The sequence below is a fragment of the Shewanella sp. 4t3-1-2LB genome, from assembly GCF_017368415.1.
In the GTDB taxonomy this organism is placed as follows: Bacteria; Pseudomonadota; Gammaproteobacteria; order Enterobacterales; family Shewanellaceae; genus Shewanella; species Shewanella fodinae.
On the sequence record NZ_JAFNJD010000030.1, the window covers coordinates 1 to 54,974 of the forward strand.

Below are 54,974 nucleotides of genomic sequence, written 5' to 3' on the forward strand. Positions count from 1 at the left end.
TATTGATATTTCATGAATTTATAATAATTCGCACTAAATAAAGACTATTTGTAAGTTTTCTATAATGAATTGGCGATCTGCTTAGTGATAATCCTTATCGTCAGTGTTTATCTGATAACTGGCTTTGACAGGTTTGTACTAAGGCTTTTATTTAGGGTAGATTGAATACGCTGCCAAATAGAGCAGTTGCTGATAAATACTGTGTATTGTGTAGTTCATGAACCAGTCAGTTATCGCATTCTTATGCAAATGGGGAATTTGCAGAGATTATAAAAATATAATTAAAACAATATGGTGGTTGCGATTTCGTGATGATCCCTATAATGACAATGTCGTGTCGATGTGGCTATTGCTAGCGGCGACATACAGTGTTGACCATCGTTCGCACCAGTTGTCTATTTTGTTTGCATCGGGAGGATGTCTTTGGTCGCATCGGTGATGTAGTAGCGAATATATGCCGTTGTTACCATTGAGTTAAGCGCATGGTTGAAACGATTGTTAATTTTCTGAATTCCCTGTTATGGGGAAAACTGTTGGTTTATGCGCTGGTTGGCGCCGGTTTGTATTTTACTATCAGGCTGTTGTTTATCCAGATAACTCATCTGGGGCATTCTGCCAAAATTATGATGACTAGCCGCGAAGGATGTAGCAGCGGCCTGTCGTCTTTTCAAGTGTTTTGTACCAGCATGGCAGCGAGAGTCGGTGCCGGAAATATGGCGGGGGTTGCCGTGGCTATCGGCACCGCAGGGCCCGGCGCTGTGTTCTGGATGTGGATAATTGCGTTGCTTGGCATGGCTACTGCCATGGTGGAGTCTACATTAGCTCAGGTATATAAAGTCAGAGATAAAGACGGTCAGTTTCGCGGTGGTCCTTCCTATTACATGGAAAGAGGGTTGGGACAGCGCTGGATGGGCATACTGTTCGCCGTATTTCTGATCATTTCATTTGGTCTAGTTTTTAACGCTGTGCAAGCCAATACCATTACTGGCGCTTTGACGAAAGTGTTTGGCTGGCAACCCGTGTGGACGGGGGTATTGCTGGTTGTGGGCAGTGCACTAGTGATTATGGGTGGGCTACGTAAAGTGGCTCGCGTGTCAGAAGTTATCGTTCCGGTGATGGCCCTGGCGTACATTGCTATCGCGTTGGTCGTGGTCGCCTTGAATATCAACCAACTGCCTGCAATTTTACTGATGGTGGTTAAAAGTGCGTTCGGCTGGCAGGAAGTGGCTGCAGGTGGTGTCGCTTATACGGCATCACAGGCGTTACAGGCGGGGATTGCGCGTGGGCTTTTCTCTAACGAAGCCGGTATGGGCAGCGCTGCCAACGTTGCCGCGAGTGCCTCTCCCACGCCTAACCATCCAGCATCGCAGGGATTTGTGCAGATGGTTGGTGTGTTTGTGGATACTATTGTTATCTGTAGTGCTACCGCCGCCATTATTTTGCTTTCTGGAGAATGGGGCAATGGTACCTCTGAAGATGGGATTCAAATGACCATCAACGCCCTGACTCATCATGTCGGTGCCTGGGGCGGCTTTTTTGTTGCAGGTTCGATTCTGCTGTTCTGCTTTACTTCAATTATTGCCAACTACTCTTATGCCGAAACCAATGTGTTGTTTCTTACCGGTAACAGCAGAAAGGCGGTGCTGTTGTTCAAACTAGTGGTATTGGCGATGGTGATGTTTGGTTCCGTGGCGAAAATTTCGCTGGTGTGGAACATGGCGGATCTCTCCATGGGACTAATGGCGTTGGTAAATATCCTAGCATTGGTGTTGCTGTCTGGCGTCGCCATGCGGGTGATAAATGATTACCGCGACCAGTTGAGTGCCGGAGTCAGTCCGGTATTTGATAAACGTAACTTTCCAGATCTACAGGCTCAAATCGATAGTGATATCTGGACTGGCGAACCTGCAGAAGCGGTTGATAATGCTAAGGTTGCCCAGGTTAATACCTGAAATCGGTTGCCACTATCGAAAAAACCACGTGATTTCTGCGTGGTTTTTTTATTGTAGATCAGTATCATATTTGCGTTAACCGCCAACACGGAGTACCTGATGCTTATTCTGATTTCCCCTGCGAAGACTCTGGACTTCGAGAACCCCGCCACTGTTACTGATTACTCCCAAGCGGAGTATTTGGCATATAGCGAACAATTGATGTCGGTGTGCCGTCAGTTATCGCCGGCACAGATAGCATCGCTCATGAAGGTCAGCGATAAAATTGCTGGACTGAATGCGGCCCGCTTTGCTCAATGGCGGCCACCTTTTACTACCGCGAATGCCAAACAGGCGCTGTATGCTTTTCGTGGCGATGTTTACAGCGGACTTGATGCCGATTCTATGTCGGAGACCGTGGTTCAGGCGGCCCAACAACATCTGCGCATTCTGTCAGGGCTCTACGGACTGTTAAAACCGCTGGATCTGATACAACCATACCGCTTGGAAATGGGGATCCCGCTGGCAACGGCGCAAGGTACTAATCTTTATCAGTTTTGGGGCGATGTGATCACTGATGGTATTAATCAGGCACTGCAGCAACAGGGCGATGACGTGATAGTTAATCTGGCATCAAATGAGTACTTTAAAGCTGTGCGACCAGCAAAATTACAAGGGCGCTTAGTCTCTCCAGTATTTAAAGATGCTAAAAATGGTCAGTATAAAATTATCAGTTTCTACGCTAAGAAAGCTCGCGGCATGATGGCGCGTTATCTACTGCAACAATCGGTAACGACAATGGAAGGGCTGAAGCAGTTTAATAGCGCAGGCTATTACTACAGCGACACGCAATCGACCCCTGATGCCCCAGTATTTTTGCGGGATGAAGTATAAGAAAAAAGCCACTTAAAGCGGTCTTTTGTCTATATCCTTCATTTTGAGTTGCACGGTTATTTGAGTAGCGTTAATTGGTCTGCGTTCTGAACGGGTAAAAGATAACGCTCGTTCAAGCGCATTACCGCGCCTGCCACTGTGAGTTTCTTATTCAGAAAATAACCAGCCGGATCGACAATCCCCTGTTCTTGCAGTTGCGCAATGGCACCTGCGGTCAAGGCAAGCGATAGTGCATTGGTGTTGTCATCGTACAGATAAATAACGCCTTCATCGGCATACCTATCCTCGCTATGCTTGATAACCATGTCAATTTCAACATTGCGGCCAATCTGGTCGAGAGCCTGCCTGCTGCTTAGGTGTTCACGGGCGCGAGCATCAATAAGACAACTGGTAATAAACAGCAATGCAATGATTATCTGCAGTATCATGACCACTCCTGTAGCAGGCAATTCAACGAGTATCAAAAGTTAACTTGTGATACTAATCACTATAATTAACGTGTTAAATACTATTGTCCAATAAAATTATCGGCAGTGCTGTGGTGTCTTGGTGGTTTGTGAACTCCGCAACTATTTTAAGGTGCTGCGCCCTGCTGCAAGCGACTACTTGCGAGATAATCTTCCAATGCGCCAGGTGTAAATTGCAGGATTTGTATTTGTGACTGTAATGGGGGCTTGGCGGCAAAATACACTTGGTGTAGTCCAAACTTGCTCAGATCTTCTGCTTGATAGCTCCATAACCCTTTACCGGATAACTGCTGATTAAATGGCGCAACTTGTCCCATAATGGTGATTTCTTCGCGAACCCCAATGTGTCTGAAAAATGCACTTTCGCGCTGACGCCATTCAACGACAGATAGGCATTTATGCGGGTCTGCGTCTGGAATGAGAAAGGTGTACCACGGTTTATCCCAATGTTGTTGCCAGGCACCACCACTAAACCCGACCACACTGTCAGCATTCACCGTGACGCTCTTCGCGGCGGTAAAAATATAATTGGCGCAACTGCCCGCACAAATACCGCTCACTTCGAGCTCGATTTGCTGTTTGTGTACCCATTCTCCCAACATCATTCCGCCAGTGGGATTTCCCCCTGCGCTGGTGATTACCAGCCTAGAGATAGGCTCTGGGGCATCCTCAGCTACTGCCAGTAATCGTTTGACGTCGTCGATACGAGTATCACCTTTAAAGCGTAATGTATGGGCATCTGGCATAGTGATATCTGCCTTTGGTGGCAGATGGGTGGTGCAGGCACAGCCGCCTAACAGCAGCATAATCAGGGAACACACGGACCGATACATAGTCCCTCCTTCGGTATATGTAAAGCCAAGGACGGATGAGCGCTATTTGCGATATGAGCAAAAAATAACCATACGTAAAGATATACGCCAGTATTAATTAATAGATCGCTGAAGTAGCCCGCAATATTAGTAACAGCGTGATCTTCTTATCAAGATGATGTATCGTGACTCGATTCAAAAGTCATACATTAGAGCTAGAACATTAGTGTTTATAAACGCTGGTATTTCTGGTTCTGAGTTTATGCCGGTGCCGCAGTTGTGTGATTGTTAATAGGTAACCATGTTATAGCGACTGGTTCTGTTGTTGGCACCGCAATCCGTTTTTTAATCCAGAATTCTTCCGTATCGGCGTTGACACACTTGCTGTGTTTATGGCTGCTGGCCTCGCCGATATTGGATGATGTTTGATTCAGGAGAACAGAAGTAATGATGCTTGGCCCAATCATCAATAGTTGCGCCATTGTTGTCGGTGGTCTGCTCGGTGCCGTACTGGCAAAGTATATTCCGAGGCGGTTACAACTGGGATTACCTGCAACCTTTGCGTTGGCGTCCATCGCAATAGGCATCACCATGATCATCAAAGAACACAATCTACCTGTGGTGGTTCTGTCGCTGATTTTAGGCACCGCGCTCGGAGAATTACTGTATTTTGAGGCTGGTATCAGCAAAGCTGCGGCATTTATTCAGCAGAAAATGAACCGTTTACTGCCGATGCCGAGGGGGTTGGGCAAAGCTGAGTTTGCCCAACAATTTACCGCGTTGATTGTGCTGTTTGGTGCCAGTGGTTTAGGGATTATCGGCGCCATGACCGAAGGGTTAAATGGGGATTACAAACTGTTGCTGGTGAAATCTATGATGGATTTGGTCACCGCCATGATTTTTGCTATCGGGCTTGGTCCGGGGATAATTTTAATTGCAGTGGTGCAGTTTGCTGTGCAGGCATCATTGTTTTTACTGGCAAAGCCTATTTTGCCCTATATGGATGCGATGGCATATGCGGATTTCTCTGCGGTAGGTGGCATCATAATGCTGGCGATTGGTTTGCGTATTGCCAAAATTATGAATTTTGCGGTAGTAAATTTTCTGCCCGCATTGTTTCTGGTGTTACCGTTCTCCCATTGGTGGCGGCATTTTTTCCCGGCTTAATGGCAGCGGTTAAGGCGCAGACGGCCCCAATGTAATGAGCTGTCTTGATAGTGGTGACTTACTTCTGTATTCGACATATCACTTATATCACTGTGTGTTGGTCTCGACGGAATGGCTAAGATACCTACCGTCCTTCAGTTTGCCGTAGCTGCCTGGGGGGCGGGAATGGCCATTTCCTCTCTTTGTCTTATTGGGCGCGCACCACCGAATTTGCTGCCAAGTGTGGCGCGAGGCTGGATCTTGCATTAATAGTCAGTTCGGAAAGATAGTCGGGTTATCGCATTAAAACGGCAGTTGCTCCTTTTTTTACTCACAACTCCCTACCATCAGACACTCTGTTCCCAAGGACGTTCATCTGTGCGTGTGGTGGTTGCGGTGCCTTTGCCTGGTATAACCGCAAAAAGTTATCGGTCATTCTGACAATAATTGTTGTTTGGTTGACTAAGTGAGTGTCCATAAGCAGGTATCACGCAGTTACCGTGAGTAATTGCATGCGGGTTCACCAAGCCATTCGTCTTTCAATAGCCCGTAGCAACACATATTGCGACGCTTTCCATTCACCACAAAATACTGGCGTAGAATGCCTTCCAGCTTAAATCCGAGTTTTTCAGCGATGGCTATGCTGCCCTGATTGTCGTCATTGCAACACAACGCGATTTTGTCGAGTCCAGAGGCGAATAAGTGCTCAATTAACCAACGGCAAGCCATGGTGGTAATCCCTTGGCGCTGCCATTGTTTACCCAGCATGTAGCCAATTTCTGCCCAATTAGCATCGCGATTGATTTCCCGCACTAGCAGATAACCGGCCATGACTTCTCCGTCCCAGAGCGTATAAAAAAGCGCTTCACCTTGTGACTGGCGCGTCAGATTAGCGCTGATAACAGTTTGCATCTGAGCCAAATTGTGAGTGCGACTGACAAATGGGATCACTTCTTCATAGATGTCACGATTATCATTGATATGTGCTAGAAATGCCTCCGCCTGTTGCTGTTGCAAAGGTTTCAGCGTCAGCGTAGCAAAGGTCGCATGTTCAACAAGCTGCATCAGTTTTTCCCCTAGACCATCATCACGACAACAGCGTACCTGAAATAATTGTGGAAGGTAACGCCTACTGCAGTCTCGCCCCAAGTTGCCAACGGAGTATTTTCAGTGGCTCTTGGTGGCTAAAACACCATGGTGGCTACTTGTTGTGGAATTACCAGTTTGCCAGCGGTTTTGGCTCTGATTTCATCAATGGTTACGCCAGGTGCCAGCTCTTTTAAGTGAAATGTACCATCATGAATATGCAGTAGTGCTAGATCCGTTAGTACTGTATTAATGCATCCAACACCGGTTAACGGCAGGGTACATTGCGGTAGCAGCTTAGAGTTACCGGCTTTATCTGCATGCATCATAGTGACAATGATGTTGCGTGCCCCGGCAACCAAATCCATCGCGCCTCCCATCCCTTTGATCAATTTACCGGGGATCATCCAAGATGCAATCGCACCGGTGACATCGACCTCAAATGCTCCGAGTACCGTGAGGTCCACATGGCCGCCACGGATCATGGCAAAACTATCGGCACTGGAAAAAAACGAGGCACCCTTTACGGCGGTAACCGTCTGCTTGCCAGCATTGATAAGGTCGGCATCAACCGCGGCTTCATCGGGAAATTCGCCCATGCCTAACAGGCCATTTTCTGACTGTAGCATCACTTCAATGCCTGCCGGAATATAATTGGCCACTAATGTTGGGATGCCAATGCCCAAATTGACATAATCACCATCGCGCAGTTCGCGGGCCACCCGCATCGCCATTTGTTCTCTGGAAAGTGCCATGCTGTTCTCCTTAGACGTTGTGGCTCTTGACGGTACGTTTCTCGATGCGTTTTTCGAACCGACCTTGAATAACGCGGTCGACATAGATCCCGGGCGTGTGGATATGGTCCGGGTCCAACTCGCCAGCCTCAACAATCTCTTCGACTTCAGCCACAGTGATCTTGCCTGCAGTGGCCATCACCGGATTAAAGTTGGCTGCGGTATGACGGTAGATAAGATTGCCCATGGTGTCAGCCTTCCAGGCGCGTATTAACGCAAAATCTGCGGTCAATGCGGGTTCCAGTACATAATAGCGGCCGTCGATTTCGCGGGTTTCTTTGCCTTCAGCCACCGGTGTGCCGTAACCTGTCGCCGTAAAAAAGGCCGGAATGCCAGCGCCACCTGCGCGGATTTTTTCAGCCAGAGAACCTTGCGGTGTCAGAATCACTTCAAGCTCACCACTTAGCATTTGCTGTTCAAACAGGGCATTCTCACCGACATAAGAGGCAATCATGGTACTAATTTGGTGCCCTTGCAGTAGCAGTCCCAAACCAAAATCATCAACGCCGGCATTATTGGAGATAGCGGTTAATCCGGTCACTTGTCGCCTGACCATTTCGTTGATCAGTCCTTCTGGAATACCGCATAGACCAAAACCGCCCACCATCACTGTCATCCGGTTTTCTAAGCCGGACAATGCCTCGGAATAACTATTTACGACTTTATTCATGCCCGCCATTACTCGTGCTCCTGTTTCGCTGATACCGACTCGGCAGCTAACGCTTGTCCGACTTTGCTACTGTTTTGGCGCTGAAGGGCCTGACTTATCTGGGTGCCAGTTCGGGCTAGTTTTGCTAGGTCTACGCCCGTATGAATGCCTAAACCATGTAGCATATACACCAGATCTTCGGTCGCCAGATTACCAGAAGCGCCTTTGGCGTAAGGGCAGCCGCCAAGACCAGCAACTGCGGCATCCAGTGTGCTAACCCCACTATCAAGACAGGCCAGAATATTCGCTAACGCCTGACCATAAGTGTCGTGGAAATGCAGCGCCAATTGGGCTATTGGTACTTTACTGGCAACAGTATCTAGCATGTTTCTGGCTTTTCTTGGTGTGCCAATGCCAATGGTGTCGCCAAGAGAGATCTCATAAACGCCAAGTTGCAGTAATTCCTGTGCCACCGCAGCCACTTGGGATGGCGCAATGTCGCCCTCATACGGGCAGCCGAGTACACAGGAAACATACCCACGTACCGGAATGCCAAGGTGTTTGGCCTTAGCCATTATTGGCGCAAAGCGATCCAGCGATTCACGGATACTGCAGTTGATATTACGCTGACAAAAGCTTTCAGAGGCGGCAGTAAATATGGCTACTTCATCAACGCCAGCGGCTAGTGCAGCCTCAAATCCGACAAGATTTGGCGTCAACGCTGCATAGCTAACATCCGCACTGCGGGTTATCTGCTCTAGTACTGCGGCCGAATCAGCCATTTGCGGTACCCATTTGGCCGACACGAAACTGCCAGCTTCAATACGGTGCAGTCCGGCGCTAGCCAAGGCATCAATCAGTTGCACCTTGTCACTGAGCGCCAGCGGACGTTCATTTTGCAGGCCGTCACGCGGGCCCACTTCGTAGATACTGATGGATGAAGGATACATCAGGCCAGCTCCTTGGCACTGAACTGGACTAACAGCGCTCCGTGTTGCACTAATTCTCCGGTATGACACAAAAAGCTCTCAACAATGCCGTCTGTTGGCGCGTTGATCTGGTATTCCATTTTCATCGCCTCCAATACCAACAGTCCGCTACCCTTACAGACAACATCTCCCGGCTGCGCCAGTAACGTGACAATGGTGCCATTCATGGGGGCTTGCAGCGAAGCATCGCCAGGGTGACCTGTAGAATCGTAACTTTGAGGCCCACAATCAAACTGCCAGACATGACCGTGTCGCAGCAGCCACAGAGTTTCCTGCTGCTGACAGAAATGCCAGTGTTGGCTATGGCCGTCGAGAGCGAGCTTTAGCTGATGCGCACTGGTTATTTCGCCACTGACGATGACCTGAGTATCGACATCATCTGCTGTAGCGCTGGCGTTGATGGTCAGTGAATACTCACCGCTGGTTTGCTGCTGTAGCCGCAAGTGGAAACTTGAGGCAGTTGCCGTTGCGTTATAGCGCAGCAATAAATTGCATTCTGGCGCAGCATTAAGCCGAAAACCGCTCAAGCGCTGCCAGGGGGAGTTGTGAGTGTGAACTTGCGATTTAGACGCCAATAGACTCACCATGGCCGCGGCCGCAAGTACTTCCGTCGTCGGTGTTGGCGTTGTTGCTTGCAGCAACAATTCATCAAGATGTTGTTCAATGAAATGGGTGCTGAAATCTTCACTGATAAAGGCCGGATGCGATGTCAGCGCTGCCAGAAAGGCAATGTTATGGCGCAGCCCGGCTATCTGATACTGTTGCAACGCTAGTGTCAGCTGTCGCAGCGCGTCGCTACGCGTGGGTTGCCAGATGACCAGTTTAGCAATCATCGGATCGTAGAAAGGCGTAATGACATCCCCTTGGCGCACACCAGTATCTAAGCGTAAATGCGCCATTGCTGGGGGTTCTTGCAAATATTGCAGTGGGCCGGCAGCGGGAAGAAAGTTATGGCTGGGATCCTCGGCGTAAATTCGGGCTTCGACGGCATGGCCTCTGAGCGTCACTTGTTGTTGCGTTAATGGCAGAGGCTCACCAGCGGCAACGCTGAGCTGCCAGGCGACCAGATCCTGACCGGTGATCAGTTCTGTCACTGGATGCTCCACCTGCAAGCGGGTATTCATCTCCATGAAGTAAAACTGCTGGTCGCTATCCAGCAGGAACTCAATGGTACCTGCACCGCAATAGCCAATAGCTTTAGCGGCAGCAACGGCGGCTTGTCCCATCTGCTGTCTGAGTCCATCACTCAATCCAGGCGCGGGGGCTTCTTCAATCACTTTCTGGTGCCGACGTTGTAGCGAGCAATCGCGATCGCCTAAGTAAATGCAGTGGCCTTGCTGATCGGCAAATACCTGTACTTCAATATGACGCGGCTGTGTCAGATAGCGCTCCAACAGTACTGTATCATTGCCAAAGGCCGCTTTAGCTTCCCGCTTGGCGGCCGCCAGCGCAGCGGTAAAGTCTGACGCATTCGTCACCACTCGCATTCCCTTACCGCCTCCACCATAAGCGGCTTTGATTAGTAGCGGAAAGCCAATAGTGTTGGCTTGCTGTTGTAGAAAACGGCTTGCTTGTTCCGGGCCATGATAACCCGGCACCAATGGCACTCCGGCAGCCGCCATAATCGCTTTGGCGGCACTTTTACTGCCCATGGCTTCAATGGCGCTGGCGGGCGGTCCCACAAAAATCAGCCCATGCGCGCTACAGGCGCTGGCGAAAGCGGCATTTTCTGAAAGAAAGCCGTATCCGGGATGGATAGCATCGGCACCACAGCGCTTCGCAGCATCGATAATTGCGTCAATATCCAGATAAGGTGCGAGTGCTGAATCGCCGCTCAGTTCGAGCGCTTCATCGGCAAGGCTGACATGCAGTGCATGACGGTCAACCGCAGAATGAATCGCGAGGGTGCTAATCCCTAATTGCTGGCAGGTCCGTATAATGCGGCAGGCTATTTCACCGCGATTGGCAATCAATAATTTACGAATGCTGAGCTCAGTCATGCGCAGGCTCCTGTGGGATGGCTGTGCGCTCTGGTTGCCACCTTGGCGAACGTTTATCAAAAAAGGCAGCGATACCTTCAGCAGCCTCTTTACTGGCACGGACGTTGGCAATGGTTTGAACTGTCAGATTCGTGAGCGCTTCATCAAGTGGTGCAGTTTCTATCTGTGCCAGCAAGGTTTTACACTGCCGCTGAGCATCTGGCCCTCCTTGCAGTAAGGCGGTGACTATGTGCTGTGCAGCGTTTTCTAGATCATCGTTTACCTGATGCACTAATCCGAGTTGTAAGGCGGTGATGGCATCTATTAACTCAGCACTCAGTGCATAGCGTCGTAGCTGCCGCATCCCAATGCTGCGATGAACATAGGGTGATATCACCGCCGGGAGCAGCCCAAGCCGGACTTCACTCAAACAGAAACGAGCATTACGGCTAGCGATGGCTACATCACAACAGCAAATCAGCCCCAGTGCCCCGCCAAAGGCTGCGCCTTGTACCAAGGCCACTGTGGGTTTGGGGAAATTGTCCAGCGTTTGCATCAGTGTTGCTAGCTCACGGGCATCACTAATATTGGCGTCCTGGTTCATTTTCGCTTGACGCTGCATCCAGTGCAGGTCGGCACCTGCACTGAAATGTTTTCCTTGGCCGCGCAGCAGCAATAATCGACAGTCAGGATCATTCGAAAGTTGATTTAAGACCGTGATTAATTCGGCTATCAACTGCTCATCAAAGGCATTGGCGGCATCTGGGCGATTGAGGATAAGTTGACATACGCCTTGCGCATCTCGCTTGAGTAGAGTGTGTTGCATGTTGGCCTCCTACATGCGAAATACGCCAAATTGGCTGGGCTCAATGGGAGCATTGGCCGCGGCGGCCAGCGCTAGGCCGACAACATCACGGGTTTGCGCCGGGTCGATAATACCGTCGTCCCATAACCGGGCGCTGGCATGATAGGGATTGCCCTCACGTTCGTATTTCTCAACGATAGGGGCTTTAAAAGCAGCTTCATCGGCCTGTGACCAGGATTGGCCCTGGCGTTCCATACTGTCGCGTTTGACTGTTGCCAGAACATTGGCGGCCTGTTCGCCCCCCATGACCGAAATACGCGCATTGGGCCAGATCCACATCATGGTCGGATCATAAGCGCGGCCACACATACCGTAATTGCCCGCACCGTAACTGCCACCAATGATGACGGTAAATTTCGGCACATTGGCGCAGGCAACGGCCATTACCATTTTGGCACCGTGTTTGGCGATGCCTTCCTGCTCATATTTTTTCCCAACCATAAAGCCGGTGATGTTTTGCAAAAACAGCAACGGGATCTGCCGTTGACAGCATAGCTCAATGAAGTGAGCCCCTTTCTGCGCCGACTCAGAAAACAAAATGCCGTTGTTAGCCACTATGCCAATGGCATAGCCGTGCAGACGGGCAAAGCCACACACTAACGTGGTACCGTAGTTGGCTTTGAACTCGTCAAAATCGGAGTCATCAACCAATCTGGCGATCACCTCGCGCACGTCATAAGGTTTTTTCAGATCGGTGCCGACAATACCGTACAGCTCCCGCCCATCGTAGCGTGGCGGTATCACCGCGGATTGTGGCATAACAGTTGGTGCTGGATGGTTAAGCCGTGACACGGCTTGTCGTGCCAATTGCAATGCATGGGCGTCATTTTGTGCCAGATGATCGGCCACGCCGGATAAGTGGGTATGAACGTCACCGCCGCCTAACTCTTCGGCAGATACCTCTTCGCCAGTGGCAGCCTTTACCAGCGGTGGCCCAGCCAGGAAAATAGTGCCTTGATTGGCTACAATAATTGATTCATCGGCCATGGCCGGAACATAGGCACCACCGGCAGTACAAAGGCCCATCACTACGGCTATCTGCGGAATGCCTTTAGCTGACATACGAGCCTGGTTATAAAAAATGCGGCCAAAATGCTCGCGATCCGGAAATACTTCATCCTGCAATGGTAGATTGGCGCCACCAGAGTCCACTAAATAAATACAGGGCAGGCGACAACGCTCAGCAATCATCTGCGCCCGCAGATGCTTCTTCACCGTTAACGGATAATAAGTACCGCCTTTAACGGTGGCATCGTTAACGATGATCATGCATTCGCAGCCACTGACGCGGCCGATACCGGCAATCACTCCTGCAGCTGGCACGGTCTCTTCATAGACGTCAAATGCGGCAAATTGGCTAATTTCAAGAAACGGAGCATCGGCATCGAGCAGTTGCGCCAGCCGTTGTCGGGGTGCCAGCTTGCCTTTGCTGCAGTGACGCTGCATAGCGCGCTCACCGCCACCTTCAGCAATTTTCGCCAGTTTCTGTTTGAGATCATCCACTAACTGCTGCATTGCTTGCTGACGGCTGATAAAGGCGTCAGCGGTGGGATTGATCTGGCTGATGATGCGGGTCATAGAGGTTGGCTCCGCTACTGGTTAGAAGGTCGTTCAGTGACTCTCACTGAACAGTTCGCGGCCGATAAGCATGCGGCGAATTTCCGAGGTGCCCGCACCTATCTCATACAGTTTGGCGTCGCGCAGTAATCGTCCGGCCGGGTAATCATTGATATAACCGTTACCGCCTAAGAGCTGGATGGCATCTAGGGCGGCTCGAGTAGCTCTTTCGGCGCTATAAAGAATGGCGCCTGCTGCATCTTTACGACTGGCACGGCCTTGATCACAAGCTCTGGCAACGGCGTAAACATAGGCTTTGGCGGCGTTCATTTCGGTATACATGTCGGCCAGTTTGGCCTGAACTAGCTGGAACTCGCCAATCGCCTTGCCAAATTGCTGGCGCTCAGCGGTGTAGGGCAATACCAGATCAAGACAGGCGGTCATGATGCCCAACGGGCCCCCAGCAAGCACCACACGTTCATAGTCAAGACCGCTCATCAGTACCTTGGTGCCGTGATTCAGTTTGCCGAGGATGTTTTCTTCAGGGACTGCACAATCGGTAAATACCAACTCGCAAGTACTGGAGCCGCGCATGCCTAATTTGTCTAATTTTTGTGCTGTGGCAAATCCTGGGAAATCGCGTTCAACAATAAAAGCCGTTATGCCCTTGGCACCCAGTTGTGGTTCCGTTTTGGCGTAGACCACAAACACGTCAGCATCGGGACCGTTGGTGATCCACATCTTGTTGCCGTTGAGCAGATAGTGGTCACCTTGTTTGCGGGCATACAGTTTCATTGAAACCACATCGGAGCCTGCATTGGGTTCACTCATCGCCAATGCGCCGATATGCTCACCACTGACCAGTTTTGGCAAATAACGATCTTTTTGTGCGGCAGTGCCATTACGGAAAATCTGATTAACACACAGATTAGAGTGGGCACCGTATGATAATCCGACAGAAGCGGAGGCGCGGGAAATCTCTTCCATCGCGACCACATGAGCCAGATAGCCCATGCCGCTGCCACCGAAATCTTCACTGACGGTAATTCCCAGCAGCCCCATATCACCTAAAAGTGGCCATAGTGCTGTGGGTAATTGATTATCTTGGTCAATTTTTGCTGCTAAAGGCGCAATCTGATCGGTGGCGAATGCAGCAACTGCCTGCCGCAACATCTCGATATCTTCCCCAAGTCCGAAGTCAAGTCCTGAATAGCTGGATAGCATGGTTGGCTCCTGTGTCGACGCTGAAATCCGCTGCGACTTGCAGATGATGACAGCGACGTGATTAACCGGTTTTTTCAGTCGTAATTTCTGCCAGTGCTTCGCGGCACTGGGTTTCTGCTGCCATCAGTTCCATCAATACAATTTTGATGTCGTCCATCTGTTGCTGCAGCGAGGTCTTCTTATCTTCTATCAACTGCAGCATGGTGCTGAGTTGCGATACACTGCTTTTATCGGCGTCATACAATTCAAACAACCGTCTGGTTTCCCCAAGCGAAAAGCCGAGGCGCTTACCACGCAGGATAAGTTTCAGCCGTACGCGATCTTTCAGACTATAAATACGGGTCTGGCCTCGACGCTTAGGTTTCAACAGCCCCTGATCTTCATAAAAGCGGATACTGCGGGTGGTAATATCAAATTCCCGTGACAGGTCACTAATGGAATAAGTGGTTTGGGGAGTTGGTCGGATACTCATTAAATAACACTCAGTTAGCAGCAATAACCGCAAGATATATGAAGTTTACGTAAAGGTAAAGTTGCTGAATGCATTTTAGAGCAGAATGATAATTTTTCACCAGCGCATTTTTTCAGGTCTGTCCAGTCACCCACTTAGCAAAAAGTCTTAAAAAAGCCCGGTTTAGGCTAACGTCTAATAGGGTCTGATTATAAAAGCGTCTATTAATGAAAGCGGAAGGAAGGGGTGTGTTATGCCGAGAGGCGGTCCTTGGGGAGGACAGTTAGATGACAGATCCGGGTTTAGCCCTGTACCAGCAATCCATTGAGGACAAAGCTGCGTTCTGGGGTGAATGCGCCAAAGCTATAGACTGGTACCAGACATGGGAAAAAGTACTGGATGACAGCCATGCGCCATTTTATCGCTGGTTCAGCAAAGGTCAGTTAAATACTTGCTACAACGCGGTGGATCGTCACGTGCAGGCCGGCAGGGGAGCACAGTTTGCCATTCGTTATTTCAGTCCGGTCACGGATACCGAATATGGTGTGACTTATGCCGAGCTTCAGGCGCAGGTAAGCCGTTTAGCAGGGTATATGGCGTCTGTTGGGGTGACCAAGGGCGACAGGGTGGTGATTTACATGCCGATGGTGCCAGAAACCGTATATGCCATGCTGGCTTGTGCGCGTATCGGTGCTATTCATTCGGTGGTTTTCGGTGGCTTTGCCGCCAATGAACTGGCAACCCGCATTAACGATGCCAAACCTAAGTTGGTGATGAGTGCCTCCTGTGGTGTAGAACCTTCTGGGGTAGTGCCTTACAAACCATTGCTGGATAAAGCACTGGAACAATCCAACCATAAAGTTGAACGTTGTTTGATCCTTGAACGCAGCCAGTATGTTGCGCAATTGCAGGATGGGCGCGATTACGACTGGCAGCAGGCCATTAAAGATGCTGTTCCAGCAGAATGTGTGCCCGTTGCCGCAACCGATCCTCTGTATGTTTTATATACATCTGGAACAACTGGTCAGCCTAAGGGGGTCGTGCGTGACAATGGCGGTCATGCCGTTGCGCTGGCGTGGTCCATGAAGCATATCTACAACATCAATCCTGGGGATACTTTCTGGGCGGCATCTGATGTTGGGTGGGTTGTTGGGCATTCGTATATTGTGTATGCACCGTTACTGGTGGGCGCAACCACAGTGTTGTACGAAGGCAAGCCGGTCGGCACGCCTGATCCTGGTATTTTCTGGCGCACTATTGAGAAATATGGCGTAAAGAGTTTCTTTACCGCACCCACGGCAATTCGCGCGATTAAACGTGAAGATCCCAACGGTCATTATGTCGATGGTGTCAATCTGAGTTGCCTGGAAACGCTGTTCCTGGCGGGCGAGCGCTGCGATCCCGACACCTTACATTGGGCTGGCGCTAAACTCGGTAAGCCGGTGATAGACCACTGGTGGCAGACTGAAACCGGTTGGGCAGTGGCTGCAAACCTGATGGGTGTGCAGGCCATTCCTGTAAAACCTGGGTCACCCGCACGTGCCGTGCCAGGATACCAGGTGGAAGTTGTTGATGAATTCGGTGCGCAGGTGCCGCCGGGCCAATCGGGTAACGTGGTGATTAAGTTGCCTTTGCCACCCGGGACCTTAACCACCTTATGGCAAAACGATAAACGTTACCAAGAAAGTTATCTTAGTATGTACCCCGGTTATTACCTTACCGGTGATGCTGGTTACATGGACGAAGATGGTTATTTGTACATCATGAGCCGCATTGACGACATCATCAATGTGGCCGGTCACCGGTTGTCGACCGGGCGCTTTGAGGAGGTGTTGTGTCAGCACCCAGCCGTTGCCGAGGCTGCGGTCATCGGGGTTGATGACAAGCTCAAAGGGCAAGTGCCGTTGGGGCTGGTGGTACTAAAAAATGGTATCGATATCAGCGAAAAACAGTTACATGACGAGCTGGTGGCCAAAGTCCGGCAGGAGATTGGTCCTGTGGCCGCATTTAAGTTGGTGAGTGCCGTACAGAAATTGCCTAAGACCCGCTCCGGCAAGATTCTGCGGGGTACTATGCGCAAGATTGCAGACAATCAATCTTATACACCGCCAGCAACGATTGAAGATCCCTTAACGCTGGATCTGGTACGTGATGCGCTGACCCGTATGGGATATGCCGACGCCTTGCTGCAGCAGCACGTCTGATCCTTTATTAATCATTCAATTACAGCCCACTTCTGGTGGGCTTAATTGTTTGCCAGTTTCATCATTTCTGAATAATCGAGCAAATCTGCCGCAGTTATCGCCAGAGTTTGTTGGAAAAAAACAACAAAAGCTCAGTATAATATGCTCTTTTATACGACTGAGTCGTGAATGCGCTGTGGTTATAGCAACGACAACTGGTGAAAAATTATGAAATTCCAATCTGCTGATATTGGGGTTATCGGTCTGGGGGTGATGGGGAAGAATCTGGCCCTCAACATTGTAGACAATGGTTACCGGGTGGCCGCCTTTGATCTGGATGCTGCAAAAGTCTTGGCGGCAGAACAGCAGGCGCTGACTGAAGTGCCTCAGCGTGGTTTAGTGCTGAAGGGCTTCGATGCTATGCCGGAGTTATTGCAATCATTGAGCAAACCGCGAGTCCTATTATTATCGGTTCCCGCCGGGAAACCCGTGGATGGGGTGTGTCAGGCACTGATTGCAGCGGGTATTGAGCGTGATGATATTGTCATCGACACCGGTAACAGTTTGTGGACTGACACCATCGCGCGTGAGCAGCAATATAAAGACAAATTTATCTTTCTCAGTTCTGCTGTTTCCGGAGGGGAAGTGGGAGCCCGCTTTGGGCCTTCATTAATGCCCAGCGGTGATAAAGCTGCTTGGGAACAGATCGCGCCTATTTGGCAGGCCATCGCCGCGAAAGTTGACAACACCACTGGGCAGCCAATGGAGCGCAGTCAGCCAGGTCAGATTATTAAAGGCGGTGAACCTTGCACCGCGTATATCGGTCCCTCGGGGGCCGGTCATTACGTCAAAATGGTGCATAACGGCATCGAATACGCTGACATGCAACTGATATGCGAAGCGTATCAGCTTCTGCATCACGGTTTGGGAATGCCTGCTGCCGAAATCGCCAGCGTTTTTGAACAGTGGAATCAGGGTAAACTCAACAGTTATCTCATCGGCATCAGCGCCGAAGTCCTCAAGCAGCAGGATCCGCTGACTGGCAAACCATTAGTGGAAATGATCCTCGATAAAGCCGGACAAAAAGGCACCGGCTTGTGGACGGCCGTTAGCAGTCTGCAGATAGGCTGCCCAGCACCGACCATTGCCGAGGCGGTATACGCTAGGGCCATGAGTACCCAGAAAGCGTTGCGTCAGCAACTCAGTCAACAGTTGGCGGGGCCAAAAACACACGTTGATATCGACCAACGGCAGTCGCTGATTGATGCCTTGGAAGCGGCATTATACTGCGCCAAGGTTTGTGCCTATGCCCAAGGTTTTCAATTGATGGCAATGAATGCCAAAGAGCAGGGGTGGCAACTGGATTTTGCCGCTATTGCCCGTATCTGGCGCGCCGGCTGTATTATCCGTGCAGGTTTCCTGCAAACCATTACGGATGCTTATGTGGCTGAGCCACAACTGGACAATCTGCTACAGGCGGAAAGCTTTGCCGGTGCCTTATCCGCATTGCAGTCAAAGTGGCGTCAGGTAGTTGCCAGTGCAGTGCTTAACGGTGTTGCAGTTCCTTGCATCAGTTCTGCTTTGGCCTATTACGATAGCTTCCGCTGTGCCACTTTGCCCGCCAATCTGTTGCAGGCTCAACGTGACTTTTTTGGATCTCATACTTTTGAGCGTACGGATAAGCTAGCGGGTGAAAAGTATCACCTGAACTGGAGTCAGTCCGACCGTACTTTAGTAAAAATCGACTGATAGCGGTGTGCGTTTGACAGTAAAAAAGCTTCCATACTGGAAGCTTTTTTACTGTCAGTGCTTTTATCAGAATATCAGACCAACACTGAACAGCGCACTGAACATCATGGTCAGCTTGGCGGTTTTCCCCAATAGCGGGTTAAGTGCGGCACCGGAACCCTGATAGAAATCAGAAGAGAGTTTTCGCGCCATAATCAGTGACAATCCCGCCAGCAATACCGGAAATCCTGGCAGTTGTCCTAACAGAAAACCCGCAATAATGAGACCAAAAGGTAGGTACAGCAACGCTTGATACAACACGCGTGCCTGAGCTTCACCAATGCGCACCGCCAGTGTTTTCTTACCGGCTTTGGTGTCGGTCATAATGTCGCGAGTATTGTTAACCAGCATGATCGCCGCATTCAACAGCCCAACGGCACAACCGAGTAACCACGCCGCGGTGGTGGTATTTCCCGCTTGCAGATAGTAACTTCCCACTACTGCAACGAGGCCGAAAAAGACAAATGCGGCCAGCTCACCTAAACCATGAGAGGCGAGTGGGTAGGGGCCACCGCTGTAACCTAATGCCGCTAGCACGGATGCCGCTGCCAAAATTGCAATTGGCCAGCCTCCGTGCCAGATGAGGTAGCCACCAACCGTCAGCGACAACAATAGACACAAAGTCATGGCATTGCGCACTTTATAGGGGGCCAACATGCCACTTTGGGTTACGCGTGTGGGGCCAACTCTTTCTTCGGTATCGATCCCATTTTTGAAATCAAAATAGTCGTTCGCCAGATTCACTGCAATTTGCAATAGCAACGCACAAATCATCGATGCCACCGCTACCGTCCAACTGAATTTTGTCAGTGGCAGTGCCAGCATATTACCAATCAACAAGGGGCCTGCCGCGGCAGGTAATGTTCGGGGGCGTATTGCCAGAAACCAAGGATTCATGTTTACGATTCACATCAACAGACTTACAACTGTTTATAGAATACCAAGAAGCCGCACGAAAGTTAGCACAATCGGATAAATGCATGTAAAAGAGTTTGAATCAGCGCACATTTGTTAGGCAACCTTCCAACAAAAATATAGCCATAATGGATTAGGGATTGAAGCGAAGTTAGTGTAAATAGGCGGTAAGTCTATCCAAGCATCGATATGCTGAGGAGATTGACATTATGCGTTTCCAGCACAGGACGGCAGTGGTTACGGGCGCAGCATCAGGATTGGGTCGGGCATTTGCTATTGCGCTGGCACAGCGAGGAGCTAGGGTCGTATTGGTCGACAATCAGGATTGTCGGGAAACAGCGGCAGCGATAGCCGCTTTAGGGGCAGATGTTAAATACTGGTATTGCGATGTTGCCAATGCGGCGCAGGCTGAAGAGGTGTGTCAGCAGATACTAGAGCAGGTTAATAAGGTTGATTTTTTACTGCTGTGTGCCGGCGTTCACCACGCCTGCCCGTTTGAAAAAATTTCGCTAAGTGACTGGCGTCGTCAAATTGATGTGGATTTAACCGGCAGTTTTCTATTTTGCCAGGCATTTTGGCCGCTGATGCGACAGCAAATCTTTGGCCGTATCCTGATGCTAACCGGTGCTAGCGGCCTGTTTGGTGATCAGTTTGAAGCGGCATATGCCAGTGCCAAAATGGCCTTGATTGGATTGGTGAACAGCCTGAGTTTGGAGGGACAGAGTTACAATATCTGCGTTAACAGTCTCTGTACTCAGGTATTTAACGGTATCACTGGACATCATATGGCGGATGATGTGGGCGCAATGTTCTCAATAGAGGCACCCGTGGCAGCGGCGATGTATTTGCTGGGCGAGTCTGCACCATCAGGGCAACATGTGCTGGCAGCCGCAGGTAGTATTAGTCGCTTACGGTTAGCCGAAACCCATCCAGCTTATTTTACTGCAGATGACTGTACGCCTGAGCTGGTGGGGAAAACCTGGCCAAAACTCAGCAAAGCGCATCCTTTCAGCTTTCAGAAAAGTGGCGAAGAACAGATAGTCAAATGGGCGCGCAATGCCTGTCGTGAGCACGGTGTGCTATTGGAATAATCAGCTAATACTGGCATTCAACCATTCCACTGCGGTACTCTCTATCGTTACCTATTCACAATCAATGGGATGATATGAGCCAGGTATTGGATGATCTGCTGTCGTTACTGACACTGGAACCGATTGAAATGGGATTATTTCGTGGTCAGAGTCAGGATTTGGGATTTGGACACGTTTTTGGTGGGCAAGTGATGGGGCAGGCCTTGAGTGCCGCCAGACAAACCGTTCCCCCAGAACGTCAGGCGCATTCGCTGCATTCCTATTTTCTCCGTGCTGGAGATGAAACCCTGCCAATTATCTATGATGTTGAAAATATGCGTGATGGTGGCAGTTTTAGTGCTCGGCGAGTCAAAGCTATTCAGAAAGGTCGGCCGATTTTCTACATGACTTGTTCTTTCCAGGAACCTGAAGAGGGGTTTGATCATCAGTCGTCAATGCCTGAAGTTCCTGGCCCTGATGGCCTAATGAATCAGCAGGAACTGGCGATGACCATGCGGGAGCGGGTTCCAGCAAAGATTTTGGAGAAGTTTCTTGCCGATTCTCCCATCGAAATGCGCATGGTGAATCCGCTTAATCCAGTGGCCCCGGCCGTGACTGATCCGACCCGTTACGTGTGGATGCGGGCTAATGGTCGCCTGCCAGCCGATCACTGCATGCACGATTATCTGCTGGCCTACGCCTCAGATTTCAATTTCCTAGTGACGGCAGTGCAACCTCACGGTGTATCCTTTTTAACGCCTGGGATCAGAATGGCGACTATTGACCATGCCATGTGGTTTCACCGTCCGGTAAACATGAGCGAATGGTTGCTTTATGCGGTGGATAGCCCTAATGCCTTTGGCGGCAGGGGGTATGTCCGTGGACAGTTCTTTAATCAGCAGGGGCAGTTGATTGCCTCGGCTTCGCAGGAAGGACTGATAAGAATGACCAATACCAAGAAGGAAGAATAAGCATGCAGGCTTTAAAAACATTGCTTATAGCTGCTGGACTACTGTGGCTGGCGGGCTGTGTCACTGTTGAGCCACCTGCACCCGTGGTGGTTAATGGCGCCGCTTCTTACCGTGAAAAAATCATGTTGCCCGATGGTTGTAATATTACTATTGCTATTATTGATCTGGATACGCCCGGCGCGATAGTGGCGCAGAAATCCTTTAATATTGCGCGAGTGCCAGTGCCATTCAAGTTTATCCTTCCGGCAGACTCGGTGGACCATAAAACCAACTATGGGGTGGTAGCGATGATTATGTACCAAGGGCAGGTGATTTTTCAGACCTATGACCGTTACCCGGTGATCAATAACGGCCCCAATACCACCGAAGTGATTATGAAAGCGGTGCCACAAAGAAATCAGTAATAGTACTGTGAACATAAAAAAGGCGCTTTTCAGCGCCTTTTTTAGTGGTATTAAACCCTAAATACACCAATTTGCCGCTTCAACGCGGCGGCCACATCTGCCAGATCTTTGGCAGATCTCACAGTGTCATTGGCGCGGCTATCTCCCTCTTTGGCAAGCTCAGTAATTTCATGCAGATTACGGGTCACTTCATCGGCAACAGCACTCTGCTGCTCTGTGGCACTGGCAATACTGCTAACCGATATTGCCAGCGAAGCGATGCGCTCCGTAATGGCGCTGAGCTGCTGGTTGGCTGCTTCTCCCTGTTCGGCTGAGCTACTGCCTAACTGATGGCTCTGGGTCATGCGAGTGGCGGTATCTTTTACTTTGGCCTGTAGTTGGACAATAGTCTGGCTGATCTCAGAAATGGACGCCTGAGTCCGACTGGCAAGCGTACGCACTTCATCGGCAACCACCGCAAAACCCCGCCCCTGTTCACCAGCTCTGGCGGCTTCAATAGCAGCGTTAAGTGCTAGTAGATTGGTTTGCTCAGCAATGCCGTTAATGACATCGGTGATGGTGTTGATGGCTTCACTTTCCTTGGCAACACCCTCAACGGCCTGCTGACTCAGATCCAATTGCTGTGCCAGTGTATTTAGGCTTTCAACCACCTGAATTAACTGCTGATGGCCTTCTCTAGAAGCATTGTCCACTTCGGCACTCTGTTCAGCGCTTTGCCCAGCGTGATTAGCCACATCGCGAATAGAGGTCGACATCTCTTCTATCGCTGTGGCTATCTGATCCGTCTGGCTCATCAGTGCCTTTGACTCTTCACCGTTGAGTTTGGCAACCTCTTGTGCCTGTTCGGCCTGATAATCAAGCTTCTGTACCGAATCGAGCAGTTCCGTAATCAATTTGCGTAGGTTAAGCGTCATTTGCCGGGCACTGGCGGTGATGCGACTGACCTCATTTTGACTGTGGGCGTCGGTTGTCGGTAAATCAATGCTCAGATTGCCCTGGCCTAAATGTTCCATATGCTGCTGCAAACGTCTCAATGGCTTAACGGTATTGATCAGCACTATCGACAACAGTGCTGTAATCGCGATAATGCCGACAAATGACACCACAATATTTATGATTAATAGCGTCTTACTTTCTTCGTTCAGTTCTTTGACTTTAACTTTACCCACCAGCAACCACTGCCAACCGGGAATATCATCGCTCATGGCGACCATATTGCTGCCATCGTTACTCTGGTACTGTACCAGTGCACGGTTATTGACCAACGACTGTAACGGCAGACCATTGAGTTGCGCGGTTGTTGGGACTTCTCCGGGGGCTAAAGTATTATCAGCAACCACTGACAAGTCAGATAGTTTGAGCAAGGAGTAACTGCCGCTCTCTTCAACAGTTAATTTTTTAACCGTATTTTGAATTTCAGCCATCGAATCGCTGATATCAAATCCTATGTAAAGAATACCAATAACCGTTCCCTGAGCGTCCTTCATCGGCTTATAAACGGTCATGTAGTCCTTGCCAAACAGCTTGGCATAACCTTCGTAATCTTCACCACTCATCAGTTTGTTGTAACCGGGGTGGTTCTTACCCAGATAAGTCCCGAGAGCTCTGCTGCCATCAGCCTTTTTTAAAGAGGTAGATATACGCAAAAAGTCATCGCCATCTTTGACAAATACTGTGGCAGTGCCGCCCGATAGTTTGGCAAAACGATCGACTTTGCTGATGGATGAGTTGACCAGTTCCGAGTCGTGCATCAGTGTTGGTGTGGCTTTGCCTAGCACGTTAGTGGTTTGCCCTGCTGGTTTGGAAAAGGTGCCAGGATACATGGCACGAAACACATCAGCGTTGCGGTGTGCAATTACCAGTAGTGATTGATATTGCAGCTCCAGTAGGTCATTAACGCTGTGCATCTCTTTGTTCATTGCTGAAAGGGCTTTGTCTTTCAATGCGGTGGATGCGGTTTGATAGGAAATTGTGCCAACAGCACCAAAAACGAGTACTGTCAGTACAAATGCCAGTGTTCCAATCTGCTTTGCTATAGGCCAGTTGCGATAATTCATCTGTCTATCTCTAGTTATTAGTAGGTATTACACCTGCTTTAATTTCCCCAATAGTCCTTACGGGACAGATTAAATTGAAAGCAGGAGGTTGCTCAGGAACGGATAATCAACGTCATTATAGCCTTTATCGGCAGCCGCTTTGTTTTCTTGGATCAATTAAAGCTTACTTATTGATAACTGATTACTTTATGAGCATTTGCTAAAAAAGCACAGAAAATAATTAACTATTTATGACATAACAAATGGTTGTGAATACAGTTTTAATTTTGGTGACAATGACTGGTAGTATGCAGCAGAGCTGTAGACGAGAGAGATAGGCGTAAATGCACTAACGCGCCACTTATTCAGAATCGCGCGATACGAGGTAAATGATGAAACAAACAGGGAAGCTGGCCGCGGCGCTAGCATTGGCAATGACAGCCTCAGTGGCGGTGGCAGCGCCACAGACAGAACCAACTTACAGTGTAAGTCTGACCCGAGGTACCAGTGCTGATACTGATATTGATAATGGTGGTCAACTCGGTAGACAGTCATGGCAATTAGGGGCGCGGGGTAATTGGAAGTTGGCACCCACTTGGCGTCTTAGCGCCAATCTTGGTGTTGATTGGCTCGACTGGGACTGGAAAATGCCACAGCAGTACAACCAGCAAGCCCCATTCGATTCCGCCAGACGTTACCACGGTAATCTGATGTTTAGTCACCAATTCGGTAATGGTTGGTCTGTGATGGCGGCACCTACGTTGCAATTTGCCTACGCCAATGATGCCTCATTGGCTGACAGTAAGAGCTACGGTGTTATGGCTGGCGCTATGCGACATTATGCCAATGGCAACTACTGGGGGGTTGGTGGGGCTTATTTCAATGACATAGGTAAAGCCCGATTTTTACCTTTAGTCCTATTCAACTGGCAGATCTCCGATAAATGGCGTCTGGGTAACCCTTTGATGCCAGATTTTTCTGGTGGTGCAGGGATTGAACTGGCTTATAGTCTTACACCGGCGCTGCAATGGGGTATTGGCAGCAGCAAAAATACCGAACGGGTGTTAGCGCACGATCAACAAGTAGTGGAACTGTCGGAATGGCGGCTGTTCAGCCGGGTAGGATGGAATATCACATCTGCCACAGCGTTGAATTTCTATCTGGGCTACAGCATGTCGCCAGATCTGAAAGACGGCGAACATGCTGCAGTGGATATGGATAATTATGTCAGTGGTGCTCTGCAACTGCGCTATCGTTTTTAGCTGAGACTGCAGGGGCTGCCATAAGTTTATTGACCGAGCATTTCCCGTTTTAGGCTCTTCTGGGCTGGTTCATCGCCGAGCCAGATTTTCAGCAGAGCCTCACGGAAGGCTTCGCCAGTAATGGTATCTTTGGCAACCCCATTTTTATAAGCGGTCACACCCTGCTTTTTATCAGCAACCAATAAAAATTCGTCACCCACCTTTATTTCGTCTTCAAACAATTCAGTAAAATGCTTAATGTCTGCTGCTATCGGCTGCGTTTGACCATCGGTGGCATCGTCAAAACCTTCTTCGATGGCATTACGCATTTTTTCTGAGGTGATAAGGCCAGAAAGAATTTTCAGGCTGACCACCGCCGTTTCTTCGTTCAGCACTTCTGCGGTGGTACTGGCTTTGGTTGACAAATACAGACCACCTACATACAAATCCATAAAAAACTTACTACGTACGCCAGCACCGTTGAGTTGCAATGGTTGCTGCGTTACCGACAAGGTTTCTGGCACTTCAACACCAGACACTTCCCGGGCTGATGCGGACATAGATAACAACAGCAGCAACAAAGATAAAAATTTCATAGCGTTCCCTGTAAAAATTAACCACGAAGGCCTAGACGATAGTTTCCGTCCTGAGTAAACCAGATAGCTTGCCGATGTTGAGTGCTGATTAACAGTGGACCATCGTCGCAGAATAAAAAGCACTTCCAGTGACGTTTAAAAACGGCCCAACTGGTCTCAAGGATTTCGTACTTTTCAATGCAAAAATAGACACGGGTGGCATCGTCCCATGTAATAAATTCAGTGATAGGACGTGGTAACTCCGGGTCATCGCTGTCCCATTGTAATTGCCATATATCGGTATGATGCCAGGTAGAACTTCGTAGTGCCCAGTCGCTTTTATTAAAGTCCTCAGCACAACTGCTTTTATTGCTGATCCAGCGATTCCACAACGCCATCGCACTTTGACTGGTCAATGGCCGAATATCCGCTTTATCCGTATCAGGAACCGGCATTTCGTGATGATTAAAAATCCACTGGCGGCGGTATTCAACTAGTGGAAGGTAACTGTAAGACAAGCATTTCTCCTGCTATAGGCGGACGCAGGATTATAACCTTGCTAGCCTGTTTAAACAAAGCGAGCCAGCGTTCATGCTACTCCTGAGCGTGTACTGAATGTGCAGGGCTATTGGAACCAAAACGCTTGGCATAGCGTAGATTGACCTATCACCAAAATGTAAGGCCATATTATTGATGAGATTTCAACACAATGGTGTTTTTTAGCTTATAACCTTACCATTTTGTTAAGAATGAACCGTGCGAAAGAACTGCCGTAGGTTAGTAGCTTTGAGTTTTGTTTTGAAGCCATATGTGGCGGATATATGAGAATGTGACTGGTCTCCCCACAGGGACTCGAACCCCGATCGGTCGCTTAGGAGGCGGCTGCTCTATCCTGTTGAGCTATGAGGAGACGGCAGTGATTATACTGGATTTTACTCTCAATAAAAGATTTGAAATCTAACCGCTTATTTCTTAAGCGCAATATCGTTAACCTGGATATTCAGCGCAGCGTTTTCTCCACCAATAAGCGCGGTAGCGGTTGTCTCCGACGTCTGATCAATGGTGATGGTGACCGGCGTGGCAGTTGCCAATGCATGCGGTCGATTAAGTTGGTCATTGACGTTGTATTGCAAAGCAATTTTGAACTTATCGCCTTTCTGAACTCCATTTTGGCGTCCGATATTGAGAACTACCCGGCTATTGTCGCGGGCGATGATCTGCGCCAGCAATGGGCGACAGTTTAGCGCTTGATCAATATCGGCGACAGATTGCTTCAATACATCATTGACGCTTTCACCGTAGGCCGATTGCCAGAATTCGCTGGATGCTGGATTGACCATGGCGGTTTTATCAAATTCCCAGGCAGCGCTGGTGGTATATTCATGTTGCCAGATAATTTCACCACTGATCCCATGGTAAAGTGTCAATCTAAGTTGAAATTGGCGCTGAGGATCATGTTGCCATAGTCCTAATGGGGCAGAGGTTGGCGGGGCTACGGAGATATCGAGGAGCTCCGGTAGCAACAGATACTGACTGTCTGTCATTTCGCTAATAATAGCAGGAACCCTCAGCCCTGCGGTTGTTAGCGTGGGCATATCGACTTGTTTTTCTGCCAGTGCCAGTGGAAAACTAAAAACTGAACTCTGCTTTAGCGTGCTGGCAAGATGCTGCGTTAACACGGATGGCAGTTTTTCCAGTCTGCCATAGCGTAATTGGCCGCGATCATCCAATACCGCTTGCGGGATGAGTATGGCTGCTTTAAGGCCATCGGTAGGGCATGATTGTGAGTCGTTAGCCTGTAAATCTATTTTAACGGTCACTATCAGGCGTTCACCATCTTTCCGTTCGTTGAGCAACTCCACCGCTTTGACATTAGCGGCGGCCGACAATTCCAACGCTTGCGTGGTCAGATTGCCATTACTGACAAATTGACTGGCCTGAAAATTGCCTCCATTTTGCAGTAATACCAGGCGTATCGCATTTTGTATGGCAGTTTCGCGGGCTTTACCTGCGTCACCATTGACTATTTTGGCATCACCAGTTGCTTCTACCCATTGCGCCTGACAAGGGATAGCGAGGCCAAGCAATAGCAGTAAGCAAAACATCTGTTTCATGGTGACGATTCCTGTATTTGCCAAAAAACCGGCAGAAGGCGTAGAGATTAGCCACTGATATTCAAAATTTATGCCATTGAACCATAGTGACAAGTGGCAAAATTGCTTAAGTGTGGGGCGGCAATGCCGATACAGGAGAGAGCACCGCGTATTGTTTCCCGGATTTCTGGAAATATTGCTAATGGAACCGATATGAAAATCAAGATGACCCTCATAGCACTATTGCTAACTGGCTGTAGTCAGACAGTTGCTCCGGTGCCAGAACCTGCGGCAACCTCCAAGGCCGGTATTATTGACGTCTCAAAGCAACTCGCTAGAGAACTGGTGCGTTACAGTGATGTTCTGGATCAAACTCAACCGTTATTAGTGGCAACCCCCGTCATGGTCGAGGATATGCAGAGCACCGATAATTTGGCAGCACAACTGCAACAAGGGCTGATGGCTGGAATGCAGCAGATGGGATTCAATCTGGTGGATTTGAATGTGGCAGATGCTGTGCGAGTAACGCCCCAAGGGGATTTTTTGCTGAGCCGTGACTGGCAAAAACTTCCAGCGAATATTTCGGTAGATCAGGTGCTGGTTTCTACCGTGAGTCTGGCGCGCAATGGCATAGTGATCAACAGCCGGATTGTTACACTGTCGGGTAACAAGGTGGTATCTGCAGCACAACTTTATGTACCACAGCAAGCGCTACCGGATTATCTGTTGCCATCTCAGTTGGTGGTATCCAAGCAAGGTCTGCTATATCGCAACAGTGCCAATGGTGATGATAAGGTGCATTTGGTGGGAGAGACAAAATGAGATTATGGATGCCAATACTGGCACTGATGCTGCTGGCAGGTTGTACAACTCGTGACCGTTATGTGCAATGGGAACCCGTTCCGCCGCAATCTTTCCCAAAAATTACGGCCGTGGGCTATGCTCCACTGGCTTCACAGCCATCAAAAAACGCCTCTGAAAGAGTGCTGATGGCTATGCAGGCATCAAAGATTGCCGCGTACCGTGAATTAGCTGAACAGGTTTATGGCCAGCAATTGAACGCCGAGAGTAAAGTCGGTGACTGGATGCTGAAGTCTGATAATGTCAAGGTATCTGTTAGTGGGGTGATCCGTGGCGCGCGTGTGGTTCGCAGCTATCCAGCGGGTGACAATTATGTGACTGAGCTGGAACTGGATTTTGCTAATGTGTGGCAACTGTATCAACAGCAGAATCGGCCGCAGCGAGTGAAAGAGATCACCTATTTCTAAAGCGATCGCGTTAGCAAAACCCAAAGCGGCAATGTCTTGCCGCTTTGGGTTTTATACAGGTAAATTAACGGTAGTCCTGTGAAAAAAGGGGCTGCCAGTCAGGCTTCTAGATCATTTCCCAGCGTTGCGATGGTTGATGTCTTGCCCTTGCCGTCATAAGTCAGACTGTTGACATTACGGCTCGTTTGCAACGCCTGAGCCAGTCGATTCACACTGGCAGCACATAGCTCAATCAACTTGCCGTTAGCCTGATTTTTTTGTTGGCATTCCGCCAGCAGACTTTTGGCTTTATCTACCTGTGTTGCTAGCGGTTCTTGGGTGAGTTGCATTTTTTGCGGGTGCTCAGCCAGAGATTTATCAACCTTGGCGACTAGTTCCAGTACTCGTTGTTTTTCTGTGGCGAGCTGTAGCAGGGTATCGGCATCGCGTTCAACCAAGGCTTTGGTTTCTGCGTCAATTAACGACAACAGACGACCAAGGGTGGCCGTCTGTTGTTTTAACATACTTTCCAAGTCTTGCGCTTGCGGCATCAGGACTCCTGATCGAGATCTACCATATCACTTTCAAATTGAGCGATATTGTTTGCTAGTTTTTCTGGATCCACTTTATAGCGACCTTCGGAAATTGCCAGCTTAATCTCGGCAATTTTTTGCATATCCATATCGGGCATAGATGCAATCTTGTTCTGCATTCCTTGCAATTGCTGGGCCTGAGCTGAAACAACAACGGAATCGTCATTGTTGGCAACAGTGGTTGTATCGGTTTTCTCAGCCGCTTTGCTGTTGCTTGGGGTAACCGTTGTTGAGTTTACCCGAGGCTGATTTTGCAGTTGTTTAATGTCCATAGCCTTGTGGCTCCAACACTCTTGTATAAAGGTCTAACTCTATTATCGGCAATGCGTCTTAAGGCTTGAGCACTTTTTTACATTTTTACCTGGACTTCGCCCACATGGGTGACAATCGCATCTACCGTTTTGTTTGAACGGGTGTTTTTTACCCGAATTTGTTCTCCAAGGTTACCATCTTCTACAGCTTCGCCAACAGTTTTTATCTGAAATTGTTCAGTTCTGGCGATAATTGAAACTGTATCACCTTTACAGACAACACAGATATTGCTGCCAAAAATGGGATAATCCTTCGATACTCGCCGCTTCAGGCGGGTTCCGATTAATTGTTGCATATCGCTAAATTGCTCACCGTTGACACTGTACTGATCTACATAACGGATCTCCATTTGCGCTGCAGATAGCACATCTCCTGGTGCTAGCGTCTCTTTGGCCACCACAACTGGGTAGCTAATATCGACCCGAACTGACAGATAAATCTGCCACGGATAACTCAAATCTGGGCTGTCACAGCTGATCCGCACCGTATTGTTACGGCCGATGTCTCGATCTGATGCCAACACTGCTGTTATTGGTGAACTGCAGCGCGGGATCGCTACCCGGCTGTCGAGTGGTTGTGGTGTGATATTGACCCTCGCAGATGCTGGCGCATTGACCTTTTTAGCCACCACATCTTTAGCTAATGCTTCTATGGCCGATACAGCTGGAACCGATGGTTGCTCGGCCAATGCTACGGTTGTCCACAAGAGTGTGCTGATAAAAATGGATGTCAATTTTAATTTCATCATTTCAAGCTGGTTTGATTTGCCAATTTACACTTATACTTCAACAGTTCTTGTAACTTTTCATGAGTAAAGGATCCTCATGCGTCAGAACTTTGACTGAAAAGCTGCATGGAGCTAGCACAGCAAATTACGTGCCTTTCCGAAAACGGAAGGGATTTTGTACTCGCAGATACACAAGGCAGGCTTATGTCAGGCATTCTTGAATCCGTCAACAAAAGAACCCAACTTGTAGGGCAGAACCGTCTTGAATTGCTGTTATTCAAACTAAATGGCCGTCAACGCTTCGGTATTAACGTCTTTAAGGTAAAAGAAGTATTACAGTGTCCGCCATTAACGTTACTGCCGAAACTGAATCCTTATGTCAAAGGTGTTGCCCATATTCGTGGCACCACTATTTCTGTGATTGATTTAAGTGCTGCTACTGGTGGTCGGCCTATTGAAGACCTGAAAAACTGTTTTATCATCATCTCCGAATATAATCGCAGTGTGCAGGGCTTTTTGGTGCAGTCGGTTGAACGTATCATCAATATGAACTGGTCAGCCATTATGCCACCGCCACAAGGGGCTGGGCGCTATTCTTACCTGACCGCCGTGACTGAGATTGACGGGGAACTGGTGGAAATTCTCGATGTTGAAAAAATTCTCGATGAGATTTCTCCTGTAAAAACTGAGATCAGTGAAGAAGTTGATAATGCGATTAGTATCGATCGCGAACAGAATTTCCATATTATGGTAGTAGATGATTCTGCTGTGGCGCGTAAACAGATTGTGCGAGCGCTATCTTCCCTGAATTTGCAGATAGAAACCGCCAAAGATGGCCGGGAAGCGCTAGATAGATTGAAGGTGATTGCATCTGAAATGGATAATGTAGCGCGAGAAATTCCCTTGATTATTTCCGATATTGAAATGCCGGAAATGGATGGTTATACCTTGACAGCCGAAATCCGCGATGACCCAAAACTTAAAAATATCAAGGTAGTGTTGCATACATCTCTCAGTGGTGTATTTAACCATGCTATGGTACAGAAAGTTGGGGCCAACGACTTTATTGCCAAATTCAATCCTGATGAATTGGCAGCGGCGGTAGACAAACATCTGACGTTGTCATGATTTACTAACAGGGTGAACAGGATAAAGATTGTTGACGGTGACTTGTGTTGCCTGCAACGCTGCTGTATAAAGCGGCGTTTGCTAGGCTTTAGCCTTTGCTATACGCCAGTATGTTTTATGAATATGGGATACCAAGGTGCCAGATAAATCTCTTGCAGAAACCGAGTACAACCAGTTCCGGCTGTTTTTGGAACAACACAGTGGCATTGTGCTGGGCGAAAATAAGCAGTATCTGGTACGCAGCCGTCTGGCCCCATTGATGGGAAAATATGGGCTGCCCTCCTTGTCTGATGTGGTGAAGCAGTCGATGCGTCCCACTGAGCGACAGTTACGTGCTGAAGTGATTGACGCGATGACAACTAATGAAACCTTGTGGTTTCGTGATCGTTATCCCTTTGAATTATTGTCAAATAATATCTTGCCTCAATTTGCCAAACTGGGGCGGCCACTGAAAATTTGGTCGGCAGCATGTTCGTCAGGGCAAGAACCCTATTCTCTGGCCATGACCATTCTCGAATATCAGCAACGTCGCCTTGGCGGATTACCTGGTGGCGCCTCAATTTTGGCGACAGATCTGTCGCCTTCGATGCTGGATCGTTGCAAGAATGCTGAATATGACAGCCTAGCGTTAGGGCGTGGATTATCTGATGAACGTAAACGTCAGTTTTTTGATACCTTGCCGGGTGGCAACATGCGGGTGAAGGATAATGTCAGACGGTTAGTAAGTTTCCGCGCTCACAATTTGCTTGAGAGTTATAGCTTGCTGGGTAAGTTTGACATTATTTTCTGCCGTAACGTGCTTATCTATTTTGCCCCGGAAGCCAAGCAAAAAATCCTGCGGCAATTTGCTGCCGCTCTTAATCCCAAAGGCATCCTGTTTCTTGGCGCTTCTGAGTCAATTGCAGGGTTGTCTGATGAATTTGATATGATCCGCTGTAACCCCGGAATTTATTATCAGCGAAAAAATTAGAATTAAACAATTGATTATTAACAAAATAAAAATGCCAGCCAATATGCTGGCATTTTTATTGCGTAGATTACCGTCACGGTTTTCCTATCTGCAAAAAGTCCAATCACAGCGTGATATCTTTGGCACATAGTTTGCTTTGTTTTGACAAACTATCCAGTGAGAGGCGGTTTTATGGCGATCAGTTTTGATAAGGCATTGGGCATTCATCAGTACACGCTCGGGATCCGTGCGCAGCGTGCTGAGGTGTTGTCCAGTAACATCGCTAACGCCGATACGCCAAATTACAAGGCTAGAGATGTCGATTTTAATGCAGCTTTGCAAAATGCAGTGGGTAAACAACAGAGCATGCAGATGGCGGCAACGGCGGAAAATCATTTTGATATGAAGTCATTGGTACAGGAAAACGTCAAATTCCGCATCCCTAATCAGCCCGACACCGGTGATGGTAATACGGTTGATATGCAGGAAGAGCAACAGGTATTTATGCAGAATGCGCTGGAGTATCAAATGTCGTTGGGGTTTCTTGACGGCAAGTTTTCCGGCATGAAAAAGGCGATCAGAGGAGACTGATAATGGGCTTGTTCAATATTTTTAATATTGCCGGTTCAGGCATGTCAGCTCAGTCGGTACGGCTGAATACTACCGCAAGTAATATTGCCAATGCTGATTCAGTTTCCAGCAGTGTGGATAAAACCTACAAAGCCAGACATCCGGTATTTGAAGCGGAGTTGGCAAAAGCGACGAACGGTCAGCAGCAACAGCAGGATGCTTATTCAGTGAAAGTGGCTGGTATTGTTGAAAGTGACAAACCGCTGGTGAAGGAATATTCCCCGGACCATCCGCTGGCGGATGCTGATGGTTACATATACAAACCCAATGTCAATGTGGTGGAAGAGATGGCAGATATGATTTCTGCTTCGCGTTCCTACCAGATGAATGTTCAGGTAGCGGATGCTACAAAGTCCATGCTGCAGCAGACGCTGCGGCTAGGCGAATAAAGGAGATAGGCCGTGAGTACTATCAATTCGGTAAACTCTTCAACAACTGATACTAGCACCACTAAAACCTCTAATAATCAGTCGTTGAGTCAGGAAGACTTCTTCGCATTGCTGAGTACCCAGTTGTCGATGCAAGACCCATCTAATCCTGTTGATAATGACCAGATGATTGCACAGATGGCTTCGTTTTCTACTGTAGATGGTATTGGCAAACTAAATGATGAGATCAGTAACCTCAACACTGTCATGACCTCCAGTCAGGCGTTACAGGCCTCTGGTCTGGTTGGCCAGAAAGTGTTGGTGCCATCAGGTACAGCTTATCTGTCGGCTGATGAACCTTCTATCAGAGGTATTATCAGTACTAGCGCTCCAATTAATGCCATTAAGGTGTCTGTACAAGATGCGACAGGACAAGTAGTCCGGACCTTTACTGTTGATGGCAGTGCGGGGGGCAACATAGATGTTGACTGGGATGGTATGGATAACAGCGGTAATGCTGTAGCGGCCGGCCAATATACCATCAAAGCTAACGGGGTCGTTGACGGTAAATCGGAAGATTTATATGTCAGTACCTATGGGCATGTCAGTAGTGTTTCGCTAAATTCCAGCTCCGGGGCCGTACTCAATGTGCGTGGTATCGGCGGGGTGGCGTTGTCGGATGTTCTGGCGGTTTCTGAAGGCTAAGTTTGGCGCCGGGATAAGCCGGACGACAGTAAAAATACAAGAGGTGGATTATGTCTTTTAATATTGCTCTTAGCGGCATCAACGCGGCGCAGAAAGATCTCAACACTACAGCAAACAACATCGCAAACGTAAACACTACAGGGTTTAAAGAGTCGCGTGCCGAGTTTGCAGATGTATACGCTAACTCCATATTCTCCAATAGTAAGACCGCCGTTGGTGGTGGTGTCACCACCACCCAAGTGGCGCAGCAGTTCCATCAGGGCAATCTGCAATCCACCAACAATGCGTTGGATATGGCAATTAGCGGTAATGGCTTTTTTGTCACATCTTCGTCCATAGATACTCAGGATTTCTCTTTTACCCGAGCGGGAGCTTTCAAGCGTGATGAGAAGGGTTTTCTGGTTGACTCCCAAGGCAACTATTTACAGTGTTTCCAGGTAGACTCTGACGGTAACTCCGCTTCAGTCAGTTTAAGTACTACCAAACCAGTACAAATCCCTGATACTGCGGGCAGTCCACAAGCAACCAAAAATGTGGCGATGAGCATGAATCTTAACTCCAATTCTAGTGCTCTGGACCCAGCAGCGTTTGATCCTAACGACTCCAACACCTTTAATAATTCTACTGCAGTGACGGTATATGACTCACTGGGTGAATCTCACACGTTGACGTCTTACTTTGTTAAGCCACAGAACGGTGCCTATACCGGTGAAAGCAACTGGGTCGTTTTCTACGCAGTTGATGGTAAGCAGGTCAATCTTGACGGTGCTGCTGGTACCTACCAGACAGATACTAATGGTGATGGAACCGCCGATAGCACTGGCACTGCGCAAACCACTGGTGGTTGGACTGGCGCGGTACTGACCTTTGACGCTACTGGTGCTTATAAAGGATCAAATCCAGCCGTGATTACTACGCAGCAGTTAGGTGTTTCTGGTGCCAATGTCCTGAGCGCGGCGGCAGAAGGTTCGCAGCAGATCTCTATCGGTTTCAATCAGCCAACACAATATGCAGAGAGTTTCAGCACCACCGAACTGACTCAGGATGGTATTACCGTTGGTAGATTGACCAACGTTGAAGTAGGTTCTGATGGTCTGATTTCTGCCAAATACAGTAATGGCTCAACAGTACCATTGGCGCGGGTAGCATTGGCAAGGTTCTCCAATGAACAAGGGTTGACTCAGGTGGGTAATACCTCCTGGAAAGCCAGTCTGGAATCTGGTGAGGCATTGGCGGGTGAAGCCAACAGTGGTGTGTTTGGTGCAATCAAATCATCATATCTGGAAAGCTCCAACGTGGATCTGACGACGGAACTGGTCGATCTGATTTCTGCACAGCGTAATTTCCAGGCGAACTCCAGAACGCTGGAAGTGAATAACACCCTGCAGCAGACCGTCTTGCAGATCCGCTAATTTCTCTCCGTGGGCGGTAACGGTATTGTCTATAACGGCAATGCCTTGCCGCCTTTCTTTTATTGTTTTTACAACATGTTGTTTTTCTTTATTTTACCTTCCTTATAAACCGTGCAATTCAATGGCATGAAGTTTGCTTAATCCAGAATAAGCTCATTTTTTGACGGGGCAACTGGTGGACAAATTTCTCTACATCGCAATGACTGGCGCTAAACAGAATATGGATGCGCTGGCAGTACGGGCAAATAACCTAGCAAACGCCAATACCGATGGCTTTAAGGCTGATATGGCGCAGGCGAGAGCTATGCAGGCATTTGGCGAAGGCTTGCCTACCAGAGTTTTTTCGATGACTGAATTGCCATCTTCTGATTATAAATCAGGGCCGTTACAAACCACCGGCCGGAACTTGGATATTGCTGTTAAAGATCAAGGGTGGATAGCGGTGCAGGCTGATGATGGCAGTGAGGCATACACCCGTGCTGGGAGTTTGAATATTGACGTTAATGGCATGCTACGCAACAGCAGTGGGCATCTGGTGATGGGGGATAACGGTCCAATCAATATCCCATTACCTATCCAGAAGTTAGAGATCGCCACTGATGGCACGATATCTGTCAGACCCCAGGGGGCAACCCCTGAAGTGATAGAAAATGTGGGTCGCATCAAGTTGGTCAATCCAGGCAATAGCAATCTGATGCGTGGTGAAGATGGTTTATTTCGCACGCTGAATGGCCAACCTGCCGCTGCGGATGCCGCAGTTAATGTGGTCAGTGGCGCAGTTGAGGGCAGTAATGTCAGTCCGGTGGAGGAGATGGTCAATATGATCAGTCTGCAACGCCAGTTCGAGCTGCAGGTAAAAATGATGAAGACGGCAGAAGACAATGATAAGTCAGCTGCGGCCTTAGTACGCATTAGCTAGGAGTAACGATTATGCATCCCGCTTTATGGATCAGTAAGACTGGCCTTGATGCCCAGCAGACCGATATTTCGGTGATTTCCAACAACGTCGCTAATGCTAGCACCGTCGGCTACAAAAAAGGGCGGGCGGTGTTTGAAGATCTGTTGTATCAGACCGTCAACCAGGCTGGTGGTATCAGCGCCGCCAATACCAAACTCCCTAATGGTCTTAATTTAGGGGCGGGTACCAAGGTGGTATCGACCCAGAAGATCTTTTCCCAAGGGAATATGGAAACCACTGACAACTCCATGGATCTGATGATTCAAGGTCCAGGTTTCTTTGAGATCCAGATGCCGGACGGCACTACCGCCTATACCCGAAACGGGCAGTTTACCTTAGATGATACCGGTCAAATGGTAACTTCAGGGGAAGGTTATGTGTTGCAGCCGGGTATCACTATCCCAGATAACGCCACCAGTATCACAGTGTCGGAAGAAGGCGAAGTTTCGGTAAAAATTCCAGGAAATGCTGAAAACCAAGTGGTGGGGCAACTGACCATGTCGGATTTTATTAACCCATCAGGTTTACAACCTATTGGGCAAAACCTGTATTTGGAAACCGGTGCGAGTGGTACTCCGGTGCAGGGGACGCCGTCTCTGGATGGTTTGGGCAGTATACGGCAGGGCTCGCTGGAAACCTCTAACGTCAATGTGACTGAAGAGTTGGTGAACCTGATTGAGAGTCAACGAGTTTATGAGATGAATTCTAAGGTTATCTCAGCGGTTGACCAAATGCTGGCCTACGTAAACCAGAACCTTTAATGGGGTAAGGTCATGAAGCTGCTAATTAAATTATTGCCAGTACTATTGCTTGGCGCCTGTGCTTCAAGCCAGCAGAAACCTATTGCGGATGATCCCTACTACGCGCCGGTTTACCCAGAGGACAACACTACGCCGCTGGTACCAACTGGCTCGATATACACTAACAATCGAGCTACGCCGCTGTTTTCCGATCTCAAGGCGCACCGCATTGGTGACATTGTTACTATTCAATTAGTGGAATCTACACAGGCAAAAAAAAGTGCTGGCAATAAGATTGCTAAAGGTTCCAACCTGACCGTCAATCCGCTGACGGCAGCAGGAAGCAATGTCACCATTAATGGCAAGTCATTGGATTTAGGTTACAGCGACAGCATGGATACCAAGCGCTCGGCAGACACAGCCCAGAGCAACAGTTTGTCAGGTGAGATCTCCGCCAACGTCATTCAGGTGTTGGGTAACGGCAATTTGGTGGTACGCGGTGAAAAATGGATCACCATCAATAATGGTGATGAATTTATCCGCATTACCGGCATTGTACGACCGCAGGACATCACCACAGAAAATACCGTGCAGTCCCCTCGGGTTGCTAATGCTCGGATCCAGTACAGCGGCACAGGAACCTTTGCTGACTCACAGAAAGTGGGCTGGCTGAGCAAATTCTTTTTGTCTGACTGGTGGCCTTTCTAGGGAGAACAAAGATGAAAAATTCATGGTGGCTGCTATTCGGATTGTTGTTGTGCCTGCCGGTAAAGGCCGAGCGCATCAAAGATATTGCTGATATTCAGGGTGTGCGTGAAAACCAGCTGATTGGTTATGGCCTTGTGGTGGGCTTGCCGGGAACAGGGGAAAAGACCCGTTATACCGAGCAGACATTCAAAACCATGTTGAAGAACTTTGGTATCAATCTGCCGGATAGTGTTCGACCAAAAATCAAAAACAGTGCCGTGGTGGCGGTGCATGCAGATATGCCGGCATTTATCAAGCCTGGGCAGATGATAGATGTCACCGTGTCTAGCATTGGAGAAGCCAAAAGTTTGCGCGGTGGCAGTTTGTTGCAGACATTCTTACGTGGTGTTGACGGTAACGTGTATGCGATTGCTCAAGGGAGCCTAGTGGTAAGTGGTTTCAGTGCCGACGGTATGGATGGTTCCAAAGTGGTGAATAACACGCCTACCGTGGGCCGCATTCCCAATGGCGCTATCGTAGAACGAGAGGTTGCTAGCCCGTTCGCGACTGGTGACTACCTCACGTTTAACCTGCGCAGTGCCGATTTTGATACGGCCAAACGGACGGCGGACGCCATCAATAACTTGCTTGGCCCAGGGATGGCGAGACCGCTGGACGCCGCCTCCATTCAGGTCAGCGCTCCGAGAGATCCGGCGCAGCGGGTTTCCTTCCTTGCCACACTGGAAAATATTCAGGTCGTGCCAGCCGATGAATCGGCAAAAGTTATCGTTAATTCCCGTACCGGCACCATTGTGGTTGGCAAAGATGTGCGCCTGCTACCTGCCGCGATTACGCATGGCGGATTAACCGTGACTATCGCAGAAAATGCCCAAGTTTCGCAACCCAACGCATTGGCGGGCGGCAATACCACGGTAACACCTAACAGCACTATTGATGTGTCGCAGCAGAACCGCCGTATGTTCCTGTTCAATCCTGGCACTACCTTGGATGAACTGGTGCGCGCCGTGAATATGGTCGGTGCGGCTCCCTCTGATGTTTTGGCGATTCTCGAAGCATTAAAAGTGGCCGGCGCTTTGCATGGTGAGCTTATCGTTATCTGATTGTTGACGGTCTGGAACCCACAATGGATCAACTTTCAAACTCTTCACAATTTCTGGACATCGCGGGCTTGGATAATTTGCGCGCAAAGGCCCAGAAAGATCAGAAGTCTGCGCTGAAGGAAGTGGCGCAGCAGTTTGAAAGTATTTTTGTGCAGATGCTGATGAAAAGCATGCGCGAGGCGAATGAAGCGTTTGAGACAGATAATCCGCTGAACTCACAGTACACCAAGTTCTATGAGCAAATGCACGATCAACAGATGTCGGTCGATTTATCAAGAAAAGGCATGCTGGGACTAGCAGATTTGATGGTGCAACAGCTAGATCCGCAGGATTCAGGGATTACGCCAGCATCGGTGTTGCGAAACGCTCAGGGGCCACTACACATGACATCGGCGCAAGACGCAACGCATCGTCAGCCGGAGGCGCCAGCTGAAATCGCTGAACCCGCGTTGCATTTTTCGAGGCAGACCAGAACCGTCGCCCCAGTGCGAGCTAATAACACTGCGACTGATACGGCGAGTGTTAGTGCAACGACAGCATTACCGCAGCCGCCGACAGGGGGATTGGACTACGACACCCTTGATAGCATCCTCACCGGCAAAGCATTGCCGCAGGACAGCGGTAGTATCAGCTCACAGGAAGATTTTGTGAAGGTGCTATATCCCTATGCCCGTGAAGCCGCGGAAAAACTGGGGACTTCACCCGAAGTGTTGTTGGCTCAGTCGGCGCTGGAAACCGGATGGGGACAGAAAATGGTCAAAACGGCAGATGGACGTCCCAGCAATAACCTGTTCAACATCAAGGCTGATAGTCGCTGGTCAGGTAACAGCACTAACGCAACTACGATGGAATATGAACGGGGCACTCCAGTGCGTGAAAACGCTGCGTTTAGGGTTTACGGCAATCTGAAGGATAGCTTTAAAGATTATGTGGCGTTGATTTCGCAGAATGAACGTTACAGCAAAGCCCGTGAAGTGGCGGCTGAACCGGCAAAATATGTGCGCGGTTTGGCTGAGGCCGGGTATGCCACAGATCCGCAGTACGCCAGCAAGGTGATGAAAGTGCTGCAAAGCATCAAAAGCGATTTTGGACAGTTTATTCAGGGGGCGGGGGGTCAGTAACCACCGCCGACAACGGGAGTTTGGAGCATGGCTGTTGATTTGTTGAACATCGCCCGTACTGGGGTGCTGGCTGCCCAGTCTCAAATCGGGGTGACCAGTAATAATATCAGCAATATAAACACCGAAGGTTACAACCGGCAGGTGGCGACTCAGGCTAGCCAGAACTCCCAATACATGGGCGGGAATTACTATGGTACCGGCACCTATGTCGCTGATGTCAAACGTATCTACAACGACTATGCAGCACGAGAACTACGCATAGGCCAGACGGCGCTAAGTACGGCAGAAATCCGTTATAACAAACTGAGTGAATTGGATGAACTGCTTTCTAAAAATGGCAGTACGCTAACATCTTCATTGGATTCATTTTTCTCCAGTGTGAACGATTTGGCGGATCAACCATCTGACACCGGTATCCGGCAGACAGTGCTGGGTTCAGCGCAACAACTGGCCTCCAATTTCAACCAGATGGATGGGTACCTTAATAGCCAGGCGCGCCAGACTAACGATGAGATCTCTGGCATCACCGACCGCATTAATGAAATCAGTACCGAAATGGCCAACATCAATAAAGAGTTGATGAAAACAGATACGCCTGATCCACAACTGCTTGATAAACAGGATGCATTGATCAAAGAACTGAGCCAATACGCCGAAGTCAACGTGATTCCGCTGGATAACGGTGGTCGCAGCATCATGATGGGCAGTTCTTTTATGCTGGTATCCGGTGAAGTTGCCATGTCAATGGGAACCACTACCGGCGATCCTTACCCAACAGAATCAGATCTGACCTACACCCTAGGCAACAGTACGCTGAAGGTGGATCCCGCTAAACTTGGCGGTCAGCTCGGGGCGCTTTATGACTATCGAGACAACACGCTACAGCCAGCTTCTCAGCAACTGGGGCAGATGGCACTTGGTGTGGCTGATGCCTTTAACAGTTTGCAGGCAAAAGGGTTCGATCTGAATGGTCAGGTTGGTCAGAATATTTTTACCGATATTAACGATCCGCTCATGGCTCAGGGGCGGGTGGGCGCATATTCCAACAATACAGGTACTGCGGTACTCGGTGCTACCTTGAATGATGTGGGGGCGTTGACTGGCGACAGTTACCTGCTGCGTTATACCAGCAGTGGCACTTATGAACTTACCAACAACCAGACGGGTGCCGTGATGAATTTGACGCTTAACGGCACGGCCTTGGAAGGCGCTGATGGTTTTTCCATCAATATTAATTCCGGGGCATTAGCGGCGGGTGATCGCTTTGAAGTTCGCCCCACAGCCAATGCTGCGGGAACTCTGCAGGTAGTAATGAAGGATCCTAAAGGGTTAGCGGCGGCGGCACCTAAAATTAGTGCTGATGCGGCTAACAGCGGCAATACTAAACTATCGCTGGTCAGTATTGATAATCGTAATGCTGCGACTTTTCCTAAGACCGGAACCGAACTGACATACACCATTGATTCCTCTGTTGCCCCGCCAACTTATCAGGCGTTGGATGCCTCAGGTACCGTTGTGAGTTCTGGCGCTGCTACTGGCAATCCGCCTCAGATCAGTGACAACGGTTTTACCTTCCAGTTGGATTCACTGTCAGGTGGCACTGATTCATTCACTTTTGATTTGAGTTTTGCTGTGGGTGACAACAGCAATGCGGTCGCTATGGCCGATCTGGCCGACAGTAAAATAATGGAAGGTGGCAAAGCCACATTAGCGGATGTGTTTCAGCAAACCAAATTGGGTGTTGGTAGCCAGACTAAGGCCGCGGAAGTCAGCATGAATTCAGCCCAGAGCATATACGACCAAGCTTATAACCGAGTGCAATCAGAATCGGGCGTCAACCTTGATGAAGAAGCCGCCAATCTAATGAAGTTTCAGCAGGCATATATGGCTTCTGCACGAGTCATGACGACGGCCAATACCATTTTTGACACATTGTTCAATGCGGTTCAGTAGGAGTGATGAACATGCGTATATCCACCGCACAGATGTTCAATCAAAACATTTCCAACCTTAACCGTGGGCAGACTCAGACCAGTAAGCTGATGGATCAGCTTGCCAGCGGTAAACGGGTGAATACCGCAGGAGATGATCCTGTGGCTGCAATTGGCATTGATAACCTGACTCAGCAGAATTCATTGATCCAACAATTTCAGAAGAATATCGATTATGCGACCAAACACTTGTCAGTGACGGAAAGTCAGCTCGGGGATGCAGAAACCTTGTCAATGTCAATTCGCGACCGCATGTTGGCGGCGGTGAATGGTTCTTACTCCGATGAAGAGCGGCAAAGTATTGCCGATGAAATGCGTCATAGTCTGGAACAGCTGCAAACAATTGCCAATTCGCAGGATGAGTCAGGCAACTATCTGTTCGCGGGTACCAACAGCGATACCCAACCGTTTGCTTTTAATAATGCCGGCAACATGGTGTACAGCGGTAACAGCGATGTCCGTACTGCATTAGTCGCGACGGGGGTTGCGATGCCCACTAACATTGCCGGTGATGCCGCATTTATGAATGCCCCCAACGCGATGGGGGATTTTGGTGTCAATTATTCGACGGCTCAAACAGGGGACTTCACCATAACGTCAGCAAAAATTGCTGACCCAGCGACTTATGTAGCAGACAGTTACAGTTTTAATTTCGTCGATAACGGCAGCGGCGGCATGGATGTAGAAGTCTATGATTCTGCCAGTAACTTAGTCACCACAGTCAACAATTTTGACCCTACAAATACAATATCTTTCAATGGGATAGATGTCTCTATCGATGGGCAGCCCAGCGTAGGTGACAGCTTCTCTATCTCGCCCAAAGCCACTGTCAGTATTTTTGACACAGTGCAGCAGGCAATTGATCTGTTTGAAAACGGCAATGCCATCAATACTCCGGCAGGTCAATCACAGTTGGCACAGCTTTTGAATAATTTCGATAGCGGCGTCGATCAGATCCGTATTGGTCGTAGTCAGAGCGGCACCAGCCTTAGCAGCTTGGATAACTATTCTAGTAACCACGCTGATACCACGTTGGTGAATAACTCGGCATTGTCGGTGTTGCAAGACTTGGATTATGCCTCGGCAGTATCTGAATACCAGAAACAACAACTAGCGATGAACGCGGTTTCAACCCTGTTCAGTCAGGTAGGAAAGGTTTCGTTGTTTGATTATTTATAACGGTGGCCAGCTTTGATTACCGCTTAACCAGCGAATGGCAGATCTGGCAAAGATAGAAATTTGTTAACAAAGCTAGCCAAGCTCCAAGTCTTGGCGTGAAAACTAGGAAGAGGAACTTTACATGGCTATTACTGTTAATACCAATGTGACCTCATTGAAGTCACAGAGAAATCTGAACAGCTCAAACAATGCATTACAGACCTCAATGGAGCGTTTGTCCTCTGGTTTGCGCATCAACAGCGCCAAAGATGATGCTGCCGGGTTGCAGATCTCTAACCGCTTGACCAGCCAGATCAACGGTCTGGATGTGGCGCAGCGTAACGCCAACGACGGTATTTCCGTGGCTCAGACGGCGGAAGGCGCCATGCAGACTTCGACTGACATTCTGCAGCGTATGCGTGACTTGTCATTGCAGTCAGCTAACGGCTCTAACTCTGCCGATGACCGTGCCGCAATGCAGAAAGAACTCTCAGCACTGCAAGCCGAATTGACCCGTATTTCTGACACTACCTCGTTTGGGGGGCAGAAACTGTTGGATGGTACTTATGGCACTCAGACATTCCAGGTGGGTTCCAATGCCAATGAAACCATTTCAGTGACGTTAGGTAACGTGAATGCACAAAGCATTGGTGGTGAAAAAGTTGCCGCATCGGTAGGAACTGTTGCTGGCGTGGTTGATGATGGCACGGCTGCTTATACAAATGCGGGTTTTACGATAACTGACCCTGCAACTGGTGTTGTAACTAATATAGCTACTTCGGCAACTGATGATGCTTCCACCATCGCTGCAGCTATTAATAAAAGCGGTGCAGGTGTTACGGCAAGAGCGAGTAATACAGCTGAGTTGGCGTTAAACTTTGATGGCGCCTCAGACGTTGGATTTACCGTCGGTGGTGCTACGGTTTCAGGGGCGACTAGTTACGCCGATGTTGTTAGTCAAATAAATAAAGATTCTGCAGATACCGGTGTTTCTGCTGAAATTGTGAATGGTAGCTTACAGATAACTCAAAAAGATGGTAAAGATTTAGCTTTCGGCGCAGTATCTTTTACTGGTGGTACAGCGCCTACTGCAACGTTGAAATCAGTCATTGATGGCACAGCTGTAGGGGCTGGCTATGATGCTACTTCTGCAGGTACTGTAAATGGTGTCGTAGAACTTAGCTCCTCAAAAGCATTTAGTTTTTCAGGAGGCGAAGCAGGCGCTGCTGCAACTTCAACCTTACATGCGGTCAGCACTATCGATATTGGGACTGCTGATGGTGCTCAATCAGCACTGGATATCATTGATGGTGCAATTGCCAGTATTGATAGTCAACGTTCAGCCCTTGGCGCTGTGCAAAATCGCATGAGCTTCACTATCAATAACTTAAGCAATATTTCTACTAACGTTTCGGACGCGAGAAGTCGTATTCAGGATGTAGATTTTGCCAAAGAGACAGCCACCATGACCAAACAGCAGATTTTAACCCAGACCTCATCTGCGATGTTGGCTCAGGCGAACCAGTTGCCGCAAGTGGCTTTACAGTTGCTACAGGGCTAACGCTGCATTTTGATCTAGTTTTCTTGAATGCCGACAAATTGTCGGCATTCTTTTTTTTGGTCAAGATATAGTTCATTTATCTTTGTTTTATATCAGTTTTTTTATTACCAAAAATTTTTAGAAAAATTGCCTAAAGTTTGTTTTCCTCTCGCCGTTACAGTGAGTGTATCCAATAAGCTCCGCCTGGCTGAACGGCTCAGGCAGCAGTCAACCAGGTAATATGAGGAACCAATACTATGGCCATTACCGTAAATACCAACGTGACCTCTCTGAGCTCACAAAAGAACCTGAACAACGCCAACAGTGCATTGCAGACTTCAATGGCGCGTTTGTCCTCTGGTTTGCGCATTAACAGCGCTAAAGATGATGCTGCCGGGTTGCAGATCTCTGACCGTCTGACCAGTCAGATCAACGGGTTGGATGTGGCACAACGTAACGCTAACGACGGCATCTCTATTGCGCAAACCGCAGAAGGTGCCATGCAGACTTCGACTGACATTCTACAGCGTATGCGTGACTTGTCATTGCAGTCCGCTAATGGCTCTAACTCTGCCGATGACCGTGCCGCAATGCAGAAAGAGATTACTTCCTTACAAGATGAATTGACCCGTATTTCTGATACTACTGCCTTTGGCGGACAAAAATTACTGGATGGTTCGTTTGGTACTAAATCTTTCCAAGTTGGTTCCAATGCCAATGAAACCATTTCAGTGACGTTAGGTAACGTGAATGCACAAAGCATTGGTGGTGAAAAAGTTGCCGCATCGGTAGGAACTGTTGCTGGCGTGGTTGATGATGGCACGGCTGCTTATACAAATGCGGGTTTTACGATAACTGACCCTGCAACTGGTGTTGTAACTAATATAGCTACTTCGGCAACTGATGATGCTTCCACCATCGCTGCAGCTATTAATAAAAGCGGTGCAGGTGTTACGGCAAGAGCGAGTAATACAGCTGAGTTGGCGTTAAACTTTGATGGCGCCTCAGACGTTGGATTTACCGTCGGTGGTGCTACGGTTTCAGGGGCGACTAGTTACGCCGATGTTGTTAGTCAAATAAATAAAGATTCTGCAGATACCGGTGTTTCTGCTGAAATTGTGAATGGTAGCTTACAGATAACTCAAAAAGATGGTAAAGATTTAGCTTTCGGCGCAGTATCTTTTACTGGTGGTACAGCGCCTACTGCAACGTTGAAATCAGTCATTGATGGCACAGCTGTAGGGGCTGGCTATGATGCTACTTCTGCAGGTACTGTAAATGGTGTCGTAGAACTTAGCTCCTCAAAAGCATTTAGTTTTTCAGGAGGCGAAGCAGGCGCTGCTGCAACTTCAACCTTACATGCGGTCAGCACTATCGATATTGGGACTGCTGATGGTGCTCAATCAGCACTGGATATCATTGATGGTGCAATTGCCAGTATTGATAGTCAACGTGCGGACTTAGGTGCGGTACAAAACCGTTTAGGTTTTACCGTTAATAACTTGAGCAACATTTCCACTAACGTATCTGACGCCCGTAGCCGTGTGCAGGATGTGGATTTTGCCAAAGAAACCGCCAATATGACCAAACAGCAGATCTTGTCACAGACCTCTTCTGCGATGTTGGCTCAGGCGAACCAGTTGCCACAGGTAGCGCTGTCTCTGCTGTAATCGCTACTGGTACGGACAACGACACACGCAAAGGGGGAGGGCATTGATGCACTCCCCTTTATTGCTTAGATTATAGCTAGCGTTAATACTTGAAGTTGGGATGTCTCAGGTGTTATCAAGTGTGGGACGCGGACAAATGAACGGTGAACTATCATTTAATGCAGATTTGGGCTTGCAAGCAGCGGCAAGTGTTGCAATAAAAAAGGCCCCACAAGCAGATGCTGTGTCAGACAGTGGTAAGTCTGCACCTGCAGTTGTTAATGGCATGATTGTTGCTGAAAAAAATGCTACAGGGCTGCAATCCTCAGATCCGTCAACAAATAACACGTCTGACGAAGAAGTGAGTAAAGATTCATTGCAGCAAGTGACTGATGACCTGACGGCAACCATGTCCATGATGCGCAAAGGGTTGCAATTTCGGGTTGATGAGCAAGATGGCATGCCAGTAGTCAGTGTGATAGATGTTGATTCTGGTGATTTGATTAGACAGATACCTTCGCAAGAAGCGTTGGATTTAGCTGAGAAGATGTCAGAGATTGCCGGATTGTTAATGAAAACAGAAGCTTAAAAGCTTGACTGTTATTGTTTAGGACAACAGATTAAAGCGTTAACGCATAAACTCGTTAACGAACCGGAGGTAGAGATGGCAAGCTTAACGGCAAATGGTCTTGGTTCAGGGCTTGATATCAGCGGCATCGTGACCGCGTTGGTCAATGCAGAAAAAGCGCCTAAAACTGCCGCACTGGATGCTGATCAGGCGACTATCACCGCCAAAGTCTCTGCAATTGGTTCATTGAAAAGTGCTATATCCGGTTTTTTGGATAAGTTATCGCCATTATCTAAAACCGATACTTTCGGTGGTTTTAAAGCCAAACTTTCCAATAATGATTACTTGACTGCTACCGCTTCTACTGATGCCGTAGCGGGTAGTTATAAGGTGGTTGTTGAGCAGCTTGCAGAAAGCCAAAAACTGGGTTCTGCGGCGGTGAGCGATGTTACGGCCGGGATCGGTAGTGGTTCTGTTGCATTTACGGTTAATGGCGACAGTTTTAACGTTGATGTTGCGGCAACAGACTCGCTTCAAGATATTGTCAAGAAAATTAATTCGTCAGAAGACAACGTTGGCATTACCGCGACCATTGTTAATAGCGATAGCGGCGCTCAATTGGTACTGACATCCAACAAAACGGGTACAGACAATCAAATCCAGGTTGCGACATCTGCTGACAGCGAAGCTGCACTCACCAATACCTTCACTATGACCACATTGCAGTCTGCCAAAGATTCGATTATTTATGTCGATGGCTTAAAGGTGACTTCAGACTCTAATACTGTAGACGATGCGATTACTGGGGTAACCTTAAATCTGACCGATGCTGATGTTAATAAATCTTCAACGTTAACAATTTCGCAGGACACAGCTACCCCGAAAAGTGCAATTAAAGATTTTGTGGATGCCTATAACTCCATGATGACCACAGTGTCAAATCTGTCCAGCTACAACGCGGATACTGAAAAAGCGGCTGTATTGCTAGGTGATTCAACGATTCGTAGTATTCAGTCGCAATTCCGCACTGCAATTTCATCTATGTTTGACACCGGCGATGGTAAGACTACCGCATTAACCAATCTGGGAATTAGTACTACCCGTGATGGTACGTTGGAAATTGATGATGATAAGCTATCCGCGGCGCTAGAAAAAAATCCCTCGCAAGTCTCGGCGTTTTTCACCACCGAAGATACTGGCTTTGCGGCAAAATTGCAGAGTATTGGTGATGCTTATACGCAAACGGGCGGCATTCTTGATAGCCGTAATGACTCATTGAACAACCAATTAGATCGTATAGGTGATCAACGAGAGCAATTGGATCTTAAAATGCAGGCTTATCAGGCCCGTTTGACCAAACAATACAATGCCATGGACTTGATGGTCGGGCAGTTAAATTCGCAAAATAGTATGATTTCTGACCGTCTTGCTTCATTGCCTGGTCTGGTGTCGTCCAATAAGAACTAGCGATTTACAACAAAGGAAATGTCCCAGGTGATTGTGGCTTTAGAACAGGTGAACCAGCAAATCGCTGAAGCGTTTAAAGAGATACAGCCGGTTTTAACGGATAATTTAGACGAGGCTGAAAAACTGGTGCAAACTTTGCAAGATCTTTTGCTACAGCGTCAAAAATTATTACGGCAGTGGTTACCTACAACGGTTGATGAAGATCGGCAAGAATTACTACAGCAACAGCGTTTGACGCAGGATTATGAGCGCCACATGATGGTTTTCAGGAAACATTACGGGGATACTCTGGTGGCTAAAAAACGTAATGAGCGCAAGTTGGATTTATATAAAACCCTAGATGCACAAAGGTAGGTAATAAGATGAGAGGCTCTATACAGTCTTACCGCAAAGTATCACTTGAAAGCCAATTGGCTGATGCATCTCCGCATAAGATTACACAGATGTTATTTAATGGTGCTTTGGAGCGTATTGCTCAGTCAAAAGCGGCTATGGAACAACATGATTTTGCCCAAAAAGGAATTTTAATAGGGAAGGCTATCGGTATTATTCAGGGATTGAAGAATTCTCTGGTAATGGATGAAGGCGGAGAAATTGCGGCTAATCTGGGACAGCTATATGATTTTATGCTGCGGCGGATTACTGAAGCCAATGCTAATAACGATTTCCAAGCGCTTGATGATGTTGCGGTGTTGCTACGGGAAATAAAGGAAGCGTGGGACGCCATCCCTGCGGATAAACACTATCTTACAGCCAACAAAGAACATGCTTAAACGCTAAAGATTGTAAAAAATAGGCACCCAAATCGGTGCCTGTTTTTTTACGTTCGCCATATTTTTGACACTTCTTCCAGAGCGCCTGCTGTATTTGGTCTAAAATCTTAATGTTTGAGACATAAAATCGATCGCGGGGTTGCTTATGTCCTGCCGATAATACAATATTCAGCATGGCTGTGGCTTTCGCTATAAACGTGAATAATAACATGTGTCTCTCCCTGGGTTTTGGACACACAAAAACAATTAGATTAAGTAATTACCTATAATTATCAGACCGTAGCGGCCTACTGAATGATGCAAACAGATCAACGAATTTTACTTGTCGGTAATCCATCAGAGCGTTCCAGTCGCCTATCCTGTGTGTTGGAATTTATTGGGGAACAGGTGGATGTCATCACGGCAGATGTGGCTGAACGACTGACTCCCGAGTTACGTTGCCGGGCCTTAGTTATACTTCCTGAGTCTCTAGATGAATCCTGGCTCAATACCTTGATAGGCCGACTCCCGTGGCAACCTATTCTTAGCTATGGCAAGTTTGACCTCACGGCGTCTAATATCCTCGGAAACATTGACGAGCCGTTGAGTTATGCTCAGGTCACCGAACTGCTGCATTACTGCCAGGTCTTTGGTCAGATAAAGCGTCCTCAAGTACCTACCAGTGCTAATCAAACTAAACTTTTCCGGAGTTTGGTTGGTCGCAGTGACGGTATTGCCCATGTGCGGCATCTGATTAATCAGGTTGCCGAATCGGGAGCTACTGTGTTGGTAACTGGCCCTTCTGGGACGGGTAAAGAGGTGGTGGCCCGTAATATTCATTATTTGTCTGATCGTCGAGATGGCCCGTTTATCCCCGTCAACTGTGGTGCCATCCCTCCAGAATTGTTAGAAAGTGAGTTATTTGGTCATGAAAAAGGCTCGTTTACCGGTGCTATCAGTGCTCGTAAAGGTCGTTTTGAGTTGGCCGAAGGCGGTACTTTGTTCCTGGATGAGATTGGTGATATGCCGCTGCAGATGCAAGTTAAATTGTTGCGAGTATTGCAGGAACGTGTATTTGAACGGGTTGGTGGAGCGAAGGCCATTCAGGCAAATGTGCGAGTTGTGGCGGCAACTCACCGCAATCTGGAAGCGATGATTGAAGCTGGCGAGTTTCGCGAGGACTTGTACTATCGTCTCAACGTTTTTCCGATAGAAATGCCACCGCTGACAGAACGTAAAGATGACATTCCGCTGTTGTTGCAAGAATTGGTCAGCCGGGTCTTTAACGAAGGGAAAGGGCGAGTACGCTTTACACAACGCGCCATCGATTCGCTTAAAGAACATGGTTGGGCTGGTAACGTCAGGGAATTGTCCAATCTCGTTGAACGTTTGACGATTCTATACCCAGGTGGGTTGGTTGATGTGAATGACCTGCCGGTGAAGTATCGCCATATTGATGGCCCAGAGTATTCTGTGGATGTCAGTGAAGAGATGCAAGAGCGGGATGCGCTGGCCTCCATTTTCAGTGATGACGAACCGGTAGAAATTCCTGAAACCCGTTTCCCGAGCGAATTACCACCAGAAGGTGTTAACCTCAAAGATCTACTGGCAGAGTTGGAAATTGACATGATCCGCCAAGCGCTGGATCAACAGGACAATGTGGTTGCCCGCGCCGCGGAGATGCTGGGGATCCGCCGTACCACATTGGTTGAAAAGATGCGCAAGTACGGAATGAGCAAAGAATAGTCTTAATCCTATTGATTATTAAAGGTTATTTTTCGGCATAGAATATGCTTAACCTCGTTAACAGCATTTTTTTGACGGGGTTCTTATGGCTGCTCTACCGCTGGCTCAGTTGGAAACAATCTCCCATCGTGGACGTGAGTGGATCCAAGTAAAGGAAGCCGCCAACATGTCCAACCGGATGGAGCATATACTGCAGGCAATGCCGTCCGGTGTGGTTATCCTCAATGGTGATGGTATTGTGACTGACGCCAATCCGGTGGCCGAATCGTTATTGGATATCCCGTTGGTGGGTGAGCGCTGGCTCAGCATTATTAATCGCTCATTTGCTCCCCGCAAAGATGATGGTCATGAGGTGTCATTGCGCAAAGGTCGGCGAGTGAAACTCGCGATAACGCCGCTAACGCCTGAACCGGGGCAACTGATAATGATCACTGACCTGACCGAGACCCGTCTGCTTCAACAGAATTTATCTCATCTGCAACGTTTGTCAGCCTTGGGGAAGATGGTGGCCAATCTGGCGCACCAGATCCGTACGCCATTATCTGCTGCTTTATTATATGCGGCCAATCTAGGCAATCCTCGCCTTGAGCAATCTTCCCGTCATCGTTTTCAAGAAAAACTGCTCGATCGCCTTGGTGAGCTTGAGCGGCAGGTAAATGACATGTTGCTAATTGCCAAAGGTAAACAGGAACAGCTGGGTGAAAGAGTTCACATGTCAGATGTGATACAACAAGTGATGATGAACTGTGAACCCATTTGTGAGAAACGTCGAGTCGTCCTAGAAGCTGATATTTTAAGTGATGGTGAAATCTTGGCAAACCTGCATGGGCTCAGTTCCGCCATTAATAATTTGGTGATGAACAGCGTTGAAGCCGAATCTTCCAAGATTGTGCTGCAGGTTATCCGTACAACCAACACTGTTAGCTTGACGGTTGCAGATAATGGTCATGGACTGGATAAAAAGCTTCAGCGCAAAGTGCTTGAACCTTTTTATACCACAAAAACGCATGGTACCGGTCTAGGGTTGGCGGTGGTGCAGTCGGTAGTGAAAAGTCACGGCGGCCAGTTATCGCTCAGTTGTGAACCCGGTCAGGGCTGCAGTTTTACACTGACATTCCCACTTATTGACAGCAACACCTCTGGAGATAACCACGCATGAACGATATCCGGATCTTACTGGTAGAGGACGATGTTTCGCTACGGGAAGCATTGCTGGACACTTTACAGATGGCCAGTTATCAATGTGTGGATGTAGCGAGTGCTGAAGAAGCCATTGTTGCGCTGAAAAAATGTCAGTTTGATATGGTGATCAGTGATGTACAGATGCCAGGTATTGGCGGCATGGGACTACTGGATTATCTGAAACAGTACCATTCATCCGTGCCAGTATTACTGATGACTGCTTATGCCACTATTGACAGTGCCGTTAGCGCTATAAAGCTTGGCGCCGTTGATTATCTCGCAAAGCCATTTGCGCCTGAGGTGTTACTGAATCAGGTCAGCCGCTATTTACGGCCTAAAGCCAGTGCTGGCGCACCGGTGGTTGCAGATGAAAAAAGTGTGGCATTACTGGAGCTCGCCAGTCGAGTTGCCGCATCTGATGCGTCTGTAATGATCCTTGGCCCTAGTGGTTCAGGGAAAGAAGTGTTGGCCAGGTATATCCATCAGAAAAGTCCTCGGGTGGACGCTCCGTTTGTGGCGATCAACTGTGCGGCGATTCCTGAAAACATGTTGGAAGCAACCCTGTTTGGTTACGAAAAAGGCGCGTTTACTGGCGCTTATCAGGCGTGTCCGGGGAAATTTGAACAGGCACAGTCCGGCACCTTGTTGTTGGATGAAATCTCCGAAATGGATCTTGGCTTGCAAGCCAAACTGTTGCGAGTGCTGCAGGAGCGGGAAGTGGAGCGTTTGGGCGGCCGCAAAACCATTAAACTGGATGTCCGGGTCTTGGCAACATCCAACCGAGATTTAAAAGAGATGGTGGCAAAAGGCGATTTTCGTGAAGACCTTTACTATCGCATCAATGTATTTCCACTGTCATGGCCAGCCTTGTGCCAGCGCCCCGGTGACATAGTGCCATTGGCCAAACATCTGTTGCAACGACATGCGAGCATCAGCGGTATTCAGCCGATGCCGGAATTTTCCGACAGTGCGATACGGCGTTTACTGAGCCACCGTTGGCCCGGCAATGTTCGAGAGCTAGATAATGTGATCCAGCGGGCGCTAATCCTACATCGTAATCAGTTGATTGACGCGACGGATATTGTCATCGACTTACAGGATGTGGCATTGGCTAACGAGGTGAGTGCAGACACTCCCGATGGCTTGGGTGATGAACTTAAGGCACAGGAGCATATGATTATTCTCGAGACCCTTAATCAGTGTAATGGCAGTCGTAAGTTGGTTGCTGAGAAACTGGGGATCAGTGCGCGTACTTTGAGATACAAGATGGCCAAAATGCGTGAAATGGGTATCGAATTGCCCGCCTGAATCTGCTTTTAAATCCTGTTCATTCGTTGATGGCAGCACTTATGCTGCCATTTTGTTGTGGCAATGAAAACCCCCAGCTAGGCTGGGGGTTCCGTTAAGCTTTCAGCTATGAGTCAGTTATAAAACCCCTTTCAATTTGTTAAAACGACTTGCGGTCTGGCAACTGCAAGAGTTAAACAAAATTGAAAGGGGGTCCCAATGGGGGACGAAAAGAGCTTAGCGCACACCCGATGGAACTGTAAATATCACATAGTATTTGCCCCAAAATACCGAAGACAGGCCTTTTATGGAGAGAAACGAAGGTCAATAGGAGGAATATTAAGGAAGCTGTGTGAGTGGAAGAATGTAAATATTCTTGAAGCAGAGTGCTGTGTAGATCATATCCATATGCTTGTAGAAATACCGCCCAAAATGAGCGTTTCTGGTTTCATGGGATATTTGAAAGGTAAAAGTAGTCTGATGCTCTATGAGCAATTTGGCGATTTAAAGTTTAAATATAGAAATCGAGAATTTTGGTGTAGAGGGTATTACGTGGATACGGTGGGGAAAAATACTTCAAAGATACAAAATTACATAAAACATCAATTGGAACAGGATAAATTGGGAGAGCAACTTTCAATCCCATATCCAGGTCAGGGCGGGATTAAGCTTTGTTAAATGTGTTAACCTGTACTAGCTCAGACCTGATCTGACAGTTACCCATTTTTCTGGTGCCTCCGTCAGATTAGATTTGAGCTAAATTCTTTTCAGCCCAAATCGCTTTCCCATCAATGAGTGTCGCCATTGGTGTTCGGC

The 54,974-nt window shown here is 48.4% G+C and carries 54 protein-coding genes and 1 tRNA gene; 34 read left to right on the forward strand and 21 right to left on the reverse strand.

Features of this window, described 5'->3' with window-relative positions; genetic code table 11:
- The first annotated feature begins 482 nt into the window (after positions 1–482).
- Together J3L11_RS11915 and yaaA are read left to right on the forward strand one after the other, a co-directional pair.
- Positions 483–1,952 (forward strand): sodium:alanine symporter family protein, encoded by a 1,470-nt coding sequence (locus tag J3L11_RS11915; protein WP_207571123.1) that lies wholly within the window; start codon positions 483–485, stop codon positions 1,950–1,952.
- Between the two features lie 99 nt (positions 1,953–2,051).
- Positions 2,052–2,825 (forward strand): peroxide stress protein YaaA, encoded by a 774-nt coding sequence (gene yaaA / locus J3L11_RS11920; RefSeq protein WP_207571124.1) that lies wholly within the window; start codon positions 2,052–2,054, stop codon positions 2,823–2,825.
- Between the two features lie 56 nt (positions 2,826–2,881).
- Here the strand turns inward: yaaA and J3L11_RS11925 are convergent, their stop codons facing one another.
- Both J3L11_RS11925 and J3L11_RS11930 read right to left on the reverse strand, forming a co-directional pair.
- Entirely contained in the window at positions 2,882–3,253 is a 372-nt protein-coding gene (locus J3L11_RS11925; protein WP_207571125.1) for a hypothetical protein, read from the reverse strand.
- A 146-nt stretch (positions 3,254–3,399) separates the two neighbouring features.
- A complete protein-coding gene (locus J3L11_RS11930; RefSeq protein WP_207571126.1) occupies positions 3,400–4,125 on the reverse strand; it encodes a hypothetical protein in 726 nt (241 codons plus the stop codon).
- A 426-nt stretch (positions 4,126–4,551) separates the two neighbouring features.
- Between J3L11_RS11930 and J3L11_RS11935 the strand changes: the two genes are divergently transcribed.
- Positions 4,552–5,271, forward strand: a complete 720-nt coding sequence (locus J3L11_RS11935; RefSeq protein ID WP_207571127.1) for a DUF554 domain-containing protein — start codon at positions 4,552–4,554, stop codon at positions 5,269–5,271.
- 474 nt (positions 5,272–5,745) lie between these two features.
- Here the strand turns inward: J3L11_RS11935 and J3L11_RS11940 are convergent, their stop codons facing one another.
- The 9 genes from J3L11_RS11940 to J3L11_RS11980 form a co-directional block, all read right to left on the reverse strand.
- Positions 5,746–6,315 (reverse strand): GNAT family protein, encoded by a 570-nt coding sequence (locus tag J3L11_RS11940; protein ID WP_207571128.1) that lies wholly within the window; start codon positions 6,313–6,315, stop codon positions 5,746–5,748.
- Positions 6,316–6,434: 119 nt separating this feature from the next.
- A complete protein-coding gene (locus J3L11_RS11945; RefSeq protein ID WP_207571129.1) occupies positions 6,435–7,091 on the reverse strand; it encodes a 3-oxoacid CoA-transferase subunit B in 657 nt (218 codons plus the stop codon).
- 10 nt (positions 7,092–7,101) lie between these two features.
- Entirely contained in the window at positions 7,102–7,809 is a 708-nt protein-coding gene (locus J3L11_RS11950) for a CoA transferase subunit A (protein ID WP_133038600.1), read from the reverse strand.
- Positions 7,809–8,729: a hydroxymethylglutaryl-CoA lyase gene (locus J3L11_RS11955; protein ID WP_207571130.1), complete on the reverse strand. Its 921-nt coding sequence runs from the start codon at positions 8,727–8,729 to the stop codon at positions 7,809–7,811. Before J3L11_RS11955 ends, J3L11_RS11950 begins: the two co-directional genes overlap by 1 nt.
- Positions 8,729–10,768, reverse strand: coding sequence for an acetyl-CoA carboxylase biotin carboxylase subunit (locus tag J3L11_RS11960; RefSeq protein WP_207571131.1), 2,040 nt, complete (start codon positions 10,766–10,768; stop codon positions 8,729–8,731). Before J3L11_RS11960 ends, J3L11_RS11955 begins: the two co-directional genes overlap by 1 nt.
- Positions 10,761–11,573 (reverse strand): enoyl-CoA hydratase-related protein, encoded by an 813-nt coding sequence (locus J3L11_RS11965; protein WP_207571132.1) that lies wholly within the window; start codon positions 11,571–11,573, stop codon positions 10,761–10,763. Before J3L11_RS11965 ends, J3L11_RS11960 begins: the two co-directional genes overlap by 8 nt.
- Before the next feature lie 9 nt (positions 11,574–11,582).
- Positions 11,583–13,190 carry a carboxyl transferase domain-containing protein gene (locus J3L11_RS11970; RefSeq protein ID WP_207571133.1) on the reverse strand — a complete coding sequence of 536 codons (1,608 nt, stop codon included), beginning with the start codon at positions 13,188–13,190 and terminating at the stop codon, positions 11,583–11,585.
- Positions 13,191–13,223: 33 nt separating this feature from the next.
- Positions 13,224–14,393 carry an isovaleryl-CoA dehydrogenase gene (locus J3L11_RS11975; RefSeq protein WP_207571134.1) on the reverse strand — a complete coding sequence of 390 codons (1,170 nt, stop codon included), beginning with the start codon at positions 14,391–14,393 and terminating at the stop codon, positions 13,224–13,226.
- A gap of 61 nt (positions 14,394–14,454) precedes the next feature.
- A complete protein-coding gene (locus J3L11_RS11980) occupies positions 14,455–14,865 on the reverse strand; it encodes a MerR family DNA-binding transcriptional regulator (RefSeq protein ID WP_133038594.1) in 411 nt (136 codons plus the stop codon).
- 266 nt (positions 14,866–15,131) lie between these two features.
- Between J3L11_RS11980 and J3L11_RS11985 the strand changes: the two genes are divergently transcribed.
- Positions 15,132–17,048, forward strand: coding sequence for a propionyl-CoA synthetase (locus tag J3L11_RS11985; RefSeq protein ID WP_207571135.1), 1,917 nt, complete (start codon positions 15,132–15,134; stop codon positions 17,046–17,048).
- Between the two features lie 207 nt (positions 17,049–17,255).
- Positions 17,256–18,776, forward strand: a complete 1,521-nt coding sequence (gndA, locus tag J3L11_RS11990) for an NADP-dependent phosphogluconate dehydrogenase (protein WP_207571136.1) — start codon at positions 17,256–17,258, stop codon at positions 18,774–18,776.
- A 66-nt stretch (positions 18,777–18,842) separates the two neighbouring features.
- Here the strand turns inward: gndA and J3L11_RS11995 are convergent, their stop codons facing one another.
- Complete coding sequence (locus J3L11_RS11995) at positions 18,843–19,712, reverse strand: 1,4-dihydroxy-2-naphthoate polyprenyltransferase (protein ID WP_133038591.1); 870 nt, start codon at positions 19,710–19,712, stop codon at positions 18,843–18,845.
- 227 nt (positions 19,713–19,939) lie between these two features.
- On the opposite strand from J3L11_RS11995, the gene J3L11_RS12000 reads away from it, so the two are divergent.
- The 3 genes from J3L11_RS12000 to J3L11_RS12010 all read left to right on the forward strand — a co-directional run bounded on the left by J3L11_RS12000 (position 19,940) and on the right by J3L11_RS12010 (position 22,175).
- Positions 19,940–20,821, forward strand: coding sequence for an SDR family oxidoreductase (locus tag J3L11_RS12000; RefSeq protein ID WP_207571137.1), 882 nt, complete (start codon positions 19,940–19,942; stop codon positions 20,819–20,821).
- A gap of 74 nt (positions 20,822–20,895) precedes the next feature.
- Entirely contained in the window at positions 20,896–21,771 is an 876-nt protein-coding gene (tesB, locus tag J3L11_RS12005) for an acyl-CoA thioesterase II (protein WP_207571138.1), read from the forward strand.
- Between the two features lie 2 nt (positions 21,772–21,773).
- A complete protein-coding gene (locus J3L11_RS12010) occupies positions 21,774–22,175 on the forward strand; it encodes a YbaY family lipoprotein (protein ID WP_207571139.1) in 402 nt (133 codons plus the stop codon).
- A gap of 50 nt (positions 22,176–22,225) precedes the next feature.
- Here the strand turns inward: J3L11_RS12010 and J3L11_RS12015 are convergent, their stop codons facing one another.
- Entirely contained in the window at positions 22,226–24,232 is a 2,007-nt protein-coding gene (locus J3L11_RS12015; RefSeq protein WP_207571140.1) for a methyl-accepting chemotaxis protein, read from the reverse strand.
- Between the two features lie 368 nt (positions 24,233–24,600).
- Here J3L11_RS12015 and J3L11_RS12020 point away from each other — a divergent pair, with 368 nt between their 5' ends.
- Positions 24,601–25,473, forward strand: a complete 873-nt coding sequence (locus J3L11_RS12020) for a DUF6268 family outer membrane beta-barrel protein (protein WP_207571141.1) — start codon at positions 24,601–24,603, stop codon at positions 25,471–25,473.
- Positions 25,474–25,499: 26 nt separating this feature from the next.
- On the opposite strand, the gene J3L11_RS12025 is transcribed toward J3L11_RS12020, so the two are convergent.
- The 4 genes from J3L11_RS12025 to J3L11_RS12040 all read right to left on the reverse strand — a co-directional run bounded on the left by J3L11_RS12025 (position 25,500) and on the right by J3L11_RS12040 (position 28,141).
- Positions 25,500–26,048, reverse strand: coding sequence for a chalcone isomerase family protein (locus J3L11_RS12025; protein WP_207571142.1), 549 nt, complete (start codon positions 26,046–26,048; stop codon positions 25,500–25,502).
- A 17-nt stretch (positions 26,049–26,065) separates the two neighbouring features.
- The gene (locus J3L11_RS12030; RefSeq protein WP_207571143.1) at positions 26,066–26,545 is read right to left on the reverse strand and encodes a DUF2947 domain-containing protein; all 480 of its coding nucleotides are present in this window, start codon (positions 26,543–26,545) and stop codon (positions 26,066–26,068) included.
- A gap of 316 nt (positions 26,546–26,861) precedes the next feature.
- Positions 26,862–26,937, reverse strand: a tRNA-Arg gene (locus tag J3L11_RS12035).
- Between the two features lie 55 nt (positions 26,938–26,992).
- Positions 26,993–28,141, reverse strand: coding sequence for a flagellar assembly protein FlgT (locus J3L11_RS12040; RefSeq protein ID WP_207571144.1), 1,149 nt, complete (start codon positions 28,139–28,141; stop codon positions 26,993–26,995).
- 192 nt (positions 28,142–28,333) lie between these two features.
- On the opposite strand from J3L11_RS12040, the gene J3L11_RS12045 reads away from it, so the two are divergent.
- Together J3L11_RS12045 and J3L11_RS12050 are read left to right on the forward strand one after the other, a co-directional pair.
- Entirely contained in the window at positions 28,334–28,942 is a 609-nt protein-coding gene (locus tag J3L11_RS12045; RefSeq protein WP_207571145.1) for a FlgO family outer membrane protein, read from the forward strand.
- Positions 28,939–29,388 (forward strand): LPP20 family lipoprotein, encoded by a 450-nt coding sequence (locus J3L11_RS12050; RefSeq protein ID WP_133038581.1) that lies wholly within the window; start codon positions 28,939–28,941, stop codon positions 29,386–29,388. Before J3L11_RS12045 ends, J3L11_RS12050 begins: the two co-directional genes overlap by 4 nt.
- A gap of 98 nt (positions 29,389–29,486) precedes the next feature.
- Here the strand turns inward: J3L11_RS12050 and J3L11_RS12055 are convergent, their stop codons facing one another.
- The 3 genes from J3L11_RS12055 to flgA form a co-directional block, all read right to left on the reverse strand.
- Positions 29,487–29,918, reverse strand: coding sequence for a flagellar protein FlgN (locus J3L11_RS12055; protein ID WP_133038580.1), 432 nt, complete (start codon positions 29,916–29,918; stop codon positions 29,487–29,489).
- Positions 29,918–30,232 carry a flagellar biosynthesis anti-sigma factor FlgM gene (gene flgM, locus J3L11_RS12060; protein ID WP_133038579.1) on the reverse strand — a complete coding sequence of 105 codons (315 nt, stop codon included), beginning with the start codon at positions 30,230–30,232 and terminating at the stop codon, positions 29,918–29,920. The genes J3L11_RS12055 and flgM overlap by 1 nt, the downstream gene beginning before the upstream one ends.
- 77 nt (positions 30,233–30,309) lie before the next feature.
- Positions 30,310–31,017, reverse strand: a complete 708-nt coding sequence (flgA, locus tag J3L11_RS12065) for a flagellar basal body P-ring formation chaperone FlgA (RefSeq protein WP_207571157.1) — start codon at positions 31,015–31,017, stop codon at positions 30,310–30,312.
- Positions 31,018–31,203: 186 nt separating this feature from the next.
- Here flgA and J3L11_RS12070 point away from each other — a divergent pair, with 186 nt between their 5' ends.
- The 19 genes from J3L11_RS12070 to fliS all read left to right on the forward strand — a co-directional run bounded on the left by J3L11_RS12070 (position 31,204) and on the right by fliS (position 49,964).
- Positions 31,204–32,127, forward strand: a complete 924-nt coding sequence (locus J3L11_RS12070; RefSeq protein WP_133038578.1) for a chemotaxis protein CheV — start codon at positions 31,204–31,206, stop codon at positions 32,125–32,127.
- A 136-nt stretch (positions 32,128–32,263) separates the two neighbouring features.
- Positions 32,264–33,097: a protein-glutamate O-methyltransferase CheR gene (locus tag J3L11_RS12075; protein WP_133038577.1), complete on the forward strand. Its 834-nt coding sequence runs from the start codon at positions 32,264–32,266 to the stop codon at positions 33,095–33,097.
- A gap of 171 nt (positions 33,098–33,268) precedes the next feature.
- On the forward strand, positions 33,269–33,667 hold the full coding sequence (gene flgB / locus J3L11_RS12080; protein WP_207571146.1) for a flagellar basal body rod protein FlgB: 399 nt from the start codon (positions 33,269–33,271) through the stop codon (positions 33,665–33,667).
- Between the two features lie 2 nt (positions 33,668–33,669).
- Complete coding sequence (flgC, locus tag J3L11_RS12085; protein WP_133038575.1) at positions 33,670–34,095, forward strand: flagellar basal body rod protein FlgC; 426 nt, start codon at positions 33,670–33,672, stop codon at positions 34,093–34,095.
- Positions 34,096–34,116: 21 nt separating this feature from the next.
- Entirely contained in the window at positions 34,117–34,779 is a 663-nt protein-coding gene (flgD, locus tag J3L11_RS12090; protein WP_243691948.1) for a flagellar hook assembly protein FlgD, read from the forward strand.
- Between the two features lie 50 nt (positions 34,780–34,829).
- Complete coding sequence (gene flgE / locus J3L11_RS12095; protein WP_242695221.1) at positions 34,830–36,191, forward strand: flagellar hook protein FlgE; 1,362 nt, start codon at positions 34,830–34,832, stop codon at positions 36,189–36,191.
- Positions 36,192–36,366: 175 nt separating this feature from the next.
- Positions 36,367–37,110, forward strand: coding sequence for a flagellar basal-body rod protein FlgF (gene flgF / locus J3L11_RS12100; RefSeq protein ID WP_133038572.1), 744 nt, complete (start codon positions 36,367–36,369; stop codon positions 37,108–37,110).
- 11 nt (positions 37,111–37,121) lie between these two features.
- Entirely contained in the window at positions 37,122–37,910 is a 789-nt protein-coding gene (gene flgG, locus J3L11_RS12105) for a flagellar basal-body rod protein FlgG (protein WP_133038571.1), read from the forward strand.
- A gap of 12 nt (positions 37,911–37,922) precedes the next feature.
- Entirely contained in the window at positions 37,923–38,597 is a 675-nt protein-coding gene (flgH, locus tag J3L11_RS12110; RefSeq protein WP_133038570.1) for a flagellar basal body L-ring protein FlgH, read from the forward strand.
- An 11-nt stretch (positions 38,598–38,608) separates the two neighbouring features.
- Entirely contained in the window at positions 38,609–39,697 is a 1,089-nt protein-coding gene (locus tag J3L11_RS12115) for a flagellar basal body P-ring protein FlgI (protein ID WP_133038569.1), read from the forward strand.
- 23 nt (positions 39,698–39,720) lie between these two features.
- Complete coding sequence (flgJ, locus tag J3L11_RS12120; RefSeq protein ID WP_133038568.1) at positions 39,721–40,818, forward strand: flagellar assembly peptidoglycan hydrolase FlgJ; 1,098 nt, start codon at positions 39,721–39,723, stop codon at positions 40,816–40,818.
- 27 nt (positions 40,819–40,845) lie between these two features.
- The gene (gene flgK / locus J3L11_RS12125) at positions 40,846–42,771 is read left to right on the forward strand and encodes a flagellar hook-associated protein FlgK (RefSeq protein WP_207571147.1); all 1,926 of its coding nucleotides are present in this window, start codon (positions 40,846–40,848) and stop codon (positions 42,769–42,771) included.
- Between the two features lie 11 nt (positions 42,772–42,782).
- Complete coding sequence (gene flgL / locus J3L11_RS12130; RefSeq protein ID WP_207571148.1) at positions 42,783–43,988, forward strand: flagellar hook-associated protein FlgL; 1,206 nt, start codon at positions 42,783–42,785, stop codon at positions 43,986–43,988.
- Positions 43,989–44,109: 121 nt separating this feature from the next.
- The gene (locus J3L11_RS19550) at positions 44,110–45,528 is read left to right on the forward strand and encodes a flagellin (protein ID WP_207571149.1); all 1,419 of its coding nucleotides are present in this window, start codon (positions 44,110–44,112) and stop codon (positions 45,526–45,528) included.
- 236 nt (positions 45,529–45,764) lie between these two features.
- On the forward strand, positions 45,765–47,177 hold the full coding sequence (locus tag J3L11_RS12140; protein WP_207571150.1) for a flagellin: 1,413 nt from the start codon (positions 45,765–45,767) through the stop codon (positions 47,175–47,177).
- Between the two features lie 121 nt (positions 47,178–47,298).
- Complete coding sequence (locus J3L11_RS12145; RefSeq protein ID WP_347566511.1) at positions 47,299–47,745, forward strand: flagellar protein FlaG; 447 nt, start codon at positions 47,299–47,301, stop codon at positions 47,743–47,745.
- 75 nt (positions 47,746–47,820) lie between these two features.
- Positions 47,821–49,191, forward strand: coding sequence for a flagellar filament capping protein FliD (gene fliD / locus J3L11_RS12150; protein WP_207571151.1), 1,371 nt, complete (start codon positions 47,821–47,823; stop codon positions 49,189–49,191).
- Positions 49,192–49,209: 18 nt separating this feature from the next.
- A complete protein-coding gene (locus J3L11_RS12155; protein ID WP_133038562.1) occupies positions 49,210–49,545 on the forward strand; it encodes a hypothetical protein in 336 nt (111 codons plus the stop codon).
- Between the two features lie 8 nt (positions 49,546–49,553).
- Complete coding sequence (gene fliS, locus J3L11_RS12160; protein WP_207571152.1) at positions 49,554–49,964, forward strand: flagellar export chaperone FliS; 411 nt, start codon at positions 49,554–49,556, stop codon at positions 49,962–49,964.
- Here fliS and J3L11_RS12165 read toward each other — a convergent pair.
- A complete protein-coding gene (locus J3L11_RS12165; protein ID WP_207571153.1) occupies positions 49,939–50,175 on the reverse strand; it encodes a hypothetical protein in 237 nt (78 codons plus the stop codon). The two genes, fliS and J3L11_RS12165, sit on opposite strands and share 26 nt — an antisense overlap.
- 83 nt (positions 50,176–50,258) lie before the next feature.
- Between J3L11_RS12165 and J3L11_RS12170 the strand changes: the two genes are divergently transcribed.
- The 4 genes from J3L11_RS12170 to tnpA all read left to right on the forward strand — a co-directional run bounded on the left by J3L11_RS12170 (position 50,259) and on the right by tnpA (position 54,836).
- Positions 50,259–51,689, forward strand: a complete 1,431-nt coding sequence (locus J3L11_RS12170) for a sigma-54-dependent Fis family transcriptional regulator (protein WP_278250737.1) — start codon at positions 50,259–50,261, stop codon at positions 51,687–51,689.
- A gap of 85 nt (positions 51,690–51,774) precedes the next feature.
- Positions 51,775–52,848 (forward strand): HAMP domain-containing sensor histidine kinase, encoded by a 1,074-nt coding sequence (locus J3L11_RS12175; RefSeq protein WP_207571154.1) that lies wholly within the window; start codon positions 51,775–51,777, stop codon positions 52,846–52,848.
- Positions 52,845–54,179, forward strand: a complete 1,335-nt coding sequence (locus J3L11_RS12180; protein ID WP_207571155.1) for a sigma-54 dependent transcriptional regulator — start codon at positions 52,845–52,847, stop codon at positions 54,177–54,179. Before J3L11_RS12175 ends, J3L11_RS12180 begins: the two co-directional genes overlap by 4 nt.
- Before the next feature lie 198 nt (positions 54,180–54,377).
- Positions 54,378–54,836: an IS200/IS605 family transposase gene (gene tnpA, locus J3L11_RS12185; RefSeq protein ID WP_207571156.1), complete on the forward strand. Its 459-nt coding sequence runs from the start codon at positions 54,378–54,380 to the stop codon at positions 54,834–54,836.
- The last annotated feature ends 138 nt before the right edge of the window (positions 54,837–54,974 follow it).

Coding starts and splice junctions, on each gene's coding strand:
- J3L11_RS11915 (WP_207571123.1), top strand. CDS start 483: ATGGTTGAAACGATTGTTAATTTTCTGAATTCCCTGTTATGGGGAAAA.
- yaaA (WP_207571124.1), top strand. CDS start 2,052: ATGCTTATTCTGATTTCCCCTGCGAAGACTCTGGACTTCGAGAACCCC.
- J3L11_RS11925 (WP_207571125.1), bottom strand. CDS start 3,253: ATGATACTGCAGATAATCATTGCATTGCTGTTTATTACCAGTTGTCTT.
- J3L11_RS11930 (WP_207571126.1), bottom strand. CDS start 4,125: ATGTATCGGTCCGTGTGTTCCCTGATTATGCTGCTGTTAGGCGGCTGT.
- J3L11_RS11935 (WP_207571127.1), top strand. CDS start 4,552: ATGATGCTTGGCCCAATCATCAATAGTTGCGCCATTGTTGTCGGTGGT.
- J3L11_RS11940 (WP_207571128.1), bottom strand. CDS start 6,315: ATGCAGCTTGTTGAACATGCGACCTTTGCTACGCTGACGCTGAAACCT.
- J3L11_RS11945 (WP_207571129.1), bottom strand. CDS start 7,091: ATGGCACTTTCCAGAGAACAAATGGCGATGCGGGTGGCCCGCGAACTG.
- J3L11_RS11950 (WP_133038600.1), bottom strand. CDS start 7,809: ATGGCGGGCATGAATAAAGTCGTAAATAGTTATTCCGAGGCATTGTCC.
- J3L11_RS11955 (WP_207571130.1), bottom strand. CDS start 8,729: ATGTATCCTTCATCCATCAGTATCTACGAAGTGGGCCCGCGTGACGGC.
- J3L11_RS11960 (WP_207571131.1), bottom strand. CDS start 10,768: ATGACTGAGCTCAGCATTCGTAAATTATTGATTGCCAATCGCGGTGAA.
- J3L11_RS11965 (WP_207571132.1), bottom strand. CDS start 11,573: ATGCAACACACTCTACTCAAGCGAGATGCGCAAGGCGTATGTCAACTT.
- J3L11_RS11970 (WP_207571133.1), bottom strand. CDS start 13,190: ATGACCCGCATCATCAGCCAGATCAATCCCACCGCTGACGCCTTTATC.
- J3L11_RS11975 (WP_207571134.1), bottom strand. CDS start 14,393: ATGCTATCCAGCTATTCAGGACTTGACTTCGGACTTGGGGAAGATATC.
- J3L11_RS11980 (WP_133038594.1), bottom strand. CDS start 14,865: ATGAGTATCCGACCAACTCCCCAAACCACTTATTCCATTAGTGACCTG.
- J3L11_RS11985 (WP_207571135.1), top strand. CDS start 15,132: ATGACAGATCCGGGTTTAGCCCTGTACCAGCAATCCATTGAGGACAAA.
- gndA (WP_207571136.1), top strand. CDS start 17,256: ATGAAATTCCAATCTGCTGATATTGGGGTTATCGGTCTGGGGGTGATG.
- J3L11_RS11995 (WP_133038591.1), bottom strand. CDS start 19,712: ATGAATCCTTGGTTTCTGGCAATACGCCCCCGAACATTACCTGCCGCG.
- J3L11_RS12000 (WP_207571137.1), top strand. CDS start 19,940: ATGCGTTTCCAGCACAGGACGGCAGTGGTTACGGGCGCAGCATCAGGA.
- tesB (WP_207571138.1), top strand. CDS start 20,896: ATGAGCCAGGTATTGGATGATCTGCTGTCGTTACTGACACTGGAACCG.
- J3L11_RS12010 (WP_207571139.1), top strand. CDS start 21,774: ATGCAGGCTTTAAAAACATTGCTTATAGCTGCTGGACTACTGTGGCTG.
- J3L11_RS12015 (WP_207571140.1), bottom strand. CDS start 24,232: ATGAATTATCGCAACTGGCCTATAGCAAAGCAGATTGGAACACTGGCA.
- J3L11_RS12020 (WP_207571141.1), top strand. CDS start 24,601: ATGATGAAACAAACAGGGAAGCTGGCCGCGGCGCTAGCATTGGCAATG.
- J3L11_RS12025 (WP_207571142.1), bottom strand. CDS start 26,048: ATGAAATTTTTATCTTTGTTGCTGCTGTTGTTATCTATGTCCGCATCA.
- J3L11_RS12040 (WP_207571144.1), bottom strand. CDS start 28,141: ATGAAACAGATGTTTTGCTTACTGCTATTGCTTGGCCTCGCTATCCCT.
- J3L11_RS12045 (WP_207571145.1), top strand. CDS start 28,334: ATGAAAATCAAGATGACCCTCATAGCACTATTGCTAACTGGCTGTAGT.
- J3L11_RS12050 (WP_133038581.1), top strand. CDS start 28,939: ATGAGATTATGGATGCCAATACTGGCACTGATGCTGCTGGCAGGTTGT.
- J3L11_RS12055 (WP_133038580.1), bottom strand. CDS start 29,918: ATGCCGCAAGCGCAAGACTTGGAAAGTATGTTAAAACAACAGACGGCC.
- flgM (WP_133038579.1), bottom strand. CDS start 30,232: ATGGACATTAAACAACTGCAAAATCAGCCTCGGGTAAACTCAACAACG.
- flgA (WP_207571157.1), bottom strand. CDS start 31,017: ATGAAATTAAAATTGACATCCATTTTTATCAGCACACTCTTGTGGACA.
- J3L11_RS12070 (WP_133038578.1), top strand. CDS start 31,204: ATGTCAGGCATTCTTGAATCCGTCAACAAAAGAACCCAACTTGTAGGG.
- flgB (WP_207571146.1), top strand. CDS start 33,269: ATGGCGATCAGTTTTGATAAGGCATTGGGCATTCATCAGTACACGCTC.
- flgC (WP_133038575.1), top strand. CDS start 33,670: ATGGGCTTGTTCAATATTTTTAATATTGCCGGTTCAGGCATGTCAGCT.
- flgE (WP_242695221.1), top strand. CDS start 34,830: ATGTCTTTTAATATTGCTCTTAGCGGCATCAACGCGGCGCAGAAAGAT.
- flgG (WP_133038571.1), top strand. CDS start 37,122: ATGCATCCCGCTTTATGGATCAGTAAGACTGGCCTTGATGCCCAGCAG.
- flgH (WP_133038570.1), top strand. CDS start 37,923: ATGAAGCTGCTAATTAAATTATTGCCAGTACTATTGCTTGGCGCCTGT.
- J3L11_RS12115 (WP_133038569.1), top strand. CDS start 38,609: ATGAAAAATTCATGGTGGCTGCTATTCGGATTGTTGTTGTGCCTGCCG.
- flgJ (WP_133038568.1), top strand. CDS start 39,721: ATGGATCAACTTTCAAACTCTTCACAATTTCTGGACATCGCGGGCTTG.
- flgK (WP_207571147.1), top strand. CDS start 40,846: ATGGCTGTTGATTTGTTGAACATCGCCCGTACTGGGGTGCTGGCTGCC.
- flgL (WP_207571148.1), top strand. CDS start 42,783: ATGCGTATATCCACCGCACAGATGTTCAATCAAAACATTTCCAACCTT.
- J3L11_RS19550 (WP_207571149.1), top strand. CDS start 44,110: ATGGCTATTACTGTTAATACCAATGTGACCTCATTGAAGTCACAGAGA.
- J3L11_RS12140 (WP_207571150.1), top strand. CDS start 45,765: ATGGCCATTACCGTAAATACCAACGTGACCTCTCTGAGCTCACAAAAG.
- fliD (WP_207571151.1), top strand. CDS start 47,821: ATGGCAAGCTTAACGGCAAATGGTCTTGGTTCAGGGCTTGATATCAGC.
- J3L11_RS12155 (WP_133038562.1), top strand. CDS start 49,210: ATGTCCCAGGTGATTGTGGCTTTAGAACAGGTGAACCAGCAAATCGCT.
- fliS (WP_207571152.1), top strand. CDS start 49,554: ATGAGAGGCTCTATACAGTCTTACCGCAAAGTATCACTTGAAAGCCAA.
- J3L11_RS12165 (WP_207571153.1), bottom strand. CDS start 50,175: ATGTTATTATTCACGTTTATAGCGAAAGCCACAGCCATGCTGAATATT.
- J3L11_RS12170 (WP_278250737.1), top strand. CDS start 50,259: ATGATGCAAACAGATCAACGAATTTTACTTGTCGGTAATCCATCAGAG.
- J3L11_RS12175 (WP_207571154.1), top strand. CDS start 51,775: ATGGCTGCTCTACCGCTGGCTCAGTTGGAAACAATCTCCCATCGTGGA.
- J3L11_RS12180 (WP_207571155.1), top strand. CDS start 52,845: ATGAACGATATCCGGATCTTACTGGTAGAGGACGATGTTTCGCTACGG.
- tnpA (WP_207571156.1), top strand. CDS start 54,378: ATGGGGGACGAAAAGAGCTTAGCGCACACCCGATGGAACTGTAAATAT.